The organism is Nordella sp. HKS 07 (assembly GCF_011046735.1).
Lineage (GTDB): Bacteria > Pseudomonadota > Alphaproteobacteria > Rhizobiales > Aestuariivirgaceae > Taklimakanibacter.
The window spans coordinates 2313998-2370989 of the sequence record NZ_CP049258.1 but is presented as its reverse complement, the minus strand read 5'-3'; the positions used below and the strand labels follow the sequence as shown (position 1 = coordinate 2370989).

Here is a 56992-nt window from a genome sequence, read left to right as displayed (position 1 = left end):
TCATTTCTTCTTCAGCTTCTTGCGGTTGAGCACCGCGAGCATCTCGGCGAGCTCCTTCTGGTCGAGCTCGGAAATGTCGTCGGCCAGGCGGTTGGCGAGCTCGGTCGCCTGGGGTGCCAAGCCCGACGTGTCGATGACGACGCGCGGATGCGAGATACGGGCAAGGCGCACGACATCCTCCGCCTCGTCCCAGATGATGTTGAAGTAGCTGATGATGCGCTGAAGCAGATGCCAGCCCGGGCGCCCGCGCTTGCCATGCTCGAGAGCGGAGAGATAGGCGCTCGACACGCCGATCGCTTCCGCCATCTCCTTCAAGGTCACATTGCGCTCGGCCCGGAGCTTGCGCATGCGTTCGCCGAAGGGCGTCATCTTCCGCTGCGCTCCTTCTTGCGCAATTTCACATAGAAGGCTCCACCGCCCCCATGGCGCGGATGGGCCGGCTGAAAGCCGGCGATATGCTCGCGGAAGCGTGTCTCATGAAACCATTCGGGCGCCAGGCGCCGCAGACGGCCCTGGCGCTCCGGCGCGTGATAGTGATCGGAGCCGTGCAGCGTGTGGCGCGCGAAGGGCGACGCGCCCTTGCCGGTGATGACGAGAACGAGGCGCAGGCCGCGCGCCCGCGAATCGATCAGGAAGTGCAAAAGACGGTCATGCGAGCGCTCGATGCCGGTGCCATGGAGATCGATGCGCGCCTCGATCTCGACCTGGCCGCGCGTCATGCGCCGTTCCTGGCGCCGGTCGAGGCCGGTGATCGGCGGCGGCTCATGCCGAGAGACTGGTGGCCGGGCGATCGCTTTCTGCGGTTCGGCGGGCGTGGCCTTCGCCTTGACACCGAGCGCCGGGATATCGGCCTTGGCCGGCGGCTTTTTCTTCGCCTTGTGGAGGGGCTTGACGGTCCGGGCGACATCCTCCCATAGCGCATAATCGGGCGGGAGCTTGCGGATCATTGCTTACTGAGCAGCCTCTTGGCCAGCGCCTTGGGCAGGAGCACGATCATGCGCCCCGGGCTCTTCATATGGCCCGCTGTCAGGGCGGCCGCCTCGCCCGCGCCCCAGAAGACATCGCCGCGCGCATGGCCCTTGATGGCCGTGCCGGTGTCCTGCGCCACCATGAGATTGCGGAACGGCGTGAGCGTTCCGGTCTCGCCGCGGGGCGCTTCGGTGTCGAGCCAGATCGGCGTGCCGAAGACCCAGAGCGAGCGGTCGATGGCGAGGGAATGGTACGGCGTGAGGGCGACTTTCTGGGCGCCGGGCGGCCCGAGCTTGGGATCTTCCACCGTCACTTCGCGAAAGAACACGAAGGACTTGTTCTCCCACATGAGGGCGCGCGCGTCCTTCGGATTCTGGCGCATCCAGGCGCGGATCGCCTGCATCGACATGTCCTCGCGGGCGAGGATGCCGCGTTCGACGAGAAGCCCGCCAATGGCGGTATAGGGCTGGCCGGTCTTAGCGGAAAAGCCCAGACGCATCGTCCTGCCCTCGGGCAGGCGCACACGGCCCGAGCCCTGAACCTGAATGAAGAAGGCGTCGGCCCAATCCTTGAGCCAGACGAGCTCGAGGCCCTGGCCCTTGAGCGCGCCCTCCTCGATCTCGCGGCGGGTGAAATAGCCCTGCGGCTTGCCGTCGACCAGGCGGCCATAGGCGAGGCCCAGGCGCTTGGCGGCACGCTGATCGAAGGCGACGAGATCGGCGGGCCGGGCATAGACCGGCACCTTATACGCGCCGCCGGGCGTCAGACTGCCTTCCGCCTCGGGCTCGTAATAGCCGGTGAACAGGCCCTCGGGCCGCGCCGGATCATGCACGATCAGCGGCGTGAACGCCGCCTCGAAGAAGGCGCGCGGATCACTGCCCGCAGTCAGCGTGGAGCAGACAGCGAGCCAGTCGCGCCTGGTGCCGCCATAGGCGACCTTGCGCCGGAAGGCATGGCCAGTCGCCTCGATTTCGGCGCAGGAACGCTTGAAGGTGGCGAGCGCAGCCCGATGATCGGCCTCACTCCAGCCGGCGATACGGTCGAAGGAGGTCGGCTCGAGAATCGGAGAGGCCGCGGCGCTCATGATCGATGACATGACCAAAAGCAGCGCCGAACTCAAGAGCCGGCGCATGTTGGTTTTTTGGCGCATCGGCTTTTCCGAAAACCGCTTCACACGTTTTAGGCCGATACGCTATCAGCCCGTCTCGTCCGTGGCCGCGAGTTTCCAGTTGGGATCGCGCGAGCCGGTGTCGCGCTCGAAGGTCCACACATCGGTGACCTCGCGCACCTGCTTCGGATCACCCTCGATGACCTCGCCCGCCTTGTTGAGCGTTGCCGAGATAAACTCGGCGAGGAAACGGATGGTGATCGTGGCCTTCTTGCCCTTCATATCAGCACCAACGACGTCCGTCTTGTCGATGCCGACGAAGCGCGATTCGAGCACATTGCCGACCTTTTCGCGCTCCTCGATCGCTTTGGCGAAGCCTTCATAGACATCACGCGAGAGGAGATTCTTGAGCGACTGGCGATCGCCCTGGGCGAAGGCGGTCACCACCATCTCATAGGCGACCTTGGCGCCGTCGACGAATATCTGGGTCGAGAACTGGCTGTCGGCGGCGGCGATCTTCTCCAGGCCCTTGGCGACATTGGAATCGGCCTCAGCATAGCCCGACCAGACAGGTTCAGCCGGCTTGTCCAGCACGGGATTGTCGGGGGCGTTGTCGCGCTGCGGCATATTGATGACATTGCCGTTCGGTTGCGGCTTTTCAGCGCGGCGCTGAGCGGCATAGGGATCGAAAGGCGGCCGCTCGTTGCCGGTCCGTTTGCCGAGGACCGAGCGCAGGCGCAGAATGACCACCACTGCAATCGCAAGGATCAGCAAATTGAGTGGATCAAAAGCCTGATTCATCATTTCGGCGGGTCTTTCGTCTGGCACAAATTGAAGTCACTGTCGTCGCCCCCTTATATAGGGGGGCTTGGGAGCGGACCAAAGTCCGCCGCCTTTTCAGTTCCTACAGGTTTCAGGTGATCAGAACCATATTTTTTGTCCTTTTTGCGCTCGGCCTTCTGGAGCTCTTCCTGCTGGTTAAGACCGGGCAATGGTTCGGCGCGTGGTTTCCCCCTCCTGGCGGTGATACTGGGCTTTGTGGCGGGCGGTGTGACCATCCGCCATACCGGGGTCAAATCGCTGAAGGAAATCGCCCAGGCCAGCCGCAGCGGCCAGACCGGCACGGACGCGGCGCTTGGCGGAATCCTGGGGTTTTTCGCCGGAATCCTGTTCATCCTGCCCGGTCTCCTGTCGGACGCGGCGGCTGTTCTTTTGCTGCTGCCCTTCGTGCAGCGGATCATCGGACGCCGCTTTATCCGGCCGGGCGCCCAGACGCGACGGGGTACGGTGGTGATCGACGGCGAGGCGGTTGAAATCATCGACGAGCGGTTGCCGCGCCCTGATCAGGACAACCCGTCGCCCTGGAACCGGTAGTGCCGTAAAGCTTGCGGGTCGTCGGCCATTTATGATAGCTGGCGGCCCATCATCCTTCACGAAAGGCACGACAGTCCATGGCCAAGACGCCCAAGCAACCGGCCGCCACCAATGGCGGCGCGCATGACGACGAGGCCCCTGAAGCGGTCGCCGCGCCGGAAACCGGCACGATCGATCTCGAGGCCGCCGCGCCGCAGGAAGGTGGTCAGCCGTCGATGCGTATTCTCGGCCAGTATCTGAAGGATCTGAGCTTCGAGAACCCGCACGCGCCGGGCTCGCTCGCCCCGCAAAAGGCGCAGCCCGAAATCAGCATCTCGATCAATGTGAATGCCCGCAACCTGGCGCCGAATGACTTCGAGGTCGAATTGCATATCGACGCCAAGGCTACCGCGGAGAGCAAGGTCGTCTTCGCTGCGGAGATCCTCTACGCCGGTGTGTTCAGGCTCGAGAACTTTCCGCAGAACATGTTGCATCCGGCGGTGCTCATCGAATGCCCGCGCATGCTGTTCCCCTTCGCCCGCCAGATCCTCGGCGATGCGACGCGCAATGGCGGCTTCCCGCCCTTGATGCTCGACCCGATCGATTTCGCCGGCATGTATCAGAAGCGCATGGCCGCTCAGGCGCAAGCCGCGGTCTGATCCGCCCGGATCGCCTCGGCATATTTTCCCTCTCCTGCCAGCGGCGGGAGACGGGGCGCAGCGGACAAGATCAGTCCGTAGACTGAATATCAGTTCAGAATCTCGTTCCACAGCGCCTTCTCGCCGATCTCGGCGAGGAGCGCTTGGTGCGCCGCTATTTCAGCTTCGGTGAGCCGGCTCGGCAGCGGACTGGGCCTCGCCCGCACAAGACCTTGAGGGGTCATCGCGGTGCGTGTCTTGACCGAGATGGCGGAGAGCGACAGCGCCGCCTGGCGGCCGCCGATCAGTTCGAGATAGACATCGGCCAGCAGTTCCGAGTCGAGCAAGGCGCCGTGCTTCTCGCGCTTCGAGTTGTCGATGCCATAGCGTTTGCACAAGGCATCGAGGCTGTTTGGGCCCATGGGATGCTTCTGGCGCGCCAGCCCCAGCGTGTCGATGACGCGCTCGGGCAGGATCGCCGGCCCCTTCACGCGCGCGAGCTCGGCATTGAGAAAGCCGACGTCGAAGGCGGCATTGTGGATGATGAGGCTGGCGCCGTCGATGAAGGCGATGAATTCGTCGGCGATCGCGGCAAAGACCGGCTTGCCTCTCAGGAATTGCGTCGACAGGCCGTGGATGGCCTCGGCATCCGGCGGCATATCGCGCTCGGGATCGATATAGTGATGGAAGACCTTGCCGCTCGGTATGTGATTGATGAGCTCGACGGCGCCGATCTCGACGATGCGATGGCCTTTGGCGTGTTCAATGCCGGTTGTCTCGGTGTCGAGAACGATCTCACGCATCTTCTTTGTCCCGAATCAGCCCTTGGAAAGCTCGGCAATTATACGCCGGACCTGGGCGCGGGCGTGATCGAAACCGCGGCCGCTGTCCACAATGAAATCGGCGCGGGCGCGCTTTTCGGCGTCAGGCAGCTGGCGCGCCAGGATGCTCGCGAATTTCTGCTCCGTCATGCCGGGCCGGGCGAGTACGCGGGTGCGCTGGATATCGGCCGGCGCGGAGACGACGACGATCCTGTCGACGTCGCGATCACGGCCGGTCTCGAAAAGCAGGGGAATGTCGAGAACCGCGAGCGGGGCGTTGCGTTCTCGAGCATCCTCAAGGAATTTCTCCTGCTCGACGCGCACCAGCGGATGCACGATCGCCTCGAGTTTGGTGAAATCCTCAGGCTTGTGGCCGAGATGGCGGGCAAGCTTCTGCCGGTCGATGGCGCCGTCGGTGATGACATCCGGAAAAGCCCGGGCGACGGGCGCCACCGCGGCGCCACCCTTGTCGTAGAGCCGGTGCACGACCGCATCGGAGTCGCAGACCGGCATCCCTTCCCCGGCGAACATCCCGGCGGTCACTGATTTGCCCATGCCGATCGATCCGGTCAGGCCGATCACGATCATCGCCGGTATCCGGGATCGATATCGCGGGCGACAAGGTCATAGAGATCATCGGTCACTTCAGGGCGGGTGCCAAACCACAATTCGAAGCCGCGGACCGCCTGGTGCAGCAGCATGCCGAGCCCGGGCACGATCGGATTGCCGCGCGCCTCGGCGCGCTTGAGCAGATCGGTCTCGAGCGGCGTATAGACGATGTCAGTGACAAGAGCGGTATTCGGCAGGTTGCCGAGATCGATCTCGAGCGCCGGCTGGCCGGTCATACCGAGCGATGTCGTGTTGATCACGAGATCGGCATGGCGCAGCAGGTCGCTCGCTTCGGCCCAGTCATGCGGCTCCGCCCGGCATCCGAAATCGCGCTTCAGCTCTTCCGCCTTGGCGCGCGTACGGTTGGCGATAAAAATCCGGCCGGCGCCAGCATCGAGGAGCGCTCCGACAAGGGCGCGGGTGGCCCCGCCGGCGCCGAGTATGACCACGCTTTGCCCCGCGGCACGCCAGCCGGGGTGGCCGGCCGCGAGGCTCGCAAGGAAACCTTCGCCATCTGTGCTAGTGCCCCATAATTCGCCGTCGCGGGCAAAGACCGTATTGACGACACTGAGCCGGGCGGTCGCCGCATCGGCAGTGCGCACCGCGCGGAAGGCCGCTTCCTTATGCGGGAGAGTCACATTGCAGCCGGCGAGGCCATTAGCCATGAGGCTGGAGAAGAAAGCCGATAGTTCCTCCGGCTTCACCGGGAGCCTTTCATAGCTGCCGGCAATACCATAGCGCTTCAGCCAATAGCCGTGGATGAGCGGTGAGCGTGAATGGCTGATCGGCCATCCAATGACACAGGCTTTCCGGGTCATACCGGCACGGCCCCTTTTCGTCTCAGGAAATCCAGCAGCGGCAGCAGCGGCAAGCCCAGTATGGTGAAGTAGTCGCCGTCGATCTTTTCGAAAAGCTGGGCACCGAGACCTTCGAGCTTGTAGCCACCGACCGATGTCGTCACATCGCCGCCCACCTTCACCAGGTAGTCCTCGAGAAAGCCGTCTGAGAAGGACCGCATCGTCAACGTGGCCTGGCCCAGAGTCTGCCAGACGATCTTTCCATCCTGGGCGCAGCACAAGGCCGTTTCGAGTATATGGCGGCGGCCGCGCAGCTCGGTCATCTGGCGGCGGGCATCCTCTGCGCTGGCCGGCTTGTCATAGGCCCTACCGGCGAGATTGAGAACCTGATCCGCGCCAATGACCAGTGCCCCAGAAACTCGATTCGCCACCGAAACAGCCTTGGCGCCCGCCAGTTTCTGGGCGAGATCTCCGGGACTTAACCCATGAGAGTGTCGTTTCAGCTCCGTTTCGTCCACATCCGGCGCAATCGTTTCGAAAGTAAGCCCGGCTTTGGCCAGAAGTTCGCCTCGGATCCGGCTGGTCGAGGCCAGAACCAGTTTCATGAACTAGAGTCCTCTTTCTCATGACGCTCACGCATCAGGTTGATGATCGCGGCAGCGGTCTCCTCGATCGAGCGGCGGGTCACATCGATGATCGGCCAATTATGGCGGCTGCACAGTCTGCGCATATGTGACAGCTCCGCCGCGATCGCGCCATGATCGACATAGTCGGTCTCGCCCTGTTCATTCATCGCCAGCAGCCGGTGCTTGCGGATCTGGGCGATGCGTTCGGTACTGGCGATGAGACCCACGACGAGCGGTCTGGTGACCGTCTCGAGCTCTTTCGGGGGCGCGATATTGGGCACGATCGGGACATTCGCGGTTTTTATGCCGCGATTGGCGAGATAGATGCTGGTCGGCGTCTTGGAAGAGCGGCTGATGCCTGTCAAGATGACATCGGCCTGCTCGAGATCCTCAGCATGCTGACCATCGTCATGGAGCATGGTGAAGTTCAAGGCGTCTATGCGGCGAAAATATTCAGCGTTGAGAGCATGCTGGCCGCCGAGCTGAGGACGCGACTGGGCATTGAGATATTGGGCGAGGCTGGCGATCACCGGATCGAGGATCGAGATGCAGGGAATGGAGAGCTCGGCGCATCTTCTCTCGAGCTGGGTCCTGAGCTCGGTGTCGATCAGCGTGAAAAGGACCACTCCCGGCTGGCTTTCAATCTCCGTCAGCGCACGCGCGAGCTGTTTGGACGTGCGCACCAGGGCATAGATGTGCTCGACGGGTTGATAGTCGCCATAATAGGCCATGGCGGCGCGGGCCACCGTGTTGAGCGTTTCGCCCGTCGCATCCGAGATCAGATGCATGTGGAAAAATCTTGGCGAGGACACTGGGAAGGCCGGGGATCACTTGTGGATAAAGGGCGCCGGTTAAGGCCTTGGAAAGGTTTCTATCATTTTGTTGGTGGGGTAATCCACAATTTCCCCGGCAAGAATTCCCACCCGCTTATTCTGTGGACAATGGCGCGGCTGTTGACATCAGCCTGATGACCTGTGGACGATATCGCGTACTTAGAGCACAACTCTTTGAGAAACATGCGGTATTTTGCATCAGCCTGTTTCCCTCAGCAGCACTGGGAAAGTGTGATAACAGGTCCCGGTTGGCAAAGTCTGGACAAGGTCAGTATTCATGACTCTCGACCCCCAGCATCCTAATCAGACTCTCATCTATTCTATTCTATTGGTATGTACTCATGAATCATTCAGCGCTGCTCGACGTCTTGAAAGGAAGAAAGCCTTCGAGGCGTCCAGTCTGGTTCATGCGCCAGGCAGGCCGCTATTTGCCTGAGTATCGGGCAACGCGGGGCAAGGCGGGTTCGTTCCTCAAATTGTGTTACGCGCCCGATCTCGCGAAGGAAGTGACGCTGCAGCCATTGCGGCGCTTCGACGTCGACGCGGCGATCGTCTTCGCCGACATATTGGTCGTGCCGCAGGCGATGGGGCTGGGTCTTGCCTTTGCGGAAGGCGAAGGGCCGGTCGTCGAGAAGGTCAGCGGGTCCGACCGGGTGAATGCCTTGCGGCCGCTCGATGAAGCGGAGGAAGTACGTCTCGTCTGCGAGACGGTGAAAGCCGTCAAGGCGGAATTGCCACATGATATCGCATTGATCGGTTTCTGCGGCGCCCCGTGGACGGTGGCAAGCTACATGATCGGTGGCGGCGGAGAAGGCGGGCGGGAGGTGGCGCGCGCGGTTGCAGCGAGCCGGCCGGAGTGGTTCACCGTTCTGATGGAGCTGGTGATCGAGGCATCGGCGGCCTATCTCGTGCGTCAGATCGATGCAGGCGCCGATGTGGTGCAGATTTTCGATTCCTGGGCGGGAGACCTGCCGGGCTATCTGCAGGAGACACTGAGCGGGGAGCCGATCGCGGCCATCATAACAAAGGTCCGGGAGCAGAGGCCGGGCGTGCCGGTGATCGTTTTCGCCCGCGGCGCGGGAGCGGGCCATAAGCGGATCGGCGAAATGACCGGGGCTGAATGCTTAGGGGTGGAGACGTCGATGCGGCTCGATTGGGCGCGGGACAATCTATCGGCGGCCCATGCCATTCAGGGCAATCTCGATCCTCTGCTGGTGGAAGCGGGCGGCAAGGCTTTGGAGGAAGGCGTGGAGGAAGTGGCTCGTGTCCTGCCGATGGAGCGGCATATCTTCAATCTGGGGCACGGGATGCGGCCGGCGACGCCGCCAGAGCATGTCGATCGGGTGGTGAAAATCTTGCGCAAACGAGATGGATAGCTGGCTATGGCGTATCTATGGCTCAAGGCATTCCACATCATTGCGATGGTGGCCTGGATGGCGGGGTTGTTCTATCTGCCGCGGCTGATGGTCTATCATCGGCGCACCGCGGTGGGCGGGGAAACCTCTGAAATCTTCAAGACCATGGAGCGCCGACTGCTCAAGGCGATCATGTATCCGGCGATGGGTCTGACCTGGGTCTTTGGCCTGGCGCTGATCTGGGTGACGGATGCGGCGGCGAATCCGAGCCTGTGGCTATGGGTCAAGCTTCTGGGCGCTGTCGCGATGACGGCCTTTCATTTGTGGCTGGCAAAATTCGTCAAGGCGTTCGGCGAGGATGAGCGGCCGCGCGATGAGGGGTTCTTCCGGCTGATCAACGAGGTCCCGACGGTGCTCCTGATCGTCATCGTGATCATGGCGGTGGTAAAACCGCTCTGAAAATTAATAGTTTTCAAGGGGAGCGGATTTTGTTAAAGCTCTCGCGAAGCAGTGACCGGTTCAAGGTTCCCCCCTCAAAGGACCGGCAGGATTCTTCTCCAGAATCAGCTCCCTCCCTCGCCCGCCGGGCCCCTTGTTTAAGACCCGGTACCTCAACACCGATTTTTGGTCGATGCCGGCTTTTCCGGCGTCCACGATAACCCCCATGACAACCATTTCAGAACTCAAAGAAATAAAACTCCATTCCCTGAAGGAAAAAACACCCGCGGAGCTCCTGGTCATCGCCGAGGAGCTGCAGGTCGAGAACGCCAGCGCGCTGCGCAAGCAGGAGCTGATGTTCGCCATCCTCAAGAGCTTGGCGGCACGCGACGTCGAGATCATCGGCGAAGGCGTCGTCGAGGTGCTGCAGGACGGCTTCGGTTTCCTGCGCTCTCCCGACGCGAATTATCTTGCCGGTCCCGACGATATCTATGTGAGCCCGAGCCAGATCCGGCGCTTCACCTTGCGCACCGGCGATACGGTCGAGGGGCAGATCCGCAGCCCGAAGGACGGCGAACGCTATTTCGCGCTGCTCAAGGTCAACACGATCAATTTCGAGGATCCGGACAAGACCCGTCATAAAGTTCATTTCGACAACCTGACGCCGCTCTATCCGGACGAGCGGCTTGAAATGGAAATCCAGGATCCGACGAGGAAGGATTTCTCGGCCCGGGTGATCGATATCGTGTCGCCGATCGGCAAGGGCCAGCGCGGCCTGATCGTGGCGCCGCCGCGCACCGGCAAAACGGTGCTCCTGCAGAATATCGCGCAGTCGATCACCTCAAACCATCCGGAATGCTATCTGATCGTTCTCCTGATCGACGAGCGCCCGGAAGAAGTGACCGATATGCAGCGGTCCGTTAAGGGCGAAGTCATATCGTCGACCTTCGACGAACCGGCGTCGCGACATGTGCAGGTCGCCGAAATGGTGATCGAGAAAGCCAAGCGCCTGGTCGAGCATGGCCGCGACGTGGTCATCCTGCTCGATTCGATCACCCGGCTCGGGCGCGCCTATAACACCGTGGTGCCCTCATCCGGTAAGGTGCTGACCGGCGGTGTGGACGCCAATGCGTTGCAGCGGCCGAAGCGGTTCTTCGGCGCGGCGCGCAATATCGAGGAAGGCGGGTCGCTGACGATCATCGCCACAGCGCTGATCGATACCGGCAGCCGCATGGACGAAGTGATCTTCGAAGAGTTCAAAGGCACCGGCAACTCGGAAATCATCCTCGACCGCAAGGTGGCGGACAAGCGTGTCTTCCCGTCGATCGACATTCTGCGCTCCGGCACCCGCAAGGAAGAGTTGCTGGTCAAGCCGGACCTGCTGAAGAAGACCTATGTTCTGCGCCGCATCCTGAACCCGATGGGAACCGTGGATGCGATCGAGTTCCTGCTCGACAAGTTACGCCAGACCAAGACGAATGGCGACTTCTTCGACTCAATGAACGCGTAACAGCGCAAGCGCTTCATCGACCTGTTCAACTGTTTCAGCCGGGGCGGCACAGACCTGTCCCCGGCAGAGATAGGCGCGTGACTGGGATCCTGAGGATTTGTGCCGGGCGGGATGGGCCGCGGGCAAACTCTCCGGGTCAGCGATCCACTGTATGATAGCATTTGTGCCGGTCGCGGCGATCAGCCGCCGGAAACGCGGATCGCCGAAAGGATCGCCTTCCCTCCCGCTCATGACGATCTGCACCGGATCGGCAAGTACGGTGAAGGCGTCGATAAAGCTCGCATAACCGAAGGGATTGTTGATCGCCTCGGCGGCGAAAGCGCGGTGGATGGCGTGCGCCTTGTCGAGGTGGGCTGGATCGCCGGTCAGATGATGGAGAGCGGCGAGATTGCGCAGCATGACGGCGTTGGCATTGGGAGTTGCATCGTCATGGCCCTGAATGCCTCGATGAATGAGGCCCGCTTCGGCTGAGGCAAAGGCGAAGGCGCCTCGTTTGGCATCCCAATGATGATCGATCATGGCGGCGCAGAGCTTCTCGGCCAAGACGAGGTGATTGCCGCCCGGGGTAATGGCTATCAAGGCCAGGGCGGCCGTGATCATGTGGGCATAACCCTCAGCGGTTGCGTCATAGCGCAATCGCCCAGCGCGCCAGGAATGATGAAGGCGCTCCTCCTTCCAATGATGTGCGATGATGGCGGCGAAAGCATCCTGGGCGAGTTTCGCCCAATCCGGCCGCGCCAGCAGGAGAGCGGCGTCGGCGAGAGCCGAGATCATGAGGCCGTTCCAATCGGCGAGGACCTTGTCGTCATAGCCGGGCGGGATGCGCTTGGTGCGTGCGGCAAAGAGAATCTGGCGTGAGGCCGCGAGACGGCGCTCACTCTCTTCATCGAGAAGCGGGAGAGACTTCAGTCGATTGAGGATGGTGTGGCCTTCCCAATTGCCGGCAGGGGACACATCGTAGATCTTGGCGAAGAGCGGGAAGTCGGTTTCGGAAAGAAGGCCGGCGATTTCTGCTGCGGTCCAGACGTAGAATTTGCCCTCCTCGCCTTCCGAATCTGCGTCGTAGCTCGCGGCAAATGCGCCGATCGGGGTCGTCATCTCACGCTGGACGAAGCCGATGGTCTCCTCGATTCGGTGGTGGAACAAGTCGTTGCCGGTGCGGCTGGCGACGCGTGCCAGGAGGGAGACGAGCTGGGCGTTGTCATAGAGCATCTTCTCGAAATGCGGGACGAGCCAACGGGCGTCGACTGAATAGCGTGCGAAGCCGCCACCGAGGTGATCGTAGATGCCGCCCTGGCAGATATGGGTCAGGGTGGTGATAACCGCGTCGGCGAGGCGGTGATCGTGGTCGCGCTCGGCCATGGTCCAGAGAAATGCGAAAAGCGATGCCTGCGGGAATTTGGGGGCGCCCTTCAGGCCGCCATGCTCAGGGTCGATAGCGCGGAGAAAAATCTGGGCGGCGTCGCGGGTGATATCGAGGGTAAGCGTCGCCTCCGCCTGTGGTTGTGTCGACTCGCGGCTGAGGGCGGAGAGGATCGCGGTGGCGTTGGTGGCGACCTTGTCGCGCTCCTCGCGCCAGATGCGGTTTATCTCCTTCAGCACATAGCGGAAGCTCGGCCGGCCATAGAGGGACTCCTTAGGGAAGTAGGTGCCGCCCCAGAAAGGGTGACCGTCAGGGGTCAGGAACATGGTGAGCGGCCAGCCGCCCTGCTCGCCGAGCGAATGCAGCGCCTGCATATAGAGGCGGTCGACATCGGGCCGCTCTTCGCGATCGACCTTGATCGCGACGAAATGGGCGTTCATGAGATGGGCAGTCTCTTCGTCCTCGAAGCTCTCATGCGCCATGACATGGCACCAATGGCAGGCGGCATAGCCGACGGACAGGATGATGGGCTTGTCCTCGGTGCGCGCCTTGGCGAAGGCGGGGTCGCCCCAGGCCATCCAGTGGACCGGGTTGTCCTTGTGCTGGAGGAGGTAGGGGCTGGTTTCGTCTTTAAGAAGATTTGCGGATAATGCGGTCATAACGCCATGCTAGCCCGTTGAGGCCTCAAGGGAAACCTGGCGATGGAACACAGTATCGATTCGAATCCGAAATGAGTGAAAGTAGTACCATTTTCGCCCTTTCTTCCGGCAGCGGAATGGCCGGCATCGCGGTCATACGGCTCAGCGGAGCCGGGGCATTCGCGGCGGCGCGGAGTCTGGCCGGAGTCCTACCGGCGCCGCGGCAGGCGGCCAGGCGCGCCTTCCGGCATCCGCAGACAAAAGATATCCTGGACGACGGACTGCTGCTGGTCTTTCCGGGGCCGCACAGCTTTACCGGCGAGGACGTGGCGGAGTTCCATCTGCATGGCAGCCTGGCGGTGGTCCGCGCCGTGCTGGAGGCGCTGGGCGGCATGGCCGGCCTGCGCCTGGCGGAACCGGGCGAGTTCACTCGGCGTGCTTTCCGCAATGGCCGGATGGATCTGGTGGCGGCGGAGGGAATCGGGGACTTGATTCGGGCCCGAACCGAAAGGCAGCGCAAACAGGCGCTCCATCATGCGCTGGGTGGTGCATCGCAGGTCATCGAGACCTGGCGCCGGGATCTCATCGCCATATTGGGCCGTGTCGAGGCAGCGGTGGATTTCTCCGACGAGGCGGATGTGGCGCGGGCGACTGTCGCCGATGTCAGGCGACGCCTGGATGACCTTATCGGTCGGATGCGGTCGGCGCTGGCGGAAGCGGACCGGGCCCAGGCGCTGCGCGACGGGCTCAAGGTGGTGCTCGCCGGCCCGCCCAATGTCGGCAAATCCAGCCTGCTCAACCGCCTGGCCCAGCGCGAGGCGGCTATCGTTTCGGCCATACCGGGAACCACGCGCGATGTTATCGAGGTCGCGATGGAATTCTCCGGCGTGCCGGTGATCCTGACCGATACCGCCGGTCTCAGGGCCTCGACCGAGGACGAGATCGAGCGGATCGGCATGGACCGGACCGGCCGGGAACTCGCCGGCGCCGATATCATCGTGTGGATGAGCGTACCGGATAGCCCTTCAGGTCCACCGCCCGATCTCGATTCGGAGACGTTATGGATCGAGAACAAGACCGACCTCGCCGCCGGCATACCAAAGTCCCAGGCGCAATACCGGATCTCGGCCAAAACCGGCGCCGGTATGGCCGAGTTCTTCGCGGCACTGGAGGATCGGGTGCTGGGGATGGCCGCCCATGCCGATTCAGCCGTTCTGATTCGGAGCCGTCATAAGCAGATCTCTACGTCCTGCGTGGAGAACCTGCTGCGTGCTTCTGCTCAGTCGGCGGATCATCTGGAACTGATGGCTGAAGCGCTGCGCGCGGCGGCCTATGATATGGGCCGGCTGACTGGCAGGATCGATGTCGAGGATGTTCTGGATTCGATTTTTCGCGATTTCTGCATCGGGAAATGAATCGGTAACCATGTCCGGCAAGGAATCGGTAACTAAGTCACGGATGAGTCACGATACTTTTGCTTAACCTTGTTTCACGTGAAACCAGTGGATGAGTTTTGACGTTTGGGGCCGGATTAAGTATGAGCGGCGCATGAAAACACATTTCGATGTCATCATTGTCGGCGGCGGACATGCCGGCTGCGAGGCGGCCGCGGCCGCTGCCCGCCTCGGCGCCAGGACCGCGCTGGTGACGCATCGCTTTGCGACAATCGGCGAGATGTCGTGCAATCCCGCCATAGGCGGACTCGGCAAAGGCCATCTGGTGCGCGAGATCGACGCGCTCGACGGGCTGATGGGGCGCATCGCCGATGCGGCCGGTATCCAGTTCCGCCTGCTCAACCGCTCGAAGGGCCCCGCCGTGCGCGGGCCCCGTGCCCAGGCCGACCGCAAGCTCTATCGTCTCGCGATGCAGGCAGCGATCCGCGCGCAAGCGTCGCTCGAGGTCATCGAGGTTGGCGTTTCGGCGCTTTTACTCGAGGACGGCCGCGTCGGTGGAGTCATCGGCGAGGATGGGCGTACCTTCACCGCAGGCGCTGTGGTGCTGACGACCGGCACCTTTCTCGACGGTCTGATCCATCTCGGCACTAAGAAGATACCGGCCGGCCGCGTGGGCGAGCCGCCGGCGCTCGGACTCTCGCAGCAGCTGCGCGATGCCGGATTGAAACTCGGCCGTCTCAAGACCGGTACGCCGGCGCGTCTCGACGGCCGCAGCATCGACTGGGCGCGGCTCGAAGAGCAGAAAGGCGATGCGGATCCCGCCGCCTTCTCGATCCTCACCACGGCGATCACCACACCGCAGATCTCCTGCCATATCACCGAGACGAATGAAGCGACTCACCGCATCATCGCCGACAACCTGCATCTGAGCCCGATGTATTCAGGCCAGATCGAAAGCATCGGCCCGCGCTACTGTCCGTCGATCGAGGACAAGATCAATCGCTTCAAGGACCGTTCGGCGCATCAGATCTTCCTTGAGCCGGAGGGACTCGATGACGACACCATCTATCCGAATGGCGTCTCAACCTCGCTGCCCGAGGATGTGCAGGACGCTTTCCTCAGGACTATTCCAGGCCTCGAGCAGGTGCGCGTGATCCGCCCGGGCTATGCGATCGAATATGACCATGTCGATCCGCGCGAGCTCACGCCCGCGCTCGAAGTGAAAGCCCTCCCCGGCCTTTTTCTCGCCGGCCAGATCAACGGCACGACCGGTTATGAGGAGGCCGCCGCACAGGGCCTCGTCGCCGGCCTCAATGCGGCGCGCCAGGTCTCGGGCCGGAGCCCCGTGATATTCGACCGCGCCGAGGCCTATCTCGGCGTGATGATCGACGATCTCGTCACCAAGGGTGTGTCCGAGCCCTACCGCATGTTCACTTCGCGGGCCGAGTATCGCTTGAGCCTCAGAGCGGACAATGCCGATGAACGCCTCACGCCCAAGGGCCTGGGCCTGGGTCTGGTGGGTGGCGAGCGGGCGCGCATTTTCGCCGGCCGCCAGGCGGTGCTGGCCGGGGCCCGCCAGGACGCGCGAAGCCTCGCCTTGACCTCGGCCGAGGCGGCGAAAGCTGGGCTCAAGGTCAATCAGGATGGCAAACGTCGCTCTGCCCTCGATCTCATCGCCGCCCCCGATGTCGGCTATGAGCGGGTCGCGGCCATGTGGCCGGAATTCGGAAGCCTGCCGCGCTACGCACGCGAGGCGCTCGAGGCCGATGCCCTGTATTCCGGCTATCTGGCGCGCCAGGAAGCCGACATCGTCGCGTTGCGGCGCGACGAGAGTTTGACCCTGCCGGCGAGCCTGGACTACGCGGCCATCCCGTCACTGTCGGCGGAGTTGCGCCAGAAGCTGAACCGGGTACGGCCGCAGTCACTTGGCCAAGCCGCCCGTATCGACGGCATGACCCCGGCCGCGCTCACCGCCATACTCGGCCATGTCCGCCGCTACGCGCTCAAGGAAAGCGCGTGAGCAAGGCAGAGACCGGCAGAGAAGCTGTCCTCAATCGGTTCGGTGTTTCACGTGAATCAGGTCAGCGGCTCGATCTTTATGTGAGCCTGCTGCTCACCTGGCAGGCGCGGATCAATCTGATCGGGCCTTCGACAAGCGACGACGTCTGGACCCGTCATATCGCCGACGCGCTGCAGCTGCTGCCGCTCCTGCCGCGGGATCTCGAGAGCCTGGCCGATCTTGGCAGCGGCGCCGGCATACCGGGGCTGATCCTCGCCATCGCCCTGCCGATCGAGGCGCATCTGTTCGAAAGCAATCTCAAGAAGGGCGCCTTCCTGCGCGAGGCGGCCCGCCAGACGGTGGCCCGGGCCCATATCCACAGCACCCGGATCGAGCATGCGGCGGCCGATGCAGCCAGGATGAAAGTGGGCGCGGTGACCGCGCGGGCACTTGCCCCGTTGCCCAAGCTCCTCGATTTTGCCGCACCTTTCCTCGAAAATGGTGCCATAGGCTATTTTCACAAGGGACAAGATGTGGATGCGGAATTGACCGATGCCACCAAATCTTGGAAACTGCAGCTTGAAAAGCACCCGAGCATGACCGATTCCCGCGGCATGATTCTCGTGGTGAAGGAGGCCCACCGTGTCCGTCGCTGAAAAGTTGCTGCCACAGACATCCACGCCCCGTATCCTGGCGCTCGCCAATCAAAAAGGCGGCGTGGGGAAGACGACGACGGCGATCAACCTCGGCACTGCCCTGGCAGCTGTAGGCGAGACCGTGCTCATCGTCGACCTCGACCCGCAGGGCAACGCCTCGACGGGCCTTGGCGTGGCGCGCCGACCGCAGCAGCGCTCGACCTATCACATGCTAATGGGCGAGGCGGAGCTCCAGGACATCATCGTGAGCTCGGGCATACCGCGTCTCGATTGCGCCCCTTCCACCATGGACCTGCTCGGCGCCGAACTCGAGCTTTCCGAGATCAGCCGCAAGACCTACCGGCTGGCCGACGCCATCCACCGGCTCGATGCCGATCCCAAGGCGCGCCGCTACAGCTATATCCTGGCGGACTGCCCGCCCTCTCTCAATCTCCTGACCATCAACGCGCTGTCGGCCGCCGATGCGGTGCTGGTGCCGCTGCAATGCGAATTTTTCGCGCTGGAAGGCCTGAGCCAGCTGCTCAAGACCGTAGAACGGGTCAAAGGCACACTCAATCCCAGGTTGTCTGTCCAGGGCGTCGTACTCACTATGTTCGACCGGCGCAATTCACTCTCCGAGCAGGTGGCGCAGGATGTTCGCAGCGTGCTGGGCGACAAGGTCTACCAGACGGTCATACCGCGCAACGTCCGGGTGTCGGAAGCGCCATCCCACGGCAAGCCGGTCTTGCTGTACGACCATGAATGCGCCGGGTCCCAGGCCTATATAAGGCTGGCCTCGGAAATCATCCGCCGGGAGCGCGATCTGCGTGCGGCGTAACCGATTCGCAGCCGCAACGAACTCTGTTAAGGTATTGTTAACTATATGATTCGCGCGATTTAGGGGCGCCCATGACCATGATGACACAACCGCAAAAACGCCGGCTCGGCCGTGGCCTCGCAGCCCTCATCGGCGACGATACGACGGAAGACGCGGTGATGGAGGATGCACGCAGCCTCCGCCATCTGCCGATCGAGTTCCTGCACGCCAATCCCAACAACCCGCGCAAGCACTTCGCCGACAGCGATCTCGAAGACCTGACGCGCTCGATCCGCGACAAGGGGCTTCTACAGCCTCTGGTGGTGCGTCAGCGCAACAACGGTGAATACGAAATCGTCGCCGGCGAGCGGCGCTGGCGAGCGGCGCAGCGCGCCGGGATACATGAGGTACCGGTGCTCGTCCGCAACCTCACCGACGGCGAGGCGCTGGAGATCGCGCTCATCGAGAATATCCAGCGCGCCGACCTCAACGCGCTGGAAGAAGCCCGCGCCTATCAGCAGCTGATGGATCAGTTCAGTTACACGCAGCAGCAACTCGCCGATTCGGTCGGCAAGAGCCGCAGCCATGTCGCCAACACGATCCGCCTGCTCTCGCTGCCCGAAAGCGTGCGCCGTCACATCGAAGACGGCGCGCTCACCGCCGGCCACGCACGCGCGCTGGTCGCTACAGATTCGCCGCACGAGCTCGCCGAGAAGATCATCGAGCTCGGCATGACGGTTCGCGAGGCGGAAGGCCTGACGCGCAGCGAGGCCGAAGCCAAAGGCAAGCCCGCCGCCGCCAAGGCGCACAAGGACACCGACACGCTGGCGCTCGAAAAGCAGATTGGCGAAGTGCTCGGCCTCAAGGTCGAGATTGTCAACAAGGGTCGTGCCGGCGGTACGCTCACAGTGCGCTACAAGTCGCTGGAGCAGCTCGACGACGTGTGTAACCGGCTGGTGAGAACGTCGTAGATTGAGGCCTGTATTCGCAACTTGAGGTGCGACCCGACCTCATGCCGGGGGAGCCTCGAAGGGTTCATTGAAATAGACTTGCTCTATCCTGATCGATGCTTCGAGACCCGGCTGCGCCGGGCACCTCAGCATGAGGGTCTATTGTCCCTCCGCGTACGGATCAATTTCTTGTATTGTGGCGGTGCTGCAACGCCAACCGCGCCAGCGACAGGAAAGCGCGGTGAGTGATCTGATCGTTGAGCGCCGACAGGATCGTGGTGCGGGTGTCGCGCGTCGCCCGGCCGATCATCTCGGAAGCGGCAAGCAGCGATTCGCCATCCCACAGAGCAACCTGGCGCTGCAGCACCGGCTGTTGTTTGTAAAAAATCGGGGGCCGCGCCTGGCGCACCGCCATTTCGGGCGACTTGCCGCGCTCTACGTCGACCCGGAGCCGGGTTAGCCGGGCGGCATGATTGGCCGCCATGGCGAGAAGCCCGGCGCCGCTCTGGCCCGAATCGCGCAGGCGCATAAACGCCTCATCGGCATCGGCGAGCGCACCGTCGAACACCGCGTTCAACAGGTCGTCGACCGACAAATCGGCGACATCGCCGCACACCGCCTCGACATCGGCCAGCGTCACCCGGGTCCTGCCATGGCAATAGAGCGCCAGCTTGGCGAGCTCCTGACGCGACATGCGGCGATCGGCGCCCAGCAGGTCGATGAGCGCCTGGCGTACCTCCAGATCGGTGGCGAGGTCCTTGGCGTCGAGTTCCTCGACGATCAGGCGCTCGAGATCGACCTCCGAATCCTCATAACAGGGCACGATCCACAAATGAGCGGCGGGCTCAAAGAGGCTGCGCAAGGCCGCCGTTTTGGCGAGTACGCCGGCCTCCGCCACGACCAGATTGCCGGGCCGGTCCGCCACCAGCAATGGCACCGCCTTGGCAAATGCGCTGCCGGCATTCTCGACCCAGACGACACGGCGGCCGCCGCCGAAGGACAGAGCCTGCGTCTCATCGACGAGCCGCGCCGGGTCGCCGGCGAGATCGCTATCATCGAGCCGGATGACCGCGAAAGGATCGTCGATGCTGCCGGCTATCGAGATCACGAGCTGGCGGGCGCGCTCGCGCACGGTGCCGGCGTCCGGGCCATAGATGAGAACCGCCCCGGCCGTATCGGCGTCGCGACGCAGAAAACTGTCAAGGCCGGTCCATTTAAGGATCGCCATGGCCGCTAGCGCGAGAAATAAGCCGCGACCCGGGTGCGGATATCGAGGGCGATCTCGCGGGCGCCACGCTCGATCGCATTGGTCCGCGCCTGCATATCGGAGAAGGACTGCTGGACATCATCATAGGAAACATTCGAGAATGTCGTGCCCTTATAGACGACCTTGCCCCCCGACAGATCCTTGAGCTGGAAGCTCGCGATGACCCTGATCGTCAAGCGCCGGGCCTGGCGCGCATCGGAGGAATTCTCGATCGACCTGTCATCGACGGCATTAGCCGCGATATCGAGTCGATAGCGGTCGGGCGCCGCCGTGCCCGCCGGCCGCATCGTCGACAAGAGCTCGTTGCGGATGAGCTGGTCAAGACGCGACTTGGGTTCGGGAATCGCCACCGAGGCAAGGTCGCCGGCAACACCCGAAGACACGCCGTCAGTGCCGTAAAGCGGCCGGAAGCCGCAGGCGCCGAGCAGCAGCAGCAGCGGGAGAACAACCAGGATCCGCCAGGGCTTCATGACTCTCAACCGCTCACCACATTGGCAATACGATCCGGAACGACGACGACTTTCCGTACGGGCTTTCCGTCGAGCGCGCGCTTCACATTTTCGAGCGCCAGGACCGCCAGTTCCACTTTCGCTTGCGGCAGGCCTTTCGGCAAGCGAATTTCGTCCCGCCGCTTGCCATTGACTTGCACCGCAATCGTCACTTCGTCCGAGGTCGTCAAAGCCGGGTCGGCCTTGGGCCAGGGCTGGTCGACCACCAGGGTCTCGTGGCCCAGCACAAGCCAGCATTCTTCCGCCAGATGCGGCATCATCGGCGCCATGAGGACGACAAAGGTCTCGCCCGCCTCGCGCAAGGCGAAACGCATGCCGTCCGAAAGGTCGTTCTTCTGCAACGCCGCGGCGAGGGCATTGGCCAGCTCATAGATGCGCGCGATGCCGCGATTGAAGCGCAGACCGTTCAGGTCTTCGGTCATGGCCGCAATCGCCATATGGGTGGCGCGGCGCAATTCCAGCGCCTCGCCGGCGACGCCCTCCGGCACGGCGGTCCCCTTAGGGGCGCCTTTCTGTTGGACATCCGCCACAAGCCGCCAGACCCGCTGGGTAAAGCGCCAGGCGCCCTCGACGCCGGTCTCGGTCCATTCGATGTCGCGCTCGGGCGGCGTGTCGGACAGAACGAACCAGCGGGCCGTATCGGCGCCGTAACGCTCGATGATGGCTTCCGGATCGACCACATTCTTCTTCGATTTCGACATCTTCTCGATGCCGCCGGCAAGGATCTTCTCGCCGGTCTTGGCATGCACGAAGCCGTCGCCCTGATGCACCACCTCGGCGGGCAGGACCCATTCGCCGGCCTCGGTCTTGTAGGTCTCGTGCACCACCATGCCTTGCGTGAACAGGCTGGCGAAGGGCTCTTTCATGTCGAGATGGCCGGTCAGCGTCATGGCGCGGGAATAGAAGCGCGAATAAAGCAGATGCAGGATCGCATGTTCGACGCCACCGATATATTGATCGACCGGCATCCAGTATTTGGCTTCCTCGCGGTCGACCGGCACGTCGGCCCCGGGCGAGCAGAAGCGCGCGAAATACCAGGAAGAGTCGATGAACGTATCGAAAGTGTCGGTCTCGCGCCGGGCCTTGCCGCCGCAGGCCGGACAGGTCGTGTCCTTCCAGGTCGGGTGATGCATCAGCGGATTGCCCGGTTTATCGAAGGTGACGTCCTCGGGCAGCGTCACCGGCAGGTCGTGTTTCGGCACCGGCACGACACCGCAGCTGGCACAGTGGATGACCGGTATCGGACAGCCCCAATAACGCTGGCGCGACACGCCCCAGTCGCGCAGGCGGTAGTTCACCTTGCGCTCGCCGATACCCATGACTTCCATGCGCGTGGCAATGGCCTCCTTGGCCTCGGGAACGGTCATGCCGTCGAGGAAATCGGAATTGATCAGGACCGTATGGTCGCCCTCCTTCTCCAGGAAAGCCTCGTTGCCAACGGCGAATTGATTCGGATCCGTTCCCTTGGGCGCCACCACCGGTATGACCGGGAGGCCATATTTGCGCGCGAAATCGAGATCGCGCTGGTCATGCGCGGGACAGCCGAAAATGGCGCCTTCGCCATAGCCCATCAGCACGAAATTGGCGGCATAGACCGGCAGGCGCACATCCTTGCGGAACGGGTGGCGGGCGTAGAGCTTGAGCGGGAAGCCCTTCTTCTCGGCGCGTTCGATCGTTTCCTCGCTGGTGCCGAGCGCGGCAACCTCGCGGCGAAACTCGGCGAGGCCCGGAATCGTCGGCTCCAGCTCGCGGCACAGCACGTGGTCGGCCGAGAGCGCGCAGAAGCTCGCGCCAAAGATCGTGTCGTGACGCGTTGTATAGACGGTGAGCCTGTCTTTGAGCTCGCGACCGGTCTCGTCCTCCAGCACGAAGGAGAAGCGCATGCCTTCCGAGCGGCCGATCCAGTTGGCCTGCATCAGGCGCACCTTCTCCGGCCAGTTGATGAGCCCGTCGAGCGCCCTGAGCAGCTCCTCGGAATAATCCGAGATTTTCAGAAACCACTGGGCCAGCTCGCGCTTCTCGACGAGGGCGCCCGAGCGCCAGCCGCGGCCATCGATCACCTGCTCATTGGCGAGCACCGTCTGGTCGACCGGATCCCAATTGACCATGGAGACCTTGCGCTCGACGAGCCCGGCCTTCATGAAATCGATGAACATCGCCTGCTCGTGGCGATAGTAGGAAGGATCGCAGGTGGCGATTTCGCGGCTCCAGTCGAGCGCCAGGCCGAGCGATTTGAGCTGGGCGCGCATGGCCGCGATATTGTCATAGGTCCAGGATTTGGGATGCACGCCGCGTTCGATGGCGGCATTCTCGGCCGGCATGCCGAAGGCGTCCCAGCCCATCGGATGAAGCACATTGTAGCCGGCGGCGCGGCGGAAGCGGGCCAGCACGTCACCCATGGCATAATTACGCACATGGCCCATGTGGATGCGGCCCGACGGGTAGGGAAACATTTCGAGCACGTAATATTTCGGCCGCGCGGGATCGTGGCGCGCCTCGAACGCGTGGCTGTCGGTCCAGGCTTTTTGCCAGCGCGGCTCGGTCTCGCGCGGATTATAACGTTCGGTGCTCAAAATCGCTCTCATCCAGTTGGGCGGTTTGGAAGTACCAGCACTTGCAAAGCCCCGCAAGCCGCGTATATCGCGGGCCATGAGCCGCCATCCCGCCCATCTTGACGTCGATTCCGACCATCCCGGCCTCGCCCAGGTGCGCCAGCGCATTGCGGTCGCCGCCACGGAAGCCGGCCGGCGCCCGGCAGACGTCACCCTGATCGCCGTCAGCAAGACTTTCGAGGCTCCGGCCGTCGAGCCCGTCATCGAAGCCGGCCAGCGGGTCTTTGGCGAGAACCGGGTCCAGGAAAGCAAGCTCAAATGGCCGGAGCTCAAATCACGCTATGGCGGCATCGAACTGCACCTGATCGGCCCCCTGCAGACCAACAAGGCGGCCGACGCCGTGGCGCTGTTCGACTGTATCCAGACTCTCGACCGCGAGAAACTGGCGCGCGTGCTGGCGGACGAGATTCAGCGCCAGGGCCGTTCACCGGAGCTCTTCGTCGAGATCAATAGCGGCGAAGAGGAGCAGAAGGCCGGCATCCGGCCCGGCGAAGCGGAGCGTTTCATCGCCTCCTGCCGCGATACTTACGGGCTCGCCATTTCAGGGCTCATGTGCATCCCGCCCGCCGATGAGGAGCCTGCCCTCCATTTCGCCCTGATCGAGACGATCGCCAGGCGCAACGGCGTGACGAAGCTGAGCATGGGCATGAGCGCGGATTTCGAGACGGCGATCCGCTTCGGCGCTACCCATGTGAGGGTCGGCTCGGCCATCTTCGGCGAGCGCGCCAAGAAACTCGCTTAGAACGCCCTGACTGATAAATGTGGTCGGAATCTCGAGTTTAGTGCGTGATCGGGCGGTAAACCGGTATCCAATTTTCCTGATCAGGCGCTTAACTACCAGACCTTTATCCGGGTGTTCGGTCCGCAGAGCTGCAATATCTTGCGCATGTCGCGCGCAGTGACGGCGATGCAGCCGGCGGTCGGCCCGCCCTCCGGATCGGTCAGATGAAAGAACACGGCACTACCGAAGCCGCGGATGCGCGGCAGGTCGTTATGACCGAGGATGACCACCACGTCATAGAGATGATCCTGGCGCCAGAGCTCCTCGTGGCTCGCGGGGTAAGGCAGCTTGACGAAGCGGTTGTAATTGCGGTCCTCGGCCGCGTCGCACCAGCCGTCGTCTCCCGCCATGAAACGCAACGGCAGGCCGCTGCGTAAACCCCAAGACGAATCCCTCCGCGCCAGAATTCGCCGCATCGGCCATACTCCCCGCGGGGTGGCGCCGTCGCCTTCGCGTTTCAGCCAGCGCCGTCCCGATCGAGCTTGCAGGGGACTCGGAGGTTACCGGCAAGCAGAATCCCGTCCTGGGACGCGGGCGTCAGGCCCATGACATGAAGCAGAGGGAGGAGACGGTTCACCACAGGGCGCGGGGCTTTTCAACAGGGGACCAGCCCCTTAAAACACCAATTCAGGACGGGAGCAATATAGCAGGCATGGCAGGGACCAGCATGGCCATACGCATTCTCATCATCGATGACGATGATGTCTTGCGCGACACCTTGAAGGAGCAGTTCGCTCTTCAGGAGGAATTTACGGTGAGCGATGCCGCCACCGCGACCTCGGGCCTCAAGCAGCTCAAGAGCGAGCCCGCCGATGTGGTGCTTCTCGACGTCAACCTGCCCGATATGGACGGTCGCGAGGCCTGCAAGGCGATGCGGCGCAACGGCCACAAGGGCCCCATCATCATGCTGACCGGTCAGACGTCGGATTCAGATACGATCCTCGGCCTTGATGCCGGGGCCAATGACTATGTCACCAAGCCGTTCCGCTTCGGCGTGCTGCTGGCGCGCATCAGGGCGCATCTGCGCCAGCACGAGCAGAGCGAGGACGCGGTGTTCCGGGTCGGGCCCTATACGTTCAAGCCGTCGGCCAAGCTTCTGATACGCGACGACGCCAAGAAGGTCCGGCTCACCGAGAAGGAAACCGCGATCATCAAGTTTCTCTATCGTGCCGGCGAGCAGGTGATCGGACGCGACACGCTTCTCCACGATGTGTGGGGCTACAATGCCGGCGTCACCACTCACACGCTGGAAACTCATATCTACCGGCTGCGCCAGAAGATCGAGCGCGATCCCTCGCATGCCGAGATCCTGGTGACGGAAGCCGGCGGCTACAAGCTGGTGCCCTAGGCATCCCGCGCTAGGCGGCGACTGAACTTTTCTAGCCGACGTGGTACTGAGGAAGAGGGTGATTCGCGTTTTCGCGCATGATCAGAAAAAGTGGGTGCCGGCTTCCGATCACGCGCTAAACTAAAGGATCGATCACATTTATCACTTCAGGTCGGACCGATCTGAGGTAATCGTGATCCAGGGGATCAGCGCGCCGACCATGAATGTCAGGGCAAACGCCGAAAGCTTGAGGCAAATTCCGCTCTTCGCGGAATGCGATCCGGCACACCTGCAGGTCATGGCCTTTGCCGGCGAGCAAGCACGCTTTGCCGCCGGCCAGGAAATTTTCCGCATCGGCGGCCAAGGCGCCTCGGCCTTTCTCATCTTGTCCGGTGAGGTGGATGTATGGGTGAACGCGGGCGATAAGCGTGTTCCCGTGGCGCTCGCCGGGCCCGGCGCGTTCCTGGGTGAGCTCGCGATGATCGCCGGTCTCGACTATTCGCTCAATGCGACGGCCAGGACCGAGGTCACCGCCACCCGCATCAGCCGGGACATGTTCATGCGCGTGGTGGGCGAGTTCCCCGATTTCGGCGCCCATGTCATGGCCGCCCTGTCGCGCAAGCTCGCGGGGTCGGTCGACGACTTCGACCGCGTGCGCCACCTCTTCGAGCGCGCGGCCTCGTTCCCGCGCCGCTGAGGATCAGCGGCCGGCTGGTTCAAACGTTGCGATAACGCGCTTTATCGCCGTCGTCAGAGAAATCGTGCCGCGTCGGTGCTCGCTGTCGTTCTGGTGCGTGAACAGGCCGTTGGCGATTCCCTCATACATGCCGAGCAGCGCGCTCGCCACCTCGCCAGGAACGCCTTCCTCGGCAAGCAGCGCGGCGCGGCGCTCCGGCGGGACCGACATCGGCACTACCGGGCGGCCGAGAGCTTCCGCGAAGGCCGACGCCACATCGCCGGCGCTCCAGTCTTCCGGCCCGCCCAGCTCCACGACCCGCTTCCCGGTCCATTCCTCGCCCAGCAAGGTTGCCGCCGCGCGCCCGACATCGATCGTGCTCACCATCGGGATTTTCTGAGATGGATCGAGAAAGGTCGGCAGCACGCTTTCCGACATTACAGTTGCCGCCACCTCGCCCCAGGTCTCGACAAAATAGCCTGACCGCAGGAAGGCGGTCGCCGGTGCTACCTTTTCCAGCCGTGCCTCGAACTGGTTGAGGGTGGCGATGACGCCGGTGCCGGAGGCATGCTGCGCTCCGACGGACGACAGGACAACGGCCTTCGGCAGGCGCGCCCGCCGTGCCGCGTCGGCCAGCGCCGCGCCGACATCTTACGTGCGCGCATAGGGATCACCGCTCACCGGCGGCGGATTGATCAGGAATGCTCCCGCCGCGCCCTTCAGCGCATCGACCATAGTGTCGGCATCCTCGAGGCTGGCGACGGCCACCTCCGCGCCCAGGGCTGTCCATTTTTCACCCTGCTCCTTGCGGCGCAGGACGACACGCACGGCTTCGCCGCGCTCGATGAGCGCGCGTGCCGCCTGGCCGCCGGCCCGTCCATTTGCTCCAAGCACGACATACATGATCTGCCACTCCGTCTGCTCGCTCGATAAAGTAACGATAGGCGCGGCTTTCCATGCGTCCAATGCATGCCGTATATAGTCAGCATGCGCGAAGTGGATTTACGTCGGATCGACCTCAACCTGCTGGTGGCGCTCGAGGCGCTGCTGGACGAGAAAAACGTCACGCGGGCCGCCCACCGGCTCGGCATGAGCCAGCCGGCCGCGAGCCGTGCCCTGGGGCGATTACGCACGCTGTTTTCGGACGCATTGCTGGTCGATGGGCCCGGCGGCTACATCCTCAGCTCCCGTGCCGAGGAGGTTCGCCCCCTGCTGCGCAGGATACTGGCAGGTGTCGGAGAAATGTTGGAAGCGAACTCGTTCGATCCTGCGACGGCGACGGGGCGAATCCGGCTTCTGATGCCCGATCTTCAGGCCGCCGCGCTCACGCCGCATTTGCTCGCCCTGCTCGCCCGCGAGGCACCGTCCCTCGATCTCGACATTATCGCGCCGGACACGAACGGGTTCGAAGCGCTGGAGAACGGTGTCGCGGATGCGATGGTGGCGCTGATCGACGAAGCGCCGGCCGGCATCCACCGACGCCGCCTCTATGACGAGGAACTCGTGACGCTCATGCGGGCGCAACACCCTGCGCTCGCCGGAAAACTCACGCTCGACAGTTTTTTGGCGCTTGAGCATATCGTGGTGAGCGTCACCGGTGTCTGGCCTGCACCTGTCGATGAGGTGCTTGCGCGGATGGGGCGGACGCGACGGGTGAAGCTGCGCGTGCCGAACTTCTTCGCGGCGGTCGAGATCGCCGCTCGCTCAGACCTCATCATGACCTTGCCCACGAGCCTGGCACGAGCCGCCGCCAATATGAGGCGCTTCGTTTCGTTGCCGCCTCCCTTCGATCTTGGACGTTTCACGATGAGCCTCGCCTGGCACGCGCGCCAGCAGGACGCGCCCAGGCACACATGGTTGAGACGTACCATTGTCTCGGCGGCGATGGATATGTCAGCGGTGGTTGAAGGGGAAAGCTGAGGCCGCCAAGCGGGCCGCGGTGCAAAGCGACAGCGCTCAGCTGAGCCCGACCGTCGCCATCACCGGGACATGATCCGAAGGCTGCGTCCAGCCGCGCGCCTCGCGCAGGATCTCGATCCCCTTGCTGCGCTTCGCCAGATCGGGTGTCGCCCAGATATGGTCGAGCCGGCGGCCGCGATTGGACAACTCCCAGTCATGGGCGCGGTAGCTCCACCAGGTATAGACTTTCTCCTCGGCCGGGATGTGCTGGCGGATCAGATCGACCCAGTTGCCGGCCTTCTGAGCCTGGATGAGGCCCGTCGTCTCCACCGGTGTGTGGCTGACGATCTTCAGCAGCTGCTTGTGCGACCAGACATCGTTTTCGAGCGGCGCGATATTAAGATCGCCGACCACGATCCCGTGATGTTTCTCGGGCACCGAGCCGTTGCCGAACCAATGCTCGAGCTCGGCGACGAAATCGAGTTTGTGGCCGAATTTCTCGTTGATGGTGCGATCAGGCTCGTCGCCGCCCGCCGGAACATAGAGATTGTGGATGATGATCGGCTCGCGCTCGCCGATCACGGCGGCGATGTGCCGGCAATCCTGCTTCTGGCAGAAGGAACGCACCGCGATCTGGTTGAGCGGCAGGCGCGAGACGATGGCGACGCCATGATAGCCGGCCTGGCCGGACTCGGCGATATGCGTGTAGCCGAGTTCCTTTAGCGGGGAGGAGGGAAACTGGCCCGGCGGACATTTGGTTTCCTGCAGGCACAGGACGTCAGGGCTGTGTTCCTTGAGCAGGCGGCAGACCAGACCGATGCGCAGGCGGACGGAATTGATGTTCCAGGTGGCGATTTTGAGCTTTTTCATGGGGGCCCTCATGCCTTGCGGGCGGGGCCTGAGGCAAGAGGGCAAATAAATTGGGCGCCCGGTTCGGGGTCCGGGCGCCCGGCGCCTCGTGCGCAATTGCGCCGGGAGGGGAAAACCGGCGCGTGCAGCAGATCCTTCATTTACAAGCGGGGGGGCGTAAATGAGGATTTGGCCCGCTGCACAACTGGATAATTAGATAGTCCGTGCCCGGATTTCAATGCCCTGCTCAATCACATTCAGGGGAGCAGATATGCCCAATTTACGGGGCGGCAACGTCGGAATGCCAGTCACAGAAATTGCACATTTCGCCTAAGAACTTGAATCAGCGTGGATTCCACATCCAGTGCGGCTTATTCGCCCACCGCTCAATTGCGTCTGTCTTTCAGGCGACGGACTTGGATTGAAAATAATTTAGGATCGGCCTTGACGCCGGTGACGATGTTTTCGAGCGAAACAGTCGTCCGCCGGCCCTGCCCGTCGACAACCACCCACTGTTGCAGCTCCTTGCGGTTGTCGTCGTAAACCAGGATCAAATGGCCGGGCACGGTCTTCTTGCGATCCTGCAAGGTGATGGTGGTGAGCCCGTCCTTGGTGTCGACGCCGAGGATATTCGCTTCCTGCAGAAGATCGATGTCGTCATCAAGCACCAGGCGGAGCGGTGTCTGCGAGAGAGGATATTCCTCGAATTTCTCCTTCTCGCGATTCTTGATCGTCACCCAGGTACCGTCCGACACGATGATGAAGGGGTTGGGGGCGGCATATTCGAACCGCATCTTGCCGGGCTTGGCCAGAACGAAAACGCCCTTCGACACATTGCCCTTCGAGCTCACCTGCGTGAACTCACCCTGAAGGGTCCGGAATCCCTGAATATAATTGGCGACTTCCTTCACCCGAGCCGACTGGTCGGCGGTGAGGTCGTCGGATTTCGCCGCACCGGCGGGACCTGCGACCACGATCATGGCGCCGAGGGCGGCCGCGGCGGCGAGGCCGATAAAATTCCTGCTGAAGAGTTTCTTCACAATGGGTTCCCTTCGTTCTATTGCCGCTATTCCCCCAACAACGGGGCGCTTTTGCGGCGCTCACCTGCGCTATTCGGACCTAAGCCTAGGCCTGTCGGCTTGCGCGAAACCGGCGATCAGCCAGCCGGCTCTCCTCAGAGCATGATCCCTCAGGCCCGGGCACTGTCGCCCGGAACCAGGATTTCGCGTTTGCCGGTGGCGTTGGCGGCCGAGATCAGGCCTTCCTTCTCCATGCGCTCAATGAGGCTCGCGGCTTTATTGTAGCCGATCTGCAGACGGCGCTGGATATAGCTGGTGGACACCTTCTTGTCGCGCAAGACCACTGCGACAGCCTGGTCGTAGAGATCGTCGCCAGAGCCGCTGCCTTCGCCGGAACCACCCGAAGCCCCCGGCTCACCATAGGCGCCCTCTTCCGGCTCCTCGGTGATCGCCTCGATATATTCCGGGGCACCCTGCCTCTTCAGCGAGCGCACGATCTTCTCCACCTCGTCGTCCGAGACGAAGGGACCATGCAGGCGCGAGATGCGTCCGCCGCCCGCCATATAGAGCATGTCACCCTGGCCCAAGAGCTGCTCGGCGCCCTGCTCGCCCAGAATGGTGCGGCTGTCGATCTTCGAGGTCACCTGGAAGGAAATGCGGGTCGGGAAATTCGCCTTGATCGTGCCGGTGATGACGTCGACGGACGGACGCTGGGTCGCCATGACGACATGGATGCCGGCGGCGCGCGCCATCTGCGCCAGACGCTGCACCGCGCCTTCGATGTCCTTGCCCGCCACCATCATGAGATCGGCCATCTCGTCGATGATGACGACGATGTAAGGCATCGCCGACATATCCATTTCCTCGCGCTCGAAGATGGGCTCGCCGGTCTCCGGATCGAAGCCGGTCTGCACGGTGCGCGACATCGCCTCGCCCTTCTCGCGCGCCTGCTCGAGCCTGGCATTGAAGCCGTCGATATTGCGCACCCCGACCTTCGACATCTTGCGGTACCGGTCTTCCATCTCACGCACCGCCCATTTGAGCGCCACCACCGCCTTGCGCGGATCGGTGACGACCGGCGCCAGGAGATGCGGAATGCCTTCATAGACCGAGAGCTCGAGCATCTTCGGATCGATCATGATCAGCTTGCAGCGGTCCGGCGTATGGCGATAGAGCAGCGACAGGATCATCGTGTTGATGCCGACCGACTTGCCGGAGCCGGTGGTGCCGGCGATGAGCAGATGCGGCATGCGCGCGAGATCGGCGAAGACCGGCTCGCCGCCGATATTCTTGCCAAGCGCCATGGCCAGGTTCTGATTGGTCTTCTCGAACGCCTCGGAGCCCAGAAGCTCGCGCAGATACACGGTCTCGCGCTTCGGGTTGGGCAGCTCGATGCCGATGGCATTGCGCCCCGACACGACGGCGACGCGGGCCGAGATGGCGCTCATCGAGCGCGCGATGTCGTCGGCGAGGCTGATGACGCGCGAGGATTTGATGCCGGGCGCGGGCTCGAGCTCATAGAGCGTGACGACCGGACCCGGCCTCACATTGACGATCTGGCCCCTGACGCCGAAATCCTCGAGCACGCCTTCGAGCGCCCTGGCATTCTGCTCCAGCACCTCCGGCGACAGGTCGACGGCGCGGGTGTTCTTCTTTGGCTCGGCAAGAAGCGTCAGCGCGGGAAGCTCGTAATCGCTGGCGGCCCGCTGCTTCTTGCCGGGCTTCGCCTGCTTGATGACCGGATCGGCGCGCGGGCTGACCCGGCGCGAGGCCGCGACCGGCGCCTCGTCCATGTCGTCCTCGACTTCTTCGTCGATCGGCTCGCCCGCTGCCTGTTCCTCCTCCAGCTCGATGTCGATGTCCTCTTCCGCCTCGGCGGCAGGCAGCTTGAGCCAGGGCGGGTTGTCCTGCCTGTCGTCGACTTTGCGCCTCGTCTTGCCGGCGCCATCGAGACGCGGCTCGACGCGCGCCTGCGACTTGCGGGCGGGAGCTGAAGCAGCGGCCTGGCGCGCCTGGAAGGCTTTGTCCTGCGCCTTCAGCTCGCGATGCATGCGCCAGCGCTGATAGAGATTACGCAGCAAGCCCCACAGGCTGTGGACGCCACAGCGGATGTAATAGCCGATTGCCGCCGACAATGCGCCGTCCGAGCGGGTCAGTCCCACCGCCTTGGCGCCGGTCAGGACGGCGCCGGCGCCGAACAGCGCGGCGGCGACGAGCGATGCGAAGAAACCCTTGAAGCCGAGATTGAGCACGGCGAGCAGCGCCGATTTCAGCACCTCGCCGGTCTGGCCGCCGAAACCCGCCTCGAGCGCGAAAGCCTGCGGCGCCGGCATCATGGCGAGGAAGGCGGAGAAGCAGATGACGAACAGGATCCAGGCAAAGACGGAACGCACCGGACGGATGACCGGATGATGCGTCATCAGCCGCATGCTCCACAACAGGGGCAGCGCCATCACCGCGATGACGCCGAGGCCGAAAAGCTGCATGAGCTGGTCGGAGATCACCGCGCCCGGATAGCCGAGCAGGTTGCGCGGCTCGCCGTCGATGGCGCGGCTGAAGGACGGATCGGCCGGCGACCAGGTGGCGAGCGCCACGCCGACCGCGACGCACAGCGCGAAGCTCAGGAAGCCGATGAACTCCATCAGGCGGTTACGCAGGAACCGGCGTATGGCCGCCGGTACGGCACCGTCGTCCGTGTCGATTGGTTGCTCGATTGCCATGCGCCGGCCCGCCATGGAGAACCCCGTCTGCGTGATAAGAATGGTTAACGCGGAGTCTGGCGGGACGTGGTTAAGGTGGCGTTAAATGCATGAGAAAAGCGGGGCTTTCCGGGCCCCGCTCCACAACTTTCGAGGAGTACTACCGGGTCAGTTATAGGCGCGCTCGCCATGCGACGCGATGTCGAGGCCCTCGCGCTCCTGGCTTTCCGAGACACGCAGGCCCGTGACGGCCTTGCATACCATCAGCGCGGCAAAGCTCACCACGCCCGACACCACAATGGCGGTTAGCACCGCGACGATCTGCGCCGTCATCTGCGCGCCGAAGGCATACTCGGCGACCTTGGAGGACGTATCGAGGCTGAGATAGTCGGTGACGCCCATGCCGCCCAGCGTCGGATTGACGAATATGCCGGTGAGGATGGCCCCGACAATACCGCCGACGCCGTGAACGCCGAACACGTCGAGCGAATCATCATAACCGAACTTCGCCTTCATCCAGACGACGGCCCACAGGCAGACGAGGCCGGCGATGATGCCGATGATGATGGCCGCCGCCGGCCCTACCCAGCCGCAGGCAGGCGTGATGGCGACGAGTCCCGCCACCGCGCCCGAAGCCGCGCCGAGCAGACTCGGATGGCCGCGTGTCACCCATTCGCCGAAGGTCCAGGCGAGTGCGGCGGCGCCGGTGGCGATCGTCGTGTTGAGGACGACGAGAGCGGTGAGGCCGTTCGCCTCGAGATTGGAGCCGGCATTGAAGCCATACCAGCCGACCCAGAGCAGCGCGGCGCCGATCAGGGTCAAAGTGAGGCTGTGCGGCGCCATGGCGTCCTTGCCGTAGCCGACGCGCTTGCCGAGGACCAGCGCGCAGACGAGGCCGGCGATGCCGGCATTGATGTGCACGACGGTGCCGCCGGCGAAATCGATGGCGCCCCAGTTGAAGAGCCAGCCATTCGATGCATTCACAGCCGCGCCGTAATCGGCGAGCACTGCGGCCTTTGCCGCATCATCGGTCGCGGCAGTGAGACGGCCGAGGAAATCCGCCGCCGCCTGCTCGCCGACCGCCGCCTTCACCGCGTCGATATTGTCGGACGAGAGCGTGTAGGCGTCCGGCCCCGCCCAGAACCACACCATATGCGCCATCGGCAGATAGGCGAAGGTGAACCACAGGACGAGGAAGAGCAGCACGGCGGAGAACTTCATGCGCTCGGCGAAGGCGCCGACGATAAGCGCCGGCGTGATCGCCGCGAAGGTGAGCTGAAACATCACGTAGGTGAGCTCCGGCACATAGACTTCCTTCGAGAAGGTGGCGGCGAGCGTGGTGATGTCGACGCCGGCGAGAAAGAACTTTGACAAGCCGCCGAAGAAGGCTGTGCCGCCGGTGAAGGCGATCGAATAGCCGTAGATCACCCAGAGAATGCCGATGAGCGAGAAGCAGAGGAAGACCTGGGTCAGGACCGACAGTACGTTCTTGGCGCGCACCAGGCCGCCATAGAAGAGAGCGAGACCCGGTATAGTCATCAGGATCACCAGTATGGTGGCGATGAGCATCCATGCCGTGTCGCCCTTGTTGACGGTGGCGGCGGCTTGCGCCGCGCCGCCCGGGAGGAGGCCGGCCAGCGCCAGGCCGAGTGCGGGCAGGGCCAGCCTGCGCCGTGAAAACGCACGGAGTGTCATCGCATGATCCTTCATCTGGAAATTCTGGGTCTCACAGCGCATCGTTGCCGACCTCGCCGGTGCGAATACGCACCGCCTCTTCGAGAGGGAGCACGAAGATCTTGCCGTCGCCGATCTGGCCGGTCTCGCCGGCCCTGCGGATGGTTTCGACGACGCGCGGGCTCAAGGCGCTGTCGATGGCGATCTCGATCTTGACCTTCGGCACGAAGGTCACGGCATATTCGGCGCCGCGGTAGAATTCGGTATGGCCGCCCTGCCGGCCATGGCCCTTCACTTCGGTGACGGTAATCCCCTGGATCCCGATCGAGGCCAGGGCCTCGCGGACCTCGTCGAGCTTATGGGGTTTGACGACGGCAATAATATACTTCACGCGCCCACCTCCCTGATGTTGCAGCGCAGCAGGCAAATCAAGTTCCGTGCCAGATTCTTGCGGCCCGATAACTCATTGATAATGCTGTGACTTATGGAAATTGATCGAAGGTCCGCCACTTAGAGTTGATGAAAAATCATGCAGACCGGCCCGAACGACTAATAAATGTGCAGACGCGATAGCTTGACGATCCCGCCATAAGCTGGCTTCTCATCGCCATGGACAAAGCCGACATTCTGATCGCGGGAGCGGCCCTCAACGGACTTGCGGCGGCCGTGGCGCTGGCCGGGCCGAAAGCGCTCCGGCCGCTCGACATCCTGATCCTCGATCAGGCCGATCCGACCAAATACGCGCGTGACACGTTCGACGGCCGCGCCTCGGCCATCACCGCCTCGTCGCGGCGCATGCTGGACGCGCTCGGTGTGTGGGAGGCGATCCTTCCCCATGCCCAGCCCATGCGCGACATCATCATCACCGACTCGAAGCTCGGCGCCACGGCGCGACCGGCGCTGCTGCATTTCGGCGAGGAAGATCACGGCGGCGAACCCTCCGCCCACATGGTCGAGAACCGCCATCTCTATGGCGCGCTGCTCGACGCGGCGCTCGCTTCGCCGACGGTCCGGTTCAGGACGGACACGCGCATCGCATCCTACAGCTTCGGACCGGGATTTGTGAGCATCGGCACCGAAGCCGGCGATATCGCCAAGGCTTCGCTTCTCATCGCCGCCGACGGCCGCGCCTCCCCCGCCCGCAAGGCGGCCGGCATCGCGACCTCTGGCTGGTCGTATGACCAGACCGGCATCGTCACCACCGTCGCGCATGAAAGGCCGCATAACGGCCGCGCCGAGGAGCATTTCCTCCCCTCCGGCCCCTTCGCCATCCTGCCCTTGCCGAACAATCGCAGCTCGCTGGTGTGGACCGAGCGCAGCGACGACGCCAGGCGCATCATCGCGCTCGACGATCAGGCCTTTCTGGCCGAGCTCTCCCGCCGCTTCGGCGGCCATCTGGGCGAGATCGAAGTGGTCGGCCCGCGCCACGCTTATCCGCTCTCCATGCAGATCGCCCAGTCCTTCACGGCTGAGAGGCTGGCGCTTATCGGCGATGCGGCGCATGTCGTCCATCCGATCGCCGGGCTGGGCTTCAATCTGGGGCTGCGCGATGTCGCCGCTTTGGCGGAGAGCATCGCCGAGGCGGTGAAGCTCGGCCTCGATCCGGGATCGGCCTCCGTGCTCGAAACCTATGCGCGCTGGCGCCGCTTCGACACGGTGATTACGGCGATGGCGACCGACGGACTGACCAGGCTCTTCTCGAACGACAATCCGGCGCTGAGGGCGTTGCGTGGCGTCGGCCTGCGCGCCGCCGGCAGCGTCGGGGCGCTCAAAGGTTTCTTCATGCGCGAAGCGGCGGGCGAGACCGGCCATGTGCCGAAGCTCTTGCGGGGCGAGGCGGTATAGTTCGCGCAAACGAATTCAGCTTATCCTCGACGCGCCGCCCGTCATGCCATAGCATTCGAGGGCACGCGAATTGAGGACATGAAGAGCTGTGGAGACTCGTCTTCGTCAGGCTTCGCAATCGCTGAACGCCGACGGTGATCTCTCTGCGCAAAGGCTGATGAGGTGATGAGCGAAGTCATCGTCCAATTGGGTCAGCACACCGTTGCGATCGAGCTGCCTCATCATCTGCTCAGCGCTGGCCTTCTCACCAGCCTGAAGCGTGATGCGACCTTCTCCGGTGGCGATGAAAGGATCGTCGTCCGTGACGCAGGTGATCGCAGCTACGTGCTGACGGGCGATGGTGGGCTGAGGGAGGCTGGACTGAAGCGCGGCGACGTGCTCGAGCGCCTGCGCGCCTGTCTCGCCACCCGGCTCGCGGAAAAAGCAGGCGTTCCGATACTGCGCGCCGCCGCGGTGAAATGGGGCGACGGCGCCGTGCTCCTCGCCGGTCCTGAGGCCTGCGGAAAGTCATCGCTCGCCGCGTGGTTCGTCGAGAAGGGTTTCGCGCTCATCGCCGATGACCAGGTCGCCGTCGTCGATGACGCCGGGTCGGTCGGTGGTTATCCGGCGCCCTTCACCTTTGCCGCCGATGCCGCCGCTCATCTGGTCGGGCTTGCCGAGTTCGGCACGGCGCCCATGGCCCGTACCGCCGCGCAGATTCATGTTGGTATCAAGGACTCCTGGCGCGCCGGGGACGATGCCTGTCCCTGCGGGATGATCATTTTTCCCCGCTATGTGCCGGATGCGCGCGCGCGTATCGAAAAACTCAAAACTGCTTCCGCCGCGCGCCTCGTCAAGGCGCAATTGCAGTCGCCACCCCTGGAAACGGATTACTGGATTGTCGAACTGGCGCGGGACACACCCGCCATCGCTCTCACTTATTCCGACTATCGGCAGATTGATGGTCTGCTCGATCGGCTCGTCAGGCTCGTGATCGATGAGAAACTGTCACCTGATGCGTTGGACCGGTTCGTCTCCGGAATCGGACGCTCCGACCCCGCATCTACACGCCGCCATCCCGTTCCTGAACGCAGCACGCGGCGGTTCTCGCCCTTCATGACGATCGGCATGGCGACCTATGACGACTATGACGGCGTCTATTTCAGCTTGCAGGCCATTCGCCTCTACCATCCGGAGATCCTCGAAGAGGTGGAGTTTCTGGTCATCGATAATCATCCCGACGGACCGTGCGGCGCGGCACTCAAGGATCTCGAGAAGGATGTCGCGAATTTGCGTTACATCCCCGCCGACGATGTGACCGGAACGGCCGTGCGCGACCGCGTCTTCAGCGAAGCGGGCGGCGAATTCGTGCTGTGCATGGATTGCCATGTGCTGCTCGCGCCGGGCAGCCTGAGGAAGCTCATCGACTATTTCCGTACGGCGCCTTCCAGCATCGATCTGATTCAGGGGCCGATGATCTCCAACGATCTCACGAAGGTCAGCACTCATTGGTCGGAAGGCTGGCGGGACGGCATGTTCGGGCAGTGGGCCAAGGATCTCGGCGGGCTGGAGTCCGACGGGCAGCCTTTCGAGATTCCTTTGCAGGGTCTCGGGGTCTTTGCCTGCCGCCGACGCGCTTGGCCCGGTTTCAATCCGGCTTTCCGCGGCTTTGGCGGCGAGGAAGGGTATATCCATGAGAGATTCCGGCAAGCCGGTGGCCGCACGCTGTGTATGCCGTCATTGCGCTGGCTGCATCGCTTTGGCCGGCCGATGGGAGCGCCCTATCCCAATAAATGGGAAGACCGGATCCGCAACTATCTCATCGGCTTTGACGAGATCGGCTGGGATAGCGCGGAAATGCACAACCATTTCCGTGAGCTTCTGGGATGGCAGAAAGCCGACCGCATCTTTGCCACCATCCGCAAGGAGCTGGCCGTGCAATCGGGCGATGACAAAAGTCCCGATTCTGTGAGATCGGACGTTATTGACGATGACGAACCCTACGATCTGAACGAGGCGCGGCTGCGCTTCGTCGCCGAAGTCGCGGTGCCGATCCTGCTCGATAACTTCGCCTTCGAATCCGTAGCCTGCATCGGGCGCGGCTCCGGGATCTGGGCGCGCGAATTTTCTCGCCTCGGCATTGCATCGGCGCACGATGAGAGGGAAGGGGGCCCGGACGCCCGTGCGGCTGATCTCGTCTGCTGTTTCGAGCCTCCTGGCGTCTCTTCGGCGACGCAGGGCAAGCAACTCGTCTTGCGGCTCACTTCTATCGCGCCGGTCATCGTATTCGCTTTTGCGCGACCGGAAGCTCGCGGTGCGATCGATACAAACCGGCTGCGCGCCTCCTGGACTACACTCTTTACGCGCCGCGGATATAGGCCCGTGGATTGCTTGCGTCCGGCGCTGGCCCGCGATCCCCGCGCCGACGATCACTATCAGCGGAATCTTATCGTGTTCAGCCGCAATGCGGCCGTGCCGAAGGCAAGGCGGGCATCTGCCGTCTTGGCCGCGAGCGGCGAGACAGGCGTGTCCGTCATCATTCCCGTCTATAATGGCGCGGCGTACCTCGCTCAGGCGATCGAGAGCGTGCTTCTGCAGACGCACGGCAAATTCGAGCTGATCGTCGTGAATAACGGATCGGTCGATTCATCCGGCGCCGTCGCCGAAAGCTATGCGCGAGTCGACAAGCGCGTCCGTGTCATCCACCAGGAGAATGGTGGCGAAGCGGCTGCCTTCAATCGGGGAAGCGCCGAAGCGCGATTCGCGCTGCTGGCCCGGCTCGATCATGACGATGTGGCCCTGCCGGAAAGACTGGCGCTGCAGGTTGCGTTCATGGAGAGGAACGAAGACATTGCGGCTCTTGGCGGCAGCCTGCGGTATATCGATCGCGAGGGAAAGCTCACGGGGAAAACAGCCTCCTATCCACTCACCGCCGAGGCCTGCCATGCGGCGCTCGAAAATGCGACCGTCGGCCCGATCGGCAATCCTGCGGCCATGATCAGGAAAGCGGCGTTCGAGCAGTGCGGCGGTCTCAGGAGGCAATTCGACGTCGCGAGCGATTTGGACCTTTGGCTACGTCTGGATGAACGCTTCAAGCTGGCAAATCTGGCCGATGCGCTCGTCGACTATAGGTTGCATGGTGATAATTCTTCAATGACAAGGCGGTTCTCTCTGGTGTTGAATGCCCAGATCGCCAAGCAGTCGGCGTTGCTGCGTCGGTGTGGCGAGCCGGATCCCGTCAATGGCTGGGCCAGGCTCGAGTTCGAGCATTTGCGCACCTTCCCCATGCAGGATGAGGAGAAAACGCAGACCTATTGTGAGCTGTTCGATGCCGCTCTGAAGAATTTCGCAGCGACCGAAAATACGGAATACCTGAGGCTGGCGGACGAATGCCTGTCGTGGATTCCTACCGCTTCCTCAGTCTAGCGAGCGGAAAAGACGCGGAAATTTCAATATTTCATTGTCAGGCGGGGTTAATCTTTTCCATTTCCGCTGTGATCAAAATGCAACGCCGCGGAATTTTCTTGTTGGCGGCGAGCAACCGCGCATCATTCCCCATGGGAAACGATCGCGATCTCCGGTAAGTTCATCCATCGCACACCAACTGGCAGTCGGGGGGAACGCCTATGTCCTTGAAGACGTCGCTGCTGAGCGCGAGTTCGGCGCTTGCTCTTGCCTTGATCAATCAGGTGCCCGCGGTCCAGGCCGCCGACATCATCAATGAGCCGCTCTGCGCAGTCTCGGGTTTCAACGGCAAGGTCGAGGCCCTTGGCGGATATTCCGAAAACGATGACCAGGGCGGCGATGCGCTGGTGAGCGGACTGGGTTCGCTCAGCATGCCCCTGGGCTGCGATTTCGGCTTCCAGGCCGATGTCGGCGTGATCGACGAGCTGGACAGGACGACCTATGGCGGCGCCGCGCATCTCTTCACGCGCGACCCCGAGTCCTATCTGCTCGGCGTAACGGGCGGCTATTTCGATGCTGGCGACACCAATATCTGGGCGGTCGGACCTGAGGCCGAGCTCTATTTCGGCCAATTCAGCCTCGAAGCCTGGGGCGGCTATGTCGACATCGATTCCGACGACGGCTCGGATAGCGACGGCTTTGGCATCGTCGATGCCGCTTTCTACGCGACCGACGACTTCCGGCTGTCGGTGGGCGGCAGCATCATCGGCGACCAGGAATTCCTGCGGGCTGGGATGGAGTTTCAGTTCGCCGACGGGCTCACCGCGTCCTTCGGCGCAAAGATCGGCGAAGACGATTATTACAACGTCACCGGCGGTCTCAGCTTCTACTTCGGCGGGGGCGAAAAGAGCCTGATCCGCCGTCACCGCGAGGACGATCCGCGCAACCGCATCCTCGATTTCGTCGGCTTCAAGGAAGCCAAGGAAACCAAGGGCAGCTCGGACAGCAACACCGGCACGGCGCCGCCGACGACCGTGGGGACTCCGCCTCCGACTACTCAGCCGAACTAGCGCACTCGGAGCGTTTCCGTCGGCCGCACCGAAACGCCCCGAGCCGATCCGTCGGCTCAGAACAATCCGGCGATCTGGCCCTTGGCGTCGAGGCCGATCGTCTCGGCCGAAGGCACCTTGGGCAGGCCCGGCATGGTCATGATGTCACCGCAGATGACGACGATGAATTCCGCACCCGCCGCCAGCCGCACCTCGCGGATCGGCACCACATGGTTCGAGGGCGCGCCTTTGAGGTTGGGATCGGTCGAGAAGGAGTACTGCGTCTTGGCCATGCAGATCGGGAACTTGCCGTAGCCCTGGGCTTCATAGGCCTTGAACTGGTCTCGCACCGACTTGTCGGCGACGATGTCGTCGGCGCGGTAGATCTCGCGCGCGATGGTCTTGACCTTGTCCCACAAAGGCATGGCGTCGTCATAGATGGGATAGAACTGGCTCGAGCCCTTGTCGGCGAGCGCCGCCACATGCTTCGCCAGCGCCTCGGTGCCCTTGCCGCCATCGGCCCAGTGCGTGCATTTGAAGCCCTCGACGCCGTGGTCATGGCAGAAATCGGTGATCGCCTTCACCTCGGCATCGGTGTCGCTGATGAAGTGATTGACCGCGACCGCGATCGGCACGCCGAACTTCTTCACATTCTCGATATGGCGGCCGAGATTGGCGAGGCCCTTTTTCATCGCCTCGACATTTTCCTTCTTGAGATCGTCCTTGCCGACGCCGCCATGCATCTTGAGGGCGCGCACCGTGGCGACAATCACCGTCGCGTCGGGATGCAGGCCCGCCTTGCGGCATTTGATGTCGAAGAATTTTTCCGCGCCCAGATCGGCGCCGAAGCCCGCCTCGGTGACAACATAGTCGGCGAGCTTGAGCGCCGCCTTGGTCGCCATTGCCGAATTGCAGCCATGGGCGATATTGGCGAAGGGACCGCCATGCACGAAGGCCGCATTGTTCTCGAGCGTCTGCACCAGATTGGGGAGAAGCGCGTCTTTCAGCAGCACCGTCATGGCGCCGGCCGCCTTGATGTCCTTGGCAAGCACCTGGCCCTTGTCGCGCTTGTGACCGATGACGATCTGGCCGATGCGGCGCTCGAGATCCTCGATCGAGGTGGCAAGGCAGAGGATGGCCATGATCTCGGAGGCGACCGTGATGTCGAAGCCCGCTTCGCGCGGGAAGCCGTTGGCCACACCACCCAGCGAGCAGACGATGTCGCGCAGCGCGCGGTCATTCATGTCCATCACGCGGCGCCAGGAGATGCGGCGCGTGTCGAGGCCGAGCTCGTTGCCCCAGTAAATATGGTTGTCGATCATCGCCGAGAGCAGGTTGTGCGCGGCGGTGATGGCGTGGAAGTCACCGGTGAAATGGAGATTGATGTCCTCCATCGGCACGATCTGCGCATAGCCGCCGCCGGCGGCGCCCCCCTTCATGCCGAAGCAGGGGCCGAGCGACGGCTCGCGCAGGCAGATCATCGCCTTCTTACCGATGCGGTTGAGGCCGTCGCCGAGACCGACCGTCGTCGTCGTCTTGCCTTCGCCGGCGGGCGTCGGGTTGATCGCGGTGACGAGGATGAGCTTGCCGTCCTTCTTCTTGGAGAGCCCCGAGATGAAGTCCAAGGACAGCTTGGCCTTGGTATGGCCATAGGGGATCAGATCGTCCGCGGGGATACCGAGCTTCTTGCCGATTTCGAGGATCGGCTTCATCTTTGCTTCGCGGGCGATCTCGATGTCGCTCTTGACGGTGGCCATGACGGTGACTTCCTCCCAGTCTCGAAATTGCGAAAAGAGGAGCGAACAATAGACAGGCCATTGCGGCAAGGCGAGCGCGAAACGGCATCCTGAAGCGAATTGCGACACTCTGGCCCGAGCGAGCCGAGAAGGCAGTGGATAGATGCGCAAGCCCACGCTAAACGGAAGCATGCGTAACTTCCAGCTTCCCGGCCGCTCGGTCGCCTATGGCACTGCGGGCATGGCCGCAACATCATCGCCTCTGGCGACGCTTCTGGCCCTCGATATTATGAGGAATGGTGGCAATGCGGCCGATGCCGCCATCGCCGCATCCGCCGTTCTCTGCATCACCGAGCCGCATATGACCGGCATCGGCGGCGATTGCTTCGCGCTCATCGGAAAGAACGATGGCACGATAGAGGGCATCAATGGATCGGGCCGCGCCGGCCGGCGCGCCGATGCCGACTGGCTGAAGTCGGCACGGCTCGCCGGCATAGAGCCGAAGAGCGTGCATGCGGTGACGGTGCCGGGCGCCATCGATGCGTGGGCGGCACTTCTCGCCAGGCACGGGACGATAGATCTCAAGGAAGCGCTCAAGCCGGCGACCCGGCTCGCCGAAGAGGGCGTGCCGACGACGCCGCGCGTCGCCCAGGACTGGGCGCTGGACGCGGACGATCTCGCCCACGACGAAGGTGCGAAGCTTCACTATCTGAAAGACGGGCGCGCACCGCGCGAAGGCGAGGTGATGCGCTATCCGGCGCTGGCGCGCACGCTGAAGCTCATCGGCGAGCGCGGCCGCGACGGTTTCTATGCCGGCGAGATCGCCGAGGAGATCGTCCGCCATCTCGGCGCCCGGGGAGGGCTGCTCACGCTCGATGACCTCGCCGCAACGAAAGCGAGCTGGGTCGCGCCGATCTCCACTTCCTTCGCCGGTGTCGAGCTTGCGGAAATACCACCCAATGGTTCGGGGCTGACGGCGCTCATCGCGCTTAACATCCTCAAGCAGTTTGACATGGCGAAGTATGGTGTAAGCAGCGTCGAGCGCTACCATCTGCAGATCGAGGCGATGAAGCTCGCCTGGGTGCTGCGCAATCGCCATATCGCCGAGCGCGAGCATATGACGGTCGCGCCCGAGGATCTCTTGAGCGACAAGACGGCAACGGAGCTTGCCGGCCTCATCGACATGAAGCGGGCGCTGAAGAGCCCGGAGAACCTGATCCCAATGCCGGGCTCGGACACGGTCTATCTCACCGTCGTCGATTGCCACGGTATGGCCGTGTCCTTCATCAATTCGATCTATTGGGCCTTCGGCTCCGGCATCGTCACGCCAAAGAGCGGCATCGCGTTGCAGAACCGCGGCGCAAATTTCGTCACCGACCTCAAGCATCCCAATTGCATCGGGCCCGGCAAGCGTCCACTGCACACGATCATACCGGCCATGGTGCGCGCCAAAGGCCTAATCGACATGTCCTTCGGCGTCATGGGCGGGTCGTTCCAGCCGATGGGCCATGTCGGCGTCATGCTCAACCGCTATGTCTACGGTCTCGACGTCCAGGAAACGCTCGATCTGCCGCGCGCCTTTCCCGATCAGGGCCGTGTCGAAATCGAGGCTGGCTGTGATGAAGCTCTGCGCAGAGGCCTCGCGGCGCTCGGCCATGATGTCGCCCAGGCGGCCGAGCCTTTCGGCGGCGGGCAGGCCATACTTTTCGATCGCGAGCAGGGTGTCCTCGCCGGCGGCTCGGACTTCCGCAAGGATGGAATGGCGCTCGGCTATTAGAGCATCGGCCCGAGAACCTTGTGGTCGGGCTTGCCCGACCATGCGTGCGGTTCTCGGATAAGCCGATGCGTATAAACAAAGAGATAGAGCGCCGAGGCGATTCCATGAGAACAACCAGCGCTCTAGCCCTCTCGCCATTTCTCACTTAATTTACCAATTGCCCGTTAACTTGGCCGGGGCAAGGATGGCTGGCAATTTGCCGGCCGGCGAGTAATCTTATCTCATCAGCGCTCTGGAGGCCGCTTGAGCGAACCATCACCGAGATCATCCAGCGCAGATCCGCAGAAGAAAGCGGAAGAACGCAGCTATGCCGAGCGCGCGGCGGGTCCGGTCGAATCGCTGGCGCGCGTCATCAGCGCCGAGGAGCTGGAGCGGGTGCGCATGGCGGTGCTCGCGGTCGGCGAGGCGGCCTATCACTGGGTGATCGAATCGGACGAGATCTTCTGGAGCGCCAATGCGCCGGAAATCCTGCATTGCCCGGCGGGCCGGCTCACCACCGGGCGGTCCTACGCGGCCCTACTCGATATCGACAATTTCACCACCCGCTATGACGCGGTGATGCGCACCGTCTACAAGGACGAGGGCGAGGGCATCCCCCTATCAGATCGAATATCTGTTCCGGCCCGACGGCAAGAACGGCAAGACCGCCTACTGGCTCGAGGACACCGGACGCTGGTATGCCGGCGCCGACGGTCGGCCGGCGGAGGCCTTCGGCATCGTGCGCCGCATCGACGACCGCCATTCGCGCGACCAGCATCTGAACTTCCTCGGCAATTGCGATCCGCTTACCGGCATGATGAATCGCGGCCGCATGGCGGAAGCCCTGGACGAGGCGATCATCGCCGCCGACAGAGAGGGCGTCGCCCGCGCCTTCGTCATCGCCGGCATCAACAATCTCGCCGTCGTCAACGATGCCTATGGCTTCGAGGTGGCCGACGAAGTCATCATCGCGGTTGGGCGCCGTCTCAAGAACGTGGTGCGCGCCGGCGATCCGATCGCGCGTTATTCGGGCAGCAAGTTCGCCATCATCCTCAACAATTGCGACGAGCGCGAGCTCGCCGTCGCGGCGGAGCGCTTCCTGCAGGTGGCGCGCGAGAGCGTCATCGAAACCGAGCACGGCCCGGTATGGGCCATGCTGTCGATCGGCGCCATCATCCTGCCGGGCCATGCCGCCGACGCCAACACCGCCATGGCGCGCGCCGAGGAGGCCCTGACCGAGGCCAAGCGCATGCCGTCCGACGGCTTCGTCGTCTACAAGCCGTCGCAGAAGCTCATTTCCGAGCGCAGCATCAATGCGCGCGCCGCGCATGAGATTGTCGCCTGCCTCAAGGAGGACCGTTTCAAGCTCGCCTTCCAGCCGATCGTCGATGCGACGACCAGCGATGTGGTGATGCACGAGGCGCTGTTGCGTATGGCCGATGCGCGCGGCGACATGATCGCCGCGGCGCATCTGATTCCGATCGCCGAGAAGCTCGGCCTCGTCCGCCTCATCGACCGCACGGTGACGCAACTCACCGTCTCGACGCTGCTCGCCTATCCGCAAGCCCACCTCACCTTCAACGTCTCCGGCATCACCGCCACCGACCCGCGCTGGTTCGGGCAGTTGACCGAGATCCTGAAAGCCCATCGCGAGGTCACGCCGCGCCTCACGGTGGAGATCACCGAGACGGTGGCGCTCGGCGATCTCGACGAGACGGTGCGCTTCACCCGCACGCTGCGCGATCTCGGCTGTCGCGTCGCCATCGACGATTTCGGCGCCGGCTATACGTCGTTCCGCAATCTCAAGGCGCTGAGTGTCGATATCCTGAAGCTCGACGGCTCTTTCTGCGCCAATCTGGCGGAAAATCTGGAGAACCAGTATTTCGTCCGTTCCCTGATCGACATGGCGCGGCAGTTCCAGATCAAGACCGTCGCCGAATGGGTCGAGACGCCGGAAGACGCCGAGTTCCTGCGCCAGCTGGGGGCGGACTACCTGCAGGGCAATCTGTTCGGCAAGGCCTCGCTCGACATTCCCTGGCCGGGTGACGGCGACGGGGAAGCGCCGCCTGCCGAGACCAAGCCAGAAACCGCGAGCAGGCCGGCGATCGCGGAAAAAAGCGAGACCCCTGCGGTGCGCGAGGAGCCGAATGCGCGCGTCGAGCCCCCGCGCCCGACATTCGAGGAAAACGACGAACCCGACATGTCGCGGCTCAGGCTGGCCATCGATGCCCTCAACGCACAATTCCGCCGCGGCCGGGATTGAGATCTGCGCCTCCCCGTTTCAGGGGGCAAGGGCAGGCTATTTCCCGCCGGCGATGGCGTCGATCTTGCGCTGCATGGCGGAGAGCTGATCCTTCAGGGCCTGAAGGTCGTCCTTGCCGCCTTGCGCCTCACGCGGCTTTGCCGTCTCGGCCGGCTTCGGCGGGCCCTGCTGGCCCGCCATGGCGGCGGTGAAGGGATTGAACATGCGCATGGCGTCGTGGAACATCACCATATTGCGCTCGGTTTGTTCCTGCATCGCCTTGAAAGGGTCGGCGCCCCAGATCTCGGCCATCTGCTGGCGCAGCTTGTCCTGTTCCTTGGTGAGCGATTCGAGCGACATCTCCAGATAGCCCGGCACGAAGGCCTGCATGCTGTCGCCATAGAAACGGATGAGCTGGCGCAGGAAGCGGATCGGCAGCAGATTCTGGCCCTTGCCCTCTTCCTCGAAGATGATCTGGGTCAGGACCGAGCGGGTGATCTCCTCGCCGGTCTTGGCGTCATAGACGACGAAATCGGTGCCCTTCTTGACCATTTCGGCCAGGTCATCGAGCGTCACGTATGTGCTGGTCGCGGTGTTGTAGAGACGCCGGTTCGCGTATTTCTTGATAACGACCGCATTGGCGGTGGCTGTCTGTTCGCCGCTCAAACTCCGTCTCCCTTACCCAAGCCCGTGCTGCCTGCCGGCAATCTCGTTGGATAGTCTGCTGCTGCGCCATTCCCGCCAAATCGCATAATCCGCCGGGAAATACCCGCAAAGGGTGCTCCGTGCGGTGCACAATTGCAAGCGCAAAAAGAATATCCATCTTGGCTGAAAGCGCGCATTGCAACGCCCGCGATAGTCGGGCTTAATGTTCCGCAACCCAGCACCGGAGGCCTCTTTCATGGCAAATTCTGATCATTCCGTCGTCATCGTCTCGGCCGCACGGACCCCTGTCGGGTCCTTCAATGGCGCGCTGTCGAGCATCTCCGCTCATGCGCTCGGCGCCGTGGCGCTCAAGGCCGCCATGAGCCGCGCCAAGGTCGAGCCCAAGGAGGTCGACGAGGTCATACTGGGTCAGATCCTGACCGCGGGGCAGGGGCAGAATCCGGCCCGCCAGGCGGCGATCGCCGCCGGCATTCCGGTCGAAAGCCCGGCCTGGGGCGTCAATCAGTTGTGCGGCTCGGGCTTGCGCGCGGTGGCGCTAGGCCTGCAGCAGATCGCCAATGGCGATGCCAAAGTGGTGGCGGCGGGCGGCCAGGAATCGATGTCGCTCGCTCCGCACTGCCAGCATCTGCGCAATGGCGTGAAAATGGGCGACTTCCAGATGATCGACACGATGATCAAGGACGGCCTGTGGGACGCCTTCAATGGCTATCATATGGGTAACACGGCCGAGAATGTCGCCCGCCAGTGGCAGATCACCCGCGACACCCAGGACAATTTCGCGGTCGCCTCGCAGAACAAGGCGGAGGCGGCCCAGAAGGCCGGCCGGTTCAAGGACGAAATCGCCCCCGTCACCGTCCCCTCGCGCAAGGGCGATATCGTCGTCGACCAGGACGAATATATCCGCCTCGGCGCCACCCTCGACCAGGTCGCCAAGCTCAAGGCGGTGTTCCAGAAGGACGGAACCGTCACCGCCGGCAATGCCTCCGGCATCAATGACGGTGCGGCGGCCGTCATCCTGATGAGCGCCAAGGACGCCGAGAAGCGCGGTCTCGAGCCACTCGCCCGCATCGTCTCCTGGGCGCATGCCGGCGTCGATCCCGCCATCATGGGGTCGGGCCCGATCCCGGCGTCGCGCGCGGCGCTCAAGAAGGCGGGATGGAAGGTCGAGGATCTGGATCTGGTCGAAGCCAACGAAGCCTTCGCGGCGCAGGCTTGCGCGGTCAACAAGGACATGGGCTGGTCGGGTGATATCGTGAATGTGAATGGCGGCGCCATCGCGCTTGGTCATCCGATCGGGGCGTCGGGTGCCCGCGTCCTGGTCACGCTGCTGCACGAGATGGGCAGGCGCAAGTCGAAGAAGGGCCTCGCCACTTTGTGCATCGGCGGCGGCATGGGTATCGCAATGTGCGTCGAGCGGGCGTGAAGACCCGTAGATGCTGGACGAGGTGAGGTGACAACAGGCAAGGGGTGAGGACACATGGGACGAGTTGCTGTCGTAACCGGCGGAACACGCGGCATCGGCGCGGCCATCGCCAGGGCGCTCAAGGCTGAGGGCTATCAGGTGGTGGCCAACTATGCCGGCAATGACGAGGCGGCGGCCAAGTTCAAGGCCGAGACCGGCATCGCGGTGCGCAAATGGGATGTCGGCGACTACGAGGCCTGCGCCGGCAATCTCAAGGCCATCGAGGCCGAGATCGGGCCGGTCGACATCCTGGTCAACAATGCCGGTATCACCAAGGACGGCATGTTCCACAAGATGACGTCCGAGCAGTGGTATCAGGTGATCAACACCAATCTCAACTCGCTGTTCAACATGTGCCGGCCGCTCATCGAAGGCATGCGCGAGCGCAGCTTCGGCCGCATCATCAACATCTCGTCCATCAACGGGCAGAAGGGCCAGATGGGGCAGGTGAACTACTCCGCCTCCAAGGCCGGCGATATCGGCTTCACCAAGGCGCTGGCGCAGGAGAATGCCAGGAAAGGCATCACCGTCAACGCCATCTGCCCCGGCTACATTGCCACCGAGATGGTGATGGCGGTGCCCAAGGAGGTGCTCGACAAGTCGATCATCCCGCAAATCCCGGTCGGCCGCCTCGGCCAGCCGGAGGAAGTCGCGCGCTGCGTCGTCTTCCTGGCGTCTGATCATTCCGGCTTCATCACCGGCTCGGTGCTCACCGCCAATGGCGGCCAATATATGGTGTGATTCCCAAACTCCCTCAGCGCTGACCCGTCCGGCCCTCCGCTTGCGCTTCGGGCGCTCGTCGCTCAAAAAGGTCCACTGGACCTTTTTGTCGGCTTCGCCGCCGCGCCTCGCCCCCGCAACGGGGAGGGGAATATTTCGAGGCTCTCTTGTCCCGCAATACCGCGACGCTTATTGGCTTCACGGCCGTCCTCATGTGGGCGGTGCTGGCCTTCCTGACCGCCGCCAGCGGCCAGGTACCGCCCTTCCAACTCGCCGCCATGACCTTCCTCGTCGGCGGGCTGCTCGGTGTCGCCACCTGGCCGTTCCGGCCGGGCATACTTGCGACGATGCCCACCGATTGGCGGGTCTGGGCGCTCGGCATCGCCGGGCTGTTCGGCTATCACTTCGTCTATTTCACCGCCATACGGGCGGCACCGCCGGTCGAGGTGAGCCTGCTCGCCTATCTCTGGCCGCTCTTCCTTGTCGCCTTCTCGGCCTTGCTGCCGGGCGAGAAGCTGAAGGCGCATCACATCATCGGTGTCGTCGTCGGACTTCTGGGCGCTGGCCTGGTGATCACCCGCGGCCAGGGCCTGGGCCTCGCGCAGGGCTTCGGTCCCGGCCATGCGCTGGGCTTCGCCTGCGCCCTGATCTGGGCTTCCTATTCGGTGCTGTCGCGACGCTTCGGCCGGGTCTCGACCGATGTGGTGGCGGGCTACTGCCTCATCACCTCGGCCCTCGCCTTTATCTGCCATCTTCTGTTCGAGACGACACTATGGCCTGAGACGGCGGGCCAGTGGCTGGCGATACTGGGCCTCGGCCTCTTTCCGGTGGGGGCCGCCTTCTACAGCTGGGACCTCGGCGTCAAGCGCGGCGACATCATGGCGCTCGGCGCCTCGTCCTACGCCTCGCCGCTCCTCTCCACGCTGGTCCTGATCGCGACGGGCTACGCCGCCTGTCACTGGTCGATCCTCATCGCCTGCCTGCTCATCACCGCAGGCGCGGTGATCGCCGCGAAGGACCTGCTTTTCAAGAGTCGCTAGCTATCATATCGGTTCGACACCTACGTCAAACAATCAATGCGGCGCCCAGTCCTTCGGCGCCAGCTCGAAGCCGTCGAAGGCGAAAGCCGGCGAGACGGTGCAGCTTGTCAGCGTCCATGCGCCTTGCGAGCGCGCCGTCTGCCAGCAGAAGCGCGGCACGATCACCTGCGGGCGCTGGCCGCTGGCCAGATCGGGGCCGAGGTGATTGAGGTCGACATGGCGCCCGTCATGCGAGAGGCCGAGGGCGAGGGGTGCCCCCGCATGCCAATGCCATATCTCTTCGGCATCGATCCGATGCCAATGGCTGATCTCGCCCTCACCCAGGAGGTAATAGATGGCGGTGCCGGCGGAACGCTCGCCCAGGGCGGCATCGGCGCGCCAGGTCTCGCGATAATGGCCACCTTCGGGATGCGGCTTCAGATCCAGCAGGCGGATGATATCGCTGGCCCCGAGTGTCATCGGAAAGCGTCCTTGCGCTTCCTGACCTCGGCGAAGACATCCGCATTGCCGGCCAGCGCCATGCTCAGGATGGAGCGGATCTCCTTGCTCTCGGGCCTCAGGAAGACATTGGTGTCGAGCTCCTCGCCGATCGTGCCGGGCAAGGTCATCTCAGACTTGGCGCGCTGCGCCTTGGTCCTGGCGGCGCGCTTCACCAGCGCCTCGTTGCCGGGCTCGATGGTGAGCGCGAAGCGGGCGTTCGATTCCGTATATTCGTGGCCGCAATGGAAGACCGTGTCGCGCGGCAGCTTGCGCAACTTGTCGAGCGAGGTCCACATCTCGGCGAGCGTGCCCTCGATCACCCGGCCGCAGCCGAGCGCGAACAGCGTATCGCCGGCGAAGAGCAGCTTCTCTTCCGGCAGATGCAGCACGATATGCCCCTTGGTATGGCCGGGAGTGGCGATAACCTTCACTTCCCGTCCGGCGAAGTCGTAAGAGTCGCCGCCCGAGACTCGCTGGTCGATGCCGGGGATGCGGGCAGCTTCGGCCTTGGGACCGATGATCGTCGCGCCCCATTTCTCCTTGAGGGCGAGATTGCCCTCGACATGGTCGGTATGGTGGTGCGTGGTCAGGATATGGGTAAGCTTCCAGCCCTTGCGCGCAAGTTCGCGCTCGATGGCGGGGGCCGCGGGCGCGTCGATGGTGGCGGTCTGGCCGGTCGCGGCGTCGTGGACGAGGACGCCATAATTGTCCTCACGGCAGATGAAAGGGTGAAGGTCGAGCTGAGGCAACAGCGTGTTTCCCTTGGTCGAAATTGGTGCGTGACCGCAGCCTTGTGAATACCTATCTTCCTTATAATGGATGTTGCCGATCTACGCGAATTCTACGCAAGCCGGCTCGGCCAGGCGACTCGCCGGCTGATCGCGCATCGCTTGCGCGACCGTTTCGGCGATCTCACCGGCGCCACGGTGCTGGGCCTGGGATTCGCGGCACCCTATCTCGATCATCCCTCCGATGGTGCCGAGCGCAGCCTTGTCTTCATGATGGCGCAGCGCGGCGTGCTGCACTGGCCGGAAGGCCAGCCCAATGCCGCCGCCCTGGTCGAGGAATGCGAATTGCCGCTGCTCGAAAGCACGGTCGATTTCGCGCTCGTCATCCATGGGCTCGAGCTCACCGACCAGCCCTCCGAGATGCTGCAGGAAATCTGGCGGGTCATGTCGCCGCAAGGCCGGCTGGTGATTGTGGTGCCGAACCGGCGCGGCCTGTGGGCGCGTTCGGATGCGACACCTTTCGGCTATGGCCAGCCTTATTCGCGCTCGCAACTGCAACAGGCGCTCAAGGAAACGAAGTTCTCGCCCGTCGGCTGGTCGCAGGCTTTATTCATGCCGCCCTCCGAGCGCGGCCTGCTCCTCAAGTCGGCGGCGGCCTGGGAAAGGCTGGGTCTCAGGACCTCACCGGCTTTCTCCGGCGTCATCATCGTCGAGGCGGTGAAACAGGTCTATGCCGTGTCGACCCGAAAGCGCTCGCGCCGCATGCTGCCGCGGCTCAGGCCGGCGCTCGTCTCTTTCGATGTGAAGCTGCCGCGCGCGAAATAATGAGCACGCTGTTCGCGCTTGCGGGCAAGACCGCGCTCGTCACCGGCGCCGGACGAGGCCTCGGCCTCGCCATCGCCAAGGCGCTGGCCGAAGCCGGCGCTCACGTCCTTTGAACGGGCGCAGACCGGAACCTCTCGAGCGGGCGGCCGAACAGATCCGGGCGGCGGGCGCTTCGGCATCACCCATCGCCTTCGACGTCACCAACGAGGCGCAGGTCGAGGCGGCCTTCGCGCGGATCGCCGCCGAGCAAAGCGGGCTCGACATACTGGTCAACAATGTCGGCCTGCGCGACCGCCGCCCCATATTCGATTTCACCCTTGGCGATGTGCGCAAGCTCATCGAGGCCGATCTGGTGGCGCCCTTCGAGCTCAGCCGGCGGGCGGTGAAGCTGATGATCGGCAAGGCGCAAGGCGGGCGCATCGTCAACATCACCTCGATCGCGGGCCCCGTCGCCAATTCGGGCGATGCGGTCTATACGACGGCGAAAGGCGGCCTTCTGGCGCTGACCCGGGCACTTGCCGCCGAGCTCGGGGCGCATGGCATCACGGTCAATGCCGTGGCGCCGGGCTTTTTTGCCACCGAAACCAATGAACAGCTCGTCGCCGATGCGCGCATCGCCGAGTGGCTCAGGCAACGCACCGCGCTCGGGCGCTGGGGCAGGCCCGAGGAAATTGCCGGCGCCGTCGTTTTTCTGGCGTCACCCGCCGCCTCCTATGTCACCGGCCACATGCTGGCGGTCGACGGCGGCTATCTCGCTCATTTTTAAATCGTCACTTCGCCGTCAGCACGTGACCGACGAAAGGCAGTTCGCGGAACTGGTGCGCCATGTCCATACCATAGCCGACGACGAACTTGTCCGGGCAGACGAAGCCCCGGTGATCGGCCTCGATGTCGGCGGCGAGATGGCCGGGCTTTTCGAGCAGCACGGCGGTCGAAACGCTGCGGGCGCCGCGCGCGGCGAGCAGGTCCTTGGCGTAGGCCAGCGTGCGGCCCGATTCGAGGATGTCGTCGATGAGCAGGATGTCGCGGTCCTCGATCGGCGATTCGACGTCGCGCAATACATCGACCTTGCCGGAGGAGCGGGTCTTGTCGCGATAGCTCGCCAGCATCATGAAATCGACTTCCGGCGACAGGCCGGCGCGGTGCATGGCGCGGATGAGGTCGGCGGCGAAGACGAAGCTGCCCTTCAGCACCGGCACGACCAGGAGGCGGTGCGGTTGCTTCTTGGCGATCGCCTGCGCGATGGCTTCGATACGTTCGGAGATCTGGGCTTCGGAGAACAACACCGCGATGCGGTGGCCGTCTATTTCAATGTGACTCATGGCGGGGATTTACGCCAATTTCATCGGCATGGGCAAAGCGAATCTGCACATTTTCGGCGGTTTCCGGCGGCGAAGCGACGCGGGTGGTGAAGGTGGTGATTTCCCCCGGACGCAGGGGCCTTATGGCGGAATCGAGCGTCCAGGCATAGACCGCGGCGGCCCCTGCATCCTGCAAGGTAAAGCGCAAAGAGGGAACCTTGCGGTCCCCCTCGCTCACATTGACGATCTCGCCCTTGATCGCGATGACGCGGGTGCCGTCGACGATCAGATGCTGCTGCTCGACGCGGCGCACCTCGAGGCCGTAGATATTGACGCCGATGCCGGCCTGCTCGAAGGCGCGCATGCTGACCGGGAAGAGACGCACCGTCGCCTCGGGCATCGAAAAAGCGGCGATGAAAGGCGTGACGGCGGCGGCGGCGAAGGCGCCCCAGCCGCAAAGCCTATGGCGTCGGCGGCGCTGGGCGGCGACGAAATCCTCACGCGCCAGGCGGGCCGCCTCGGTCAGGCGGCGGATCTCGCGGTCCTCGTCGGGGCGGACATCGATCAATGGCGCGGCAGCCGGCACCGGAGAGACGGAATGAGATACGGGCCTCGGCGCCACGTCGATGATCTCGGTGGGACGGCACTCGATCCAATTATGGCCGCATTCGACGCAGCGCACCATGGTGCCGCTGGCGCTGAAGCGCGTAGCGGGGAAGTCATAGCGAGTTGCGCAAGCGGGGCAGGCGACTATCATTCCGAGGGTGCCGTTGAAACGATTCGAGACCAGGGCCCGACTGTCCCTATGGTCTTGAAGATTAACCGCAAACAGGGTTAAGGCGGCGTTAAGAGCATCGGACCGAAAAGTGCGAAGCGGTTTTCGGATAATCCGATGCTCAAATCAAAGAGTTAGAGCACCGGATTCTATCAGACTGTCCGGCGCTCTAATGCTGAAGGGGACCACATGGTTCGTCTCGAAAATGTCGGCCTGCGCTATGGGCATGGGCCGGAGATCCTGAAGGACGTCTCCTTCATCCTGGCGCCGGGTGAGTTCCGTTTTCTCACCGGGCCATCGGGCGCCGGCAAGACATCGCTTCTGCGCCTCCTGTTTCTGTCGATGGCGCCGACGCGCGGCTTCATGAGCGTGTTCGGCCAGGACACGACACAGATCGGTCGCAAGGACCTGCCATTGCTGCGCCGCCGTATCGGCATCGTGTTCCAGGAATTCCGCTTGCTCGACCATCTGACCACTTACGAGAATGTCGCTCTGCCGTTGCGCGTGGCGGGGCTGGCTGAAGAAAGGTATCGAGCCGATGTCATGGAACTCCTCAAATGGGTGGGGCTCGCCGAGCAGGCGCGCGTGATGCCGCAGGTGCTCTCGGGCGGCGAGAAGCAGCGCGCCGCGATCGCGCGCGCCGTCATCGCCAAGCCGCAGCTGCTGCTCGCCGACGAGCCGACGGGCAATGTCGATCCGGCGCTGGCCAAGCGGCTGCTGAGATTGTTCCTCGAGCTCAACCGCCTCGGCACCACTGTGCTGATCGCCACCCATGACGCGCAGCTCATCGCCCAGGCGCGGATGCCGGTCATGACCCTCGATCAGGGCGAATTGAGACTGGCGGCATGAGAATCTCCTGTGGTGCATCGACACTCATCCCCTCTCCCCCTGCGGAGGAGAGGGCTAGGGTGAGGGGGAACCGACGGAGAATTCCGAGCCTCAGATTCAGGACTTTTGCTGTCCGTTCCCCCTCACCCTCCCAATGCTTCGCATTGGGCCCCTCCCTCTCCCCCGTGGGGGGCGAGGGTAAGAAGCAGCCCGCGCCCCATTTTGGAATGACGGCATGACCGACCAGGCCGCGCATCGTCCCGAAGCCATCATCCCGCCCGACGCGGCGCCCTTGCGCACGCTCACTCTCGCAATGGCGGTGATGTGCTATCTGGCCGTGCTGGCGGCGGGCGGCCTCGTACTGATCAACCGCTCGGTCGAGGCCTGGACCGGCGATCTGTCGCGCGAGATCACCGTTCAGATCCGCGAGATCCAGGGGCGCAACATGGAGGACGATCTCGCCAAGGCGGCCGCCATTCTCAAGGCCACGCCCGGTGTCCTGAATGTCACGGTGCTCGACGAAAAAGCGGCGATCGACCTGCTCGAGCCGTGGATCGGCGGCATCGACGGGCTGGAGGACCTGCCCGTGCCGCGCCTCATCGCGATCGAGATCGATCCCGGCAACCCGCCGGATTTCGCCGCGCTCGAAACCGCTCTGCGCAATGAGGTGCCGGGCGTCAGCCTCGACACGCATAAACGCTGGCAGGCCGAACTCACCCGCATGGCGCGCGTGCTGACGACGCTCGCTTATGCCATCCTGGCCCTGATCGGCCTGTGCACCATCGCCATCGTCGTCTTCGCCACGCGCGCGGCACTCGAGGCCAATCGGGAAGTGGTCGAGGTGCTGCATCTCGTCGGCGCCCGCGACAGTTTCATCGCGCGCCAGGTCTGGGGCCGCTTCCTGCGCACCGGACTCACCGCCGGTGTCATCGGCCTCGTGCTCGGCATCCTCACCTTCTTTCTGGCGGCGGGGGCGGCGCCCGAAAGCTTCGCCGCCATCACCCAGGAATTCCTCTCCTTTTCGGGCGGTCACCTGACGCAGAATTATCTCTCGCTGGCAGCGGTGCCGCTGGTGGTGACACTCATCTGCCTCATCACGTCGCGCGTGACGCTGCTGCGCATCCTGAAGAGTCTCCGGTGACCTGGTTCCGCTCGTTCGTCTACAATATCGTCTTCTATGTGAATCTGGTGCTGTTCCTGGTGCTGGGCTCGCCCTTCTATGTGACCCCGCGCAAATGGTCGATCCGCGCTCTGCAGGCCTGGGCGACCACCAGCCTGTGGTGGCTGAAAGTGATCTGCGGCACGAAGCTCGAGGTCAGGGGCCGCGAGAATATCCCCGCGGGCGCGGTGCTGGTGGCGTCCAAGCATCAATCGACCTGGGACACTTTCGCGCTGCTGCCGCTCTTCGATGATCCGGCGATGGTCTTGAAGCGCGAGCTTATCTTCATCCCGCTGTTCGGCTGGTTCATCCCGAAATTCCGCATGATCCCGGTCGAGCGCTCGGCCGGCGCGCAAGGTCTCAAGACCATGCTGGCGCGCGCCAGGGAAGCGGCGAAAATGGGCCGCCAGCTGGTGATCTTCCCGGAAGGCACGCGCACCGCGCCCGATGCGGCCCCCGACTACAAGCCGGGAGCGGCCGCCCTTTACCTGCATCTGGGCCTGCCCTGTCTCCCGATCGCACTCAATTCCGGCCTGTTCTGGCCCCGGCGCAAGTTCCTGCGCTATCCGGGCACGATCGTGGTCGAGATATTGCCCGTGATCGAGCCGGGCCTGTCGCGGCGCGATTTCTCGAATCGATTGCAGGAGACGATCGAGACGGCGACGGCGCGGCTGGTGAAGGAAGGGCGCGCCTCAGCGCGAGAGTGATATGAGAATTTGGCCTCAGAACATCCCGTTCGGATTGGCGGCCTGATCCGGCACGATCTGCAGCACGTCCCAGTGCTCGACGATCTTGCCCGCTTCATCGAGGCGGAAGATGTCGATGCCGGCC

Annotated in this window: 52 protein-coding genes and 2 pseudogenes (1 of these 54 only partly in view); 27 read left to right on the top strand and 27 right to left on the bottom strand. The window is 63.5% G+C overall.

Going from position 1 to position 56992, the window contains the following annotated elements:
• From G5V57_RS11060 to G5V57_RS11045, 4 genes are read right to left on the bottom strand one after another with little or no spacing between them, the layout of a single operon-like run.
• Complete coding sequence (locus G5V57_RS11060) at nt 1-369, bottom strand: helix-turn-helix domain-containing protein (RefSeq protein WP_165167546.1); 369 nt, start codon at nt 367-369, stop codon at nt 1-3.
• Nucleotides 366-947 carry a Smr/MutS family protein gene (locus G5V57_RS11055; protein WP_165167545.1) on the bottom strand — a complete coding sequence of 194 codons (582 nt, stop codon included), beginning with the start codon at nt 945-947 and terminating at the stop codon, nt 366-368. The genes G5V57_RS11060 and G5V57_RS11055 overlap by 4 nt, the downstream gene beginning before the upstream one ends.
• Complete coding sequence (locus G5V57_RS11050) at nt 944-2119, bottom strand: murein transglycosylase A (RefSeq protein ID WP_165167544.1); 1176 nt, start codon at nt 2117-2119, stop codon at nt 944-946. The genes G5V57_RS11055 and G5V57_RS11050 overlap by 4 nt, the downstream gene beginning before the upstream one ends.
• A gap of 45 nt (nt 2120-2164) precedes the next feature.
• Complete coding sequence (locus G5V57_RS11045; RefSeq protein WP_165174024.1) at nt 2165-2878, bottom strand: Tim44/TimA family putative adaptor protein; 714 nt, start codon at nt 2876-2878, stop codon at nt 2165-2167.
• 222 nt (nt 2879-3100) lie between these two features.
• Here G5V57_RS11045 and G5V57_RS11040 point away from each other — a divergent pair, with 222 nt between their 5' ends.
• Both G5V57_RS11040 and secB read left to right on the top strand, forming a co-directional pair.
• Nucleotides 3101-3451, top strand: coding sequence for an FxsA family protein (locus tag G5V57_RS11040; RefSeq protein ID WP_256378687.1), 351 nt, complete (start codon nt 3101-3103; stop codon nt 3449-3451).
• Nucleotides 3452-3528: 77 nt separating this feature from the next.
• Nucleotides 3529-4089, top strand: coding sequence for a protein-export chaperone SecB (gene secB, locus G5V57_RS11035; RefSeq protein WP_165167542.1), 561 nt, complete (start codon nt 3529-3531; stop codon nt 4087-4089).
• 89 nt (nt 4090-4178) lie between these two features.
• On the opposite strand, the gene dnaQ is transcribed toward secB, so the two are convergent.
• The 5 genes from dnaQ to G5V57_RS11010 are packed head-to-tail and all read right to left on the bottom strand — an operon-like array spanning nt 4179 to nt 7709.
• Nucleotides 4179-4871, bottom strand: a complete 693-nt coding sequence (gene dnaQ, locus G5V57_RS11030) for a DNA polymerase III subunit epsilon (RefSeq protein ID WP_165167541.1) — start codon at nt 4869-4871, stop codon at nt 4179-4181.
• A gap of 15 nt (nt 4872-4886) precedes the next feature.
• Entirely contained in the window at nt 4887-5477 is a 591-nt protein-coding gene (coaE, locus tag G5V57_RS11025; protein ID WP_165167540.1) for a dephospho-CoA kinase, read from the bottom strand.
• Nucleotides 5474-6316 carry a shikimate dehydrogenase gene (locus G5V57_RS11020; RefSeq protein WP_165167539.1) on the bottom strand — a complete coding sequence of 281 codons (843 nt, stop codon included), beginning with the start codon at nt 6314-6316 and terminating at the stop codon, nt 5474-5476. Before G5V57_RS11020 ends, coaE begins: the two co-directional genes overlap by 4 nt.
• Complete coding sequence (locus tag G5V57_RS11015; protein ID WP_165167538.1) at nt 6313-6900, bottom strand: nucleoside triphosphate pyrophosphatase; 588 nt, start codon at nt 6898-6900, stop codon at nt 6313-6315. Before G5V57_RS11015 ends, G5V57_RS11020 begins: the two co-directional genes overlap by 4 nt.
• Nucleotides 6897-7709 carry a pyruvate, water dikinase regulatory protein gene (locus tag G5V57_RS11010; RefSeq protein ID WP_165167537.1) on the bottom strand — a complete coding sequence of 271 codons (813 nt, stop codon included), beginning with the start codon at nt 7707-7709 and terminating at the stop codon, nt 6897-6899. Before G5V57_RS11010 ends, G5V57_RS11015 begins: the two co-directional genes overlap by 4 nt.
• 386 nt (nt 7710-8095) lie before the next feature.
• Between G5V57_RS11010 and hemE the strand changes: the two genes are divergently transcribed.
• The 3 genes from hemE (at nt 8096) to rho (ending at nt 11057) form a co-directional block, all read left to right on the top strand.
• Nucleotides 8096-9130 (top strand): uroporphyrinogen decarboxylase, encoded by a 1035-nt coding sequence (gene hemE, locus G5V57_RS11005; protein ID WP_165167536.1) that lies wholly within the window; start codon nt 8096-8098, stop codon nt 9128-9130.
• Nucleotides 9131-9136: 6 nt separating this feature from the next.
• Nucleotides 9137-9568, top strand: a complete 432-nt coding sequence (gene hemJ, locus G5V57_RS11000) for a protoporphyrinogen oxidase HemJ (RefSeq protein WP_165167535.1) — start codon at nt 9137-9139, stop codon at nt 9566-9568.
• A gap of 205 nt (nt 9569-9773) precedes the next feature.
• Nucleotides 9774-11057 (top strand): transcription termination factor Rho, encoded by a 1284-nt coding sequence (gene rho, locus G5V57_RS10995; RefSeq protein WP_165167534.1) that lies wholly within the window; start codon nt 9774-9776, stop codon nt 11055-11057.
• Here rho and G5V57_RS10990 read toward each other — a convergent pair.
• The gene (locus G5V57_RS10990) at nt 11043-13079 is read right to left on the bottom strand and encodes a thioredoxin domain-containing protein (protein ID WP_165167533.1); all 2037 of its coding nucleotides are present in this window, start codon (nt 13077-13079) and stop codon (nt 11043-11045) included. The two genes, rho and G5V57_RS10990, sit on opposite strands and share 15 nt — an antisense overlap.
• Before the next feature lie 71 nt (nt 13080-13150).
• Here G5V57_RS10990 and mnmE point away from each other — a divergent pair, with 71 nt between their 5' ends.
• The 5 genes from mnmE (at nt 13151) to G5V57_RS10965 (ending at nt 18874) form a co-directional block, all read left to right on the top strand.
• Nucleotides 13151-14473 (top strand): tRNA uridine-5-carboxymethylaminomethyl(34) synthesis GTPase MnmE, encoded by a 1323-nt coding sequence (gene mnmE / locus G5V57_RS10985; protein WP_165167532.1) that lies wholly within the window; start codon nt 13151-13153, stop codon nt 14471-14473.
• A 133-nt stretch (nt 14474-14606) separates the two neighbouring features.
• Nucleotides 14607-16472, top strand: a complete 1866-nt coding sequence (gene mnmG, locus G5V57_RS10980) for a tRNA uridine-5-carboxymethylaminomethyl(34) synthesis enzyme MnmG (RefSeq protein ID WP_165167531.1) — start codon at nt 14607-14609, stop codon at nt 16470-16472.
• On the top strand, nt 16469-17107 hold the full coding sequence (gene rsmG / locus G5V57_RS10975) for a 16S rRNA (guanine(527)-N(7))-methyltransferase RsmG (protein ID WP_165167530.1): 639 nt from the start codon (nt 16469-16471) through the stop codon (nt 17105-17107). The genes mnmG and rsmG overlap by 4 nt, the downstream gene beginning before the upstream one ends.
• Nucleotides 17094-17924 carry a ParA family protein gene (locus tag G5V57_RS10970; protein WP_305849385.1) on the top strand — a complete coding sequence of 277 codons (831 nt, stop codon included), beginning with the start codon at nt 17094-17096 and terminating at the stop codon, nt 17922-17924. The genes rsmG and G5V57_RS10970 overlap by 14 nt, the downstream gene beginning before the upstream one ends.
• Before the next feature lie 71 nt (nt 17925-17995).
• Entirely contained in the window at nt 17996-18874 is an 879-nt protein-coding gene (locus tag G5V57_RS10965) for a ParB/RepB/Spo0J family partition protein (RefSeq protein ID WP_371744766.1), read from the top strand.
• A gap of 160 nt (nt 18875-19034) precedes the next feature.
• Here the strand turns inward: G5V57_RS10965 and holA are convergent, their stop codons facing one another.
• The 3 genes from holA to leuS are packed head-to-tail and all read right to left on the bottom strand — an operon-like array spanning nt 19035 to nt 23214.
• A complete protein-coding gene (gene holA, locus G5V57_RS10960; RefSeq protein WP_165167529.1) occupies nt 19035-20081 on the bottom strand; it encodes a DNA polymerase III subunit delta in 1047 nt (348 codons plus the stop codon).
• A 5-nt stretch (nt 20082-20086) separates the two neighbouring features.
• Complete coding sequence (gene lptE, locus G5V57_RS10955; RefSeq protein WP_165167528.1) at nt 20087-20590, bottom strand: LPS assembly lipoprotein LptE; 504 nt, start codon at nt 20588-20590, stop codon at nt 20087-20089.
• A 5-nt stretch (nt 20591-20595) separates the two neighbouring features.
• Nucleotides 20596-23214: a leucine--tRNA ligase gene (gene leuS / locus G5V57_RS10950; protein ID WP_206530303.1), complete on the bottom strand. Its 2619-nt coding sequence runs from the start codon at nt 23212-23214 to the stop codon at nt 20596-20598.
• Between the two features lie 64 nt (nt 23215-23278).
• On the opposite strand from leuS, the gene G5V57_RS10945 reads away from it, so the two are divergent.
• Nucleotides 23279-23983 (top strand): YggS family pyridoxal phosphate-dependent enzyme, encoded by a 705-nt coding sequence (locus G5V57_RS10945; protein WP_165167526.1) that lies wholly within the window; start codon nt 23279-23281, stop codon nt 23981-23983.
• Nucleotides 23984-24075: 92 nt separating this feature from the next.
• Here the strand turns inward: G5V57_RS10945 and G5V57_RS10940 are convergent, their stop codons facing one another.
• Nucleotides 24076-24438, bottom strand: coding sequence for a L,D-transpeptidase (locus tag G5V57_RS10940; RefSeq protein WP_165167525.1), 363 nt, complete (start codon nt 24436-24438; stop codon nt 24076-24078).
• Between the two features lie 251 nt (nt 24439-24689).
• Between G5V57_RS10940 and G5V57_RS10935 the strand changes: the two genes are divergently transcribed.
• On the top strand, nt 24690-25370 hold the full coding sequence (locus G5V57_RS10935; RefSeq protein WP_165167524.1) for a response regulator transcription factor: 681 nt from the start codon (nt 24690-24692) through the stop codon (nt 25368-25370).
• Between the two features lie 172 nt (nt 25371-25542).
• Nucleotides 25543-26046, top strand: coding sequence for a Crp/Fnr family transcriptional regulator (locus tag G5V57_RS10930; RefSeq protein WP_165167523.1), 504 nt, complete (start codon nt 25543-25545; stop codon nt 26044-26046).
• A 3-nt stretch (nt 26047-26049) separates the two neighbouring features.
• Here the strand turns inward: G5V57_RS10930 and G5V57_RS10925 are convergent.
• A pseudogene (locus G5V57_RS10925) lies at nt 26050-26928 on the bottom strand (NmrA family NAD(P)-binding protein).
• A gap of 84 nt (nt 26929-27012) precedes the next feature.
• On the opposite strand from G5V57_RS10925, the gene G5V57_RS10920 reads away from it, so the two are divergent.
• Nucleotides 27013-27945: a LysR family transcriptional regulator gene (locus G5V57_RS10920; protein ID WP_165174018.1), complete on the top strand. Its 933-nt coding sequence runs from the start codon at nt 27013-27015 to the stop codon at nt 27943-27945.
• Nucleotides 27946-27981: 36 nt separating this feature from the next.
• Here G5V57_RS10920 and G5V57_RS10915 read toward each other — a convergent pair whose 3' ends face one another.
• From G5V57_RS10915 to G5V57_RS10895, 5 genes are all read right to left on the bottom strand, one after another.
• The gene (locus G5V57_RS10915; RefSeq protein ID WP_246737589.1) at nt 27982-28794 is read right to left on the bottom strand and encodes an exodeoxyribonuclease III; all 813 of its coding nucleotides are present in this window, start codon (nt 28792-28794) and stop codon (nt 27982-27984) included.
• A gap of 365 nt (nt 28795-29159) precedes the next feature.
• Complete coding sequence (locus G5V57_RS10910) at nt 29160-29813, bottom strand: outer membrane lipoprotein carrier protein LolA (protein ID WP_165167521.1); 654 nt, start codon at nt 29811-29813, stop codon at nt 29160-29162.
• A 149-nt stretch (nt 29814-29962) separates the two neighbouring features.
• A complete protein-coding gene (locus tag G5V57_RS10905; RefSeq protein WP_206530243.1) occupies nt 29963-32512 on the bottom strand; it encodes a DNA translocase FtsK in 2550 nt (849 codons plus the stop codon).
• Nucleotides 32513-32659: 147 nt separating this feature from the next.
• Nucleotides 32660-34186, bottom strand: a complete 1527-nt coding sequence (locus G5V57_RS10900) for an ammonium transporter (protein WP_165167519.1) — start codon at nt 34184-34186, stop codon at nt 32660-32662.
• Nucleotides 34187-34217: 31 nt separating this feature from the next.
• Entirely contained in the window at nt 34218-34556 is a 339-nt protein-coding gene (locus G5V57_RS10895) for a P-II family nitrogen regulator (protein ID WP_165167518.1), read from the bottom strand.
• A 218-nt stretch (nt 34557-34774) separates the two neighbouring features.
• Here G5V57_RS10895 and G5V57_RS10890 point away from each other — a divergent pair, with 218 nt between their 5' ends.
• The 3 genes from G5V57_RS10890 (at nt 34775) to G5V57_RS10880 (ending at nt 40464) form a co-directional block, all read left to right on the top strand.
• Nucleotides 34775-36010: an FAD-dependent monooxygenase gene (locus G5V57_RS10890; RefSeq protein WP_165167517.1), complete on the top strand. Its 1236-nt coding sequence runs from the start codon at nt 34775-34777 to the stop codon at nt 36008-36010.
• Between the two features lie 165 nt (nt 36011-36175).
• Nucleotides 36176-39415 carry a glycosyltransferase gene (locus tag G5V57_RS10885; RefSeq protein ID WP_165167516.1) on the top strand — a complete coding sequence of 1080 codons (3240 nt, stop codon included), beginning with the start codon at nt 36176-36178 and terminating at the stop codon, nt 39413-39415.
• Nucleotides 39416-39615: 200 nt separating this feature from the next.
• Nucleotides 39616-40464 (top strand): hypothetical protein, encoded by an 849-nt coding sequence (locus tag G5V57_RS10880; protein WP_165167515.1) that lies wholly within the window; start codon nt 39616-39618, stop codon nt 40462-40464.
• A gap of 56 nt (nt 40465-40520) precedes the next feature.
• Here the strand turns inward: G5V57_RS10880 and G5V57_RS10875 are convergent, their stop codons facing one another.
• Complete coding sequence (locus G5V57_RS10875; RefSeq protein ID WP_165167514.1) at nt 40521-42200, bottom strand: formate--tetrahydrofolate ligase; 1680 nt, start codon at nt 42198-42200, stop codon at nt 40521-40523.
• Nucleotides 42201-42369: 169 nt separating this feature from the next.
• Here G5V57_RS10875 and G5V57_RS10870 point away from each other — a divergent pair, with 169 nt between their 5' ends.
• Nucleotides 42370-43956 carry a gamma-glutamyltransferase family protein gene (locus G5V57_RS10870; RefSeq protein WP_165167513.1) on the top strand — a complete coding sequence of 529 codons (1587 nt, stop codon included), beginning with the start codon at nt 42370-42372 and terminating at the stop codon, nt 43954-43956.
• 718 nt (nt 43957-44674) lie between these two features.
• A complete protein-coding gene (locus G5V57_RS10865; protein WP_165167512.1) occupies nt 44675-46198 on the top strand; it encodes a bifunctional diguanylate cyclase/phosphodiesterase in 1524 nt (507 codons plus the stop codon).
• A gap of 36 nt (nt 46199-46234) precedes the next feature.
• On the opposite strand, the gene phaR is transcribed toward G5V57_RS10865, so the two are convergent.
• Nucleotides 46235-46843, bottom strand: coding sequence for a polyhydroxyalkanoate synthesis repressor PhaR (gene phaR, locus G5V57_RS10860; protein ID WP_165167511.1), 609 nt, complete (start codon nt 46841-46843; stop codon nt 46235-46237).
• A gap of 235 nt (nt 46844-47078) precedes the next feature.
• Between phaR and G5V57_RS10855 the strand changes: the two genes are divergently transcribed.
• From G5V57_RS10855 to G5V57_RS10845, 3 genes are all read left to right on the top strand, one after another.
• The gene (locus tag G5V57_RS10855; protein ID WP_165167510.1) at nt 47079-48266 is read left to right on the top strand and encodes an acetyl-CoA C-acetyltransferase; all 1188 of its coding nucleotides are present in this window, start codon (nt 47079-47081) and stop codon (nt 48264-48266) included.
• 54 nt (nt 48267-48320) lie between these two features.
• Nucleotides 48321-49046 (top strand): beta-ketoacyl-ACP reductase, encoded by a 726-nt coding sequence (locus G5V57_RS10850; RefSeq protein WP_165167509.1) that lies wholly within the window; start codon nt 48321-48323, stop codon nt 49044-49046.
• A gap of 146 nt (nt 49047-49192) precedes the next feature.
• Nucleotides 49193-50065 (top strand): DMT family transporter, encoded by an 873-nt coding sequence (locus G5V57_RS10845; RefSeq protein ID WP_256378663.1) that lies wholly within the window; start codon nt 49193-49195, stop codon nt 50063-50065.
• Between the two features lie 33 nt (nt 50066-50098).
• Here G5V57_RS10845 and G5V57_RS10840 read toward each other — a convergent pair whose 3' ends face one another.
• On the bottom strand, nt 50099-50524 hold the full coding sequence (locus G5V57_RS10840; protein ID WP_165167508.1) for a cupin domain-containing protein: 426 nt from the start codon (nt 50522-50524) through the stop codon (nt 50099-50101).
• Complete coding sequence (gene gloB, locus G5V57_RS10835) at nt 50521-51294, bottom strand: hydroxyacylglutathione hydrolase (protein WP_165167507.1); 774 nt, start codon at nt 51292-51294, stop codon at nt 50521-50523. The genes G5V57_RS10840 and gloB overlap by 4 nt, the downstream gene beginning before the upstream one ends.
• A 66-nt stretch (nt 51295-51360) precedes the next feature.
• Here gloB and G5V57_RS10830 point away from each other — a divergent pair, with 66 nt between their 5' ends.
• Together G5V57_RS10830 and G5V57_RS10825 are read left to right on the top strand one after the other, a co-directional pair.
• The gene (locus G5V57_RS10830; RefSeq protein WP_165167506.1) at nt 51361-52098 is read left to right on the top strand and encodes a class I SAM-dependent methyltransferase; all 738 of its coding nucleotides are present in this window, start codon (nt 51361-51363) and stop codon (nt 52096-52098) included.
• Nucleotides 52098-52864: pseudogene (locus tag G5V57_RS10825) on the top strand (SDR family oxidoreductase). Before G5V57_RS10830 ends, G5V57_RS10825 begins: the two are co-directional and overlap by 1 nt.
• Nucleotides 52865-52868: 4 nt before the next feature.
• Here G5V57_RS10825 and hpt read toward each other — a convergent pair.
• On the bottom strand, nt 52869-53420 hold the full coding sequence (hpt, locus tag G5V57_RS10820; protein WP_165167505.1) for a hypoxanthine phosphoribosyltransferase: 552 nt from the start codon (nt 53418-53420) through the stop codon (nt 52869-52871).
• Nucleotides 53407-54156, bottom strand: a complete 750-nt coding sequence (locus G5V57_RS10815) for a zinc-ribbon domain-containing protein (RefSeq protein ID WP_165167504.1) — start codon at nt 54154-54156, stop codon at nt 53407-53409. The genes hpt and G5V57_RS10815 overlap by 14 nt, the downstream gene beginning before the upstream one ends.
• Before the next feature lie 207 nt (nt 54157-54363).
• Between G5V57_RS10815 and ftsE the strand changes: the two genes are divergently transcribed.
• The 3 genes from ftsE to G5V57_RS10800 all read left to right on the top strand — a co-directional run bounded on the left by ftsE (nt 54364) and on the right by G5V57_RS10800 (nt 56868).
• Nucleotides 54364-55023 (top strand): cell division ATP-binding protein FtsE, encoded by a 660-nt coding sequence (gene ftsE, locus G5V57_RS10810; protein ID WP_165167503.1) that lies wholly within the window; start codon nt 54364-54366, stop codon nt 55021-55023.
• 214 nt (nt 55024-55237) lie between these two features.
• Entirely contained in the window at nt 55238-56143 is a 906-nt protein-coding gene (locus G5V57_RS10805) for an ABC transporter permease (protein ID WP_165167502.1), read from the top strand.
• The gene (locus G5V57_RS10800; protein ID WP_165167501.1) at nt 56140-56868 is read left to right on the top strand and encodes a 1-acyl-sn-glycerol-3-phosphate acyltransferase; all 729 of its coding nucleotides are present in this window, start codon (nt 56140-56142) and stop codon (nt 56866-56868) included. The genes G5V57_RS10805 and G5V57_RS10800 overlap by 4 nt, the downstream gene beginning before the upstream one ends.
• 15 nt (nt 56869-56883) lie before the next feature.
• On the opposite strand, the gene G5V57_RS10795 is transcribed toward G5V57_RS10800, so the two are convergent.
• Nucleotides 56884-56992, bottom strand: partial view of a nuclear transport factor 2 family protein gene (locus G5V57_RS10795; RefSeq protein ID WP_165167500.1) — the end only. It continues 275 nt past the right edge of the window; the window shows 109 of its 384 coding nt (coding positions 276-384); the start codon falls outside the window, past its right edge; its stop codon occupies nt 56884-56886.

Bases quoted from the DNA above. Each gene is read 5' to 3' on its own strand.
- G5V57_RS10920 (WP_165174018.1), top strand. From the start codon at position 27,013: ATGCGCGAAGTGGATTTACGTCGGATCGACCTCAACCTGCTGGTGGCG.
- dnaQ (WP_165167541.1), bottom strand. From the start codon at position 4,871: ATGCGTGAGATCGTTCTCGACACCGAGACAACCGGCATTGAACACGCC.
- secB (WP_165167542.1), top strand. From the start codon at position 3,529: ATGGCCAAGACGCCCAAGCAACCGGCCGCCACCAATGGCGGCGCGCAT.
- mnmE (WP_165167532.1), top strand. From the start codon at position 13,151: ATGAGTGAAAGTAGTACCATTTTCGCCCTTTCTTCCGGCAGCGGAATG.
- G5V57_RS11050 (WP_165167544.1), bottom strand. From the start codon at position 2,119: ATGCGCCAAAAAACCAACATGCGCCGGCTCTTGAGTTCGGCGCTGCTT.
- G5V57_RS10900 (WP_165167519.1), bottom strand. From the start codon at position 34,186: ATGACACTCCGTGCGTTTTCACGGCGCAGGCTGGCCCTGCCCGCACTC.
- G5V57_RS10890 (WP_165167517.1), top strand. From the start codon at position 34,775: ATGGACAAAGCCGACATTCTGATCGCGGGAGCGGCCCTCAACGGACTT.
- G5V57_RS11010 (WP_165167537.1), bottom strand. From the start codon at position 7,709: ATGCATCTGATCTCGGATGCGACGGGCGAAACGCTCAACACGGTGGCC.
- mnmG (WP_165167531.1), top strand. From the start codon at position 14,607: ATGAAAACACATTTCGATGTCATCATTGTCGGCGGCGGACATGCCGGC.
- G5V57_RS10885 (WP_165167516.1), top strand. From the start codon at position 36,176: ATGAGCGAAGTCATCGTCCAATTGGGTCAGCACACCGTTGCGATCGAG.
- lptE (WP_165167528.1), bottom strand. From the start codon at position 20,590: ATGAAGCCCTGGCGGATCCTGGTTGTTCTCCCGCTGCTGCTGCTGCTC.
- G5V57_RS11055 (WP_165167545.1), bottom strand. From the start codon at position 947: ATGATCCGCAAGCTCCCGCCCGATTATGCGCTATGGGAGGATGTCGCC.
- G5V57_RS10850 (WP_165167509.1), top strand. From the start codon at position 48,321: ATGGGACGAGTTGCTGTCGTAACCGGCGGAACACGCGGCATCGGCGCG.
- G5V57_RS10990 (WP_165167533.1), bottom strand. From the start codon at position 13,079: ATGACCGCATTATCCGCAAATCTTCTTAAAGACGAAACCAGCCCCTAC.
- ftsE (WP_165167503.1), top strand. From the start codon at position 54,364: ATGGTTCGTCTCGAAAATGTCGGCCTGCGCTATGGGCATGGGCCGGAG.
- G5V57_RS10815 (WP_165167504.1), bottom strand. From the start codon at position 54,156: ATGATAGTCGCCTGCCCCGCTTGCGCAACTCGCTATGACTTCCCCGCT.
- G5V57_RS10945 (WP_165167526.1), top strand. From the start codon at position 23,279: ATGAGCCGCCATCCCGCCCATCTTGACGTCGATTCCGACCATCCCGGC.
- leuS (WP_206530303.1), bottom strand. From the start codon at position 23,214: ATGAGAGCGATTTTGAGCACCGAACGTTATAATCCGCGCGAGACCGAG.
- G5V57_RS10940 (WP_165167525.1), bottom strand. From the start codon at position 24,438: ATGCGGCGAATTCTGGCGCGGAGGGATTCGTCTTGGGGTTTACGCAGC.
- G5V57_RS10875 (WP_165167514.1), bottom strand. From the start codon at position 42,200: ATGGCCACCGTCAAGAGCGACATCGAGATCGCCCGCGAAGCAAAGATG.
- G5V57_RS10880 (WP_165167515.1), top strand. From the start codon at position 39,616: ATGTCCTTGAAGACGTCGCTGCTGAGCGCGAGTTCGGCGCTTGCTCTT.
- hpt (WP_165167505.1), bottom strand. From the start codon at position 53,420: ATGAGTCACATTGAAATAGACGGCCACCGCATCGCGGTGTTGTTCTCC.
- hemE (WP_165167536.1), top strand. From the start codon at position 8,096: ATGAATCATTCAGCGCTGCTCGACGTCTTGAAAGGAAGAAAGCCTTCG.
- G5V57_RS11020 (WP_165167539.1), bottom strand. From the start codon at position 6,316: ATGACCCGGAAAGCCTGTGTCATTGGATGGCCGATCAGCCATTCACGC.
- G5V57_RS10915 (WP_246737589.1), bottom strand. From the start codon at position 28,794: ATGAAAAAGCTCAAAATCGCCACCTGGAACATCAATTCCGTCCGCCTG.
- G5V57_RS10830 (WP_165167506.1), top strand. From the start codon at position 51,361: ATGGATGTTGCCGATCTACGCGAATTCTACGCAAGCCGGCTCGGCCAG.
- G5V57_RS10905 (WP_206530243.1), bottom strand. From the start codon at position 32,512: ATGGCAATCGAGCAACCAATCGACACGGACGACGGTGCCGTACCGGCG.
- G5V57_RS10870 (WP_165167513.1), top strand. From the start codon at position 42,370: ATGCGTAACTTCCAGCTTCCCGGCCGCTCGGTCGCCTATGGCACTGCG.
- G5V57_RS11060 (WP_165167546.1), bottom strand. From the start codon at position 369: ATGACGCCCTTCGGCGAACGCATGCGCAAGCTCCGGGCCGAGCGCAAT.
- holA (WP_165167529.1), bottom strand. From the start codon at position 20,081: ATGGCGATCCTTAAATGGACCGGCCTTGACAGTTTTCTGCGTCGCGAC.
- G5V57_RS11015 (WP_165167538.1), bottom strand. From the start codon at position 6,900: ATGAAACTGGTTCTGGCCTCGACCAGCCGGATCCGAGGCGAACTTCTG.
- rho (WP_165167534.1), top strand. From the start codon at position 9,774: ATGACAACCATTTCAGAACTCAAAGAAATAAAACTCCATTCCCTGAAG.
- G5V57_RS10840 (WP_165167508.1), bottom strand. From the start codon at position 50,524: ATGACACTCGGGGCCAGCGATATCATCCGCCTGCTGGATCTGAAGCCG.
- G5V57_RS10805 (WP_165167502.1), top strand. From the start codon at position 55,238: ATGACCGACCAGGCCGCGCATCGTCCCGAAGCCATCATCCCGCCCGAC.
- G5V57_RS11045 (WP_165174024.1), bottom strand. From the start codon at position 2,878: ATGAATCAGGCTTTTGATCCACTCAATTTGCTGATCCTTGCGATTGCA.
- coaE (WP_165167540.1), bottom strand. From the start codon at position 5,477: ATGATCGTGATCGGCCTGACCGGATCGATCGGCATGGGCAAATCAGTG.
- G5V57_RS10965 (WP_371744766.1), top strand. From the start codon at position 17,996: ATGACCATGATGACACAACCGCAAAAACGCCGGCTCGGCCGTGGCCTC.
- hemJ (WP_165167535.1), top strand. From the start codon at position 9,137: ATGGCGTATCTATGGCTCAAGGCATTCCACATCATTGCGATGGTGGCC.
- G5V57_RS10935 (WP_165167524.1), top strand. From the start codon at position 24,690: ATGGCCATACGCATTCTCATCATCGATGACGATGATGTCTTGCGCGAC.
- G5V57_RS10855 (WP_165167510.1), top strand. From the start codon at position 47,079: ATGGCAAATTCTGATCATTCCGTCGTCATCGTCTCGGCCGCACGGACC.